The organism is Pseudoalteromonas sp. PS1M3 (assembly GCF_016865405.1).
Classification (GTDB): Bacteria; Pseudomonadota; Gammaproteobacteria; order Enterobacterales; family Alteromonadaceae; genus Pseudoalteromonas; species Pseudoalteromonas marina.
In genome coordinates this window covers 1384116-1441786 of sequence record NZ_AP022624.1, presented here as the reverse complement: position 1 = coordinate 1441786, position 57671 = coordinate 1384116, and the positions used below count along the sequence as shown (strand labels likewise).

Annotated in this window: 52 protein-coding genes, 2 pseudogenes and 1 other annotated feature (2 of these 55 cut by a window edge); of the genes and pseudogenes, 18 read left to right on the top strand and 36 right to left on the bottom strand. The window is 40.4% G+C overall.

Annotation, left to right across the window (positions count from 1 at the left end; genetic code table 11):
• The 3 genes from PS1M3_RS06630 to PS1M3_RS06620 form a co-directional block, all read right to left on the bottom strand.
• Nucleotides 1-393 carry the 5' end (the start) of a branched-chain amino acid aminotransferase gene (locus PS1M3_RS06630; RefSeq protein ID WP_203986880.1) on the bottom strand. The gene continues 606 nt to the left of window position 1, outside the view, so the window shows 393 of its 999 coding nt (coding positions 1-393); its start codon is at nt 391-393; the stop codon falls past the left edge of the window.
• 210 nt (nt 394-603) lie between these two features.
• Nucleotides 604-1656, bottom strand: coding sequence for an acyl-CoA desaturase (locus PS1M3_RS06625; RefSeq protein ID WP_008127423.1), 1053 nt, complete (start codon nt 1654-1656; stop codon nt 604-606).
• A complete protein-coding gene (locus PS1M3_RS06620) occupies nt 1653-2696 on the bottom strand; it encodes a ferredoxin reductase (RefSeq protein WP_203986878.1) in 1044 nt (347 codons plus the stop codon). Before PS1M3_RS06620 ends, PS1M3_RS06625 begins: the two co-directional genes overlap by 4 nt.
• A 401-nt stretch (nt 2697-3097) precedes the next feature.
• Between PS1M3_RS06620 and PS1M3_RS06615 the strand changes: the two genes are divergently transcribed.
• From PS1M3_RS06615 to PS1M3_RS06600, 4 genes are all read left to right on the top strand, one after another.
• Nucleotides 3098-4261, top strand: coding sequence for a PQQ-dependent sugar dehydrogenase (locus PS1M3_RS06615; protein ID WP_203986876.1), 1164 nt, complete (start codon nt 3098-3100; stop codon nt 4259-4261).
• A 143-nt stretch (nt 4262-4404) separates the two neighbouring features.
• Complete coding sequence (locus PS1M3_RS06610; RefSeq protein WP_010557371.1) at nt 4405-4584, top strand: DUF6435 family protein; 180 nt, start codon at nt 4405-4407, stop codon at nt 4582-4584.
• 438 nt (nt 4585-5022) lie between these two features.
• Complete coding sequence (locus PS1M3_RS06605; protein WP_203986874.1) at nt 5023-5541, top strand: hypothetical protein; 519 nt, start codon at nt 5023-5025, stop codon at nt 5539-5541.
• Between the two features lie 106 nt (nt 5542-5647).
• Nucleotides 5648-6007, top strand: a complete 360-nt coding sequence (locus PS1M3_RS06600; RefSeq protein ID WP_203986872.1) for a hypothetical protein — start codon at nt 5648-5650, stop codon at nt 6005-6007.
• Between the two features lie 401 nt (nt 6008-6408).
• Here PS1M3_RS06600 and PS1M3_RS06595 read toward each other — a convergent pair.
• The 3 genes and pseudogenes from PS1M3_RS06595 to PS1M3_RS06585 all read right to left on the bottom strand — a co-directional run.
• Nucleotides 6409-7368: pseudogene (locus PS1M3_RS06595) on the bottom strand (IS110 family transposase); the annotation flags it as partial.
• A gap of 26 nt (nt 7369-7394) precedes the next feature.
• Nucleotides 7395-8614 (bottom strand): IS3 family transposase gene (locus tag PS1M3_RS06590; RefSeq protein ID WP_223230517.1). Its coding sequence is split into 2 segments (ribosomal slippage): nt 7395-8326 and nt 8326-8614, totalling 1221 coding nucleotides; the frame shifts between segments, so codons are not numbered across the junction.
• Nucleotides 8220-8336 (bottom strand) — a sequence feature (AL1L pseudoknot). (Overlaps the previous gene by 117 nt.)
• Nucleotides 8615-8665: 51 nt before the next feature.
• Nucleotides 8666-8875, bottom strand: a pseudogene (locus tag PS1M3_RS06585) (IS110 family transposase); the annotation flags it as partial.
• A 122-nt stretch (nt 8876-8997) separates the two neighbouring features.
• Here PS1M3_RS06585 and PS1M3_RS06580 point away from each other — a divergent pair.
• Entirely contained in the window at nt 8998-9375 is a 378-nt protein-coding gene (locus PS1M3_RS06580) for a hypothetical protein (RefSeq protein ID WP_239104483.1), read from the top strand.
• Nucleotides 9376-9556: 181 nt separating this feature from the next.
• A complete protein-coding gene (locus PS1M3_RS06575) occupies nt 9557-9952 on the top strand; it encodes a zinc ribbon domain-containing protein (RefSeq protein ID WP_203986868.1) in 396 nt (131 codons plus the stop codon).
• 33 nt (nt 9953-9985) lie between these two features.
• Here PS1M3_RS06575 and PS1M3_RS06570 read toward each other — a convergent pair whose 3' ends face one another.
• From PS1M3_RS06570 to PS1M3_RS06545, 6 genes are all read right to left on the bottom strand, one after another.
• Nucleotides 9986-10441 carry a GNAT family N-acetyltransferase gene (locus tag PS1M3_RS06570; protein WP_203986866.1) on the bottom strand — a complete coding sequence of 152 codons (456 nt, stop codon included), beginning with the start codon at nt 10439-10441 and terminating at the stop codon, nt 9986-9988.
• A gap of 22 nt (nt 10442-10463) precedes the next feature.
• Nucleotides 10464-11054 carry a DUF2238 domain-containing protein gene (locus tag PS1M3_RS06565; protein ID WP_010557365.1) on the bottom strand — a complete coding sequence of 197 codons (591 nt, stop codon included), beginning with the start codon at nt 11052-11054 and terminating at the stop codon, nt 10464-10466.
• Nucleotides 11055-11155: 101 nt separating this feature from the next.
• Nucleotides 11156-11947 carry an SDR family oxidoreductase gene (locus PS1M3_RS06560; protein WP_203986865.1) on the bottom strand — a complete coding sequence of 264 codons (792 nt, stop codon included), beginning with the start codon at nt 11945-11947 and terminating at the stop codon, nt 11156-11158.
• 45 nt (nt 11948-11992) lie between these two features.
• On the bottom strand, nt 11993-12496 hold the full coding sequence (locus PS1M3_RS06555; protein WP_203986864.1) for a DUF962 domain-containing protein: 504 nt from the start codon (nt 12494-12496) through the stop codon (nt 11993-11995).
• A gap of 88 nt (nt 12497-12584) precedes the next feature.
• A complete protein-coding gene (locus PS1M3_RS06550) occupies nt 12585-12986 on the bottom strand; it encodes a hypothetical protein (RefSeq protein ID WP_203986863.1) in 402 nt (133 codons plus the stop codon).
• Between the two features lie 174 nt (nt 12987-13160).
• Nucleotides 13161-13829 carry a Crp/Fnr family transcriptional regulator gene (locus PS1M3_RS06545; protein WP_008129892.1) on the bottom strand — a complete coding sequence of 223 codons (669 nt, stop codon included), beginning with the start codon at nt 13827-13829 and terminating at the stop codon, nt 13161-13163.
• Nucleotides 13830-14324: 495 nt separating this feature from the next.
• On the opposite strand from PS1M3_RS06545, the gene PS1M3_RS06540 reads away from it, so the two are divergent.
• The 3 genes from PS1M3_RS06540 to PS1M3_RS06530 all read left to right on the top strand — a co-directional run bounded on the left by PS1M3_RS06540 (nt 14325) and on the right by PS1M3_RS06530 (nt 20420).
• Nucleotides 14325-17294, top strand: coding sequence for a TonB-dependent receptor (locus PS1M3_RS06540; protein WP_006792260.1), 2970 nt, complete (start codon nt 14325-14327; stop codon nt 17292-17294).
• Nucleotides 17295-17389: 95 nt separating this feature from the next.
• Nucleotides 17390-18940, top strand: a complete 1551-nt coding sequence (locus PS1M3_RS06535; RefSeq protein WP_203986862.1) for a tryptophan halogenase family protein — start codon at nt 17390-17392, stop codon at nt 18938-18940.
• On the top strand, nt 18933-20420 hold the full coding sequence (locus PS1M3_RS06530; protein ID WP_203986861.1) for a tryptophan halogenase family protein: 1488 nt from the start codon (nt 18933-18935) through the stop codon (nt 20418-20420). Before PS1M3_RS06535 ends, PS1M3_RS06530 begins: the two co-directional genes overlap by 8 nt.
• A gap of 339 nt (nt 20421-20759) precedes the next feature.
• Here PS1M3_RS06530 and PS1M3_RS06525 read toward each other — a convergent pair whose 3' ends face one another.
• Nucleotides 20760-23327, bottom strand: a complete 2568-nt coding sequence (locus PS1M3_RS06525) for an exo 1,3/1,4-beta-D-glucan glucohydrolase (RefSeq protein ID WP_203986859.1) — start codon at nt 23325-23327, stop codon at nt 20760-20762.
• 224 nt (nt 23328-23551) lie between these two features.
• Here PS1M3_RS06525 and PS1M3_RS06520 point away from each other — a divergent pair, with 224 nt between their 5' ends.
• From PS1M3_RS06520 to PS1M3_RS06510, 3 genes are all read left to right on the top strand, one after another.
• On the top strand, nt 23552-24880 hold the full coding sequence (locus tag PS1M3_RS06520; protein ID WP_203986855.1) for a GH1 family beta-glucosidase: 1329 nt from the start codon (nt 23552-23554) through the stop codon (nt 24878-24880).
• Between the two features lie 32 nt (nt 24881-24912).
• Nucleotides 24913-26439 carry an MFS transporter gene (locus tag PS1M3_RS06515; protein WP_203986852.1) on the top strand — a complete coding sequence of 509 codons (1527 nt, stop codon included), beginning with the start codon at nt 24913-24915 and terminating at the stop codon, nt 26437-26439.
• Between the two features lie 70 nt (nt 26440-26509).
• The gene (locus PS1M3_RS06510) at nt 26510-27511 is read left to right on the top strand and encodes a LacI family DNA-binding transcriptional regulator (protein WP_010557355.1); all 1002 of its coding nucleotides are present in this window, start codon (nt 26510-26512) and stop codon (nt 27509-27511) included.
• On the opposite strand, the gene PS1M3_RS06505 is transcribed toward PS1M3_RS06510, so the two are convergent.
• Complete coding sequence (locus tag PS1M3_RS06505; RefSeq protein ID WP_203986848.1) at nt 27508-28452, bottom strand: LysR family transcriptional regulator; 945 nt, start codon at nt 28450-28452, stop codon at nt 27508-27510. The two genes, PS1M3_RS06510 and PS1M3_RS06505, sit on opposite strands and share 4 nt — an antisense overlap.
• A gap of 113 nt (nt 28453-28565) precedes the next feature.
• On the opposite strand from PS1M3_RS06505, the gene PS1M3_RS06500 reads away from it, so the two are divergent.
• Nucleotides 28566-29513, top strand: a complete 948-nt coding sequence (locus PS1M3_RS06500) for a sodium-dependent bicarbonate transport family permease (RefSeq protein ID WP_203986846.1) — start codon at nt 28566-28568, stop codon at nt 29511-29513.
• Between the two features lie 34 nt (nt 29514-29547).
• Here PS1M3_RS06500 and PS1M3_RS06495 read toward each other — a convergent pair whose 3' ends face one another.
• The 4 genes from PS1M3_RS06495 to PS1M3_RS06480 form a co-directional block, all read right to left on the bottom strand.
• Nucleotides 29548-30075 (bottom strand): M23 family metallopeptidase, encoded by a 528-nt coding sequence (locus PS1M3_RS06495; RefSeq protein WP_203986844.1) that lies wholly within the window; start codon nt 30073-30075, stop codon nt 29548-29550.
• Between the two features lie 146 nt (nt 30076-30221).
• Nucleotides 30222-30629, bottom strand: a complete 408-nt coding sequence (locus PS1M3_RS06490; protein WP_006792270.1) for a hypothetical protein — start codon at nt 30627-30629, stop codon at nt 30222-30224.
• A gap of 307 nt (nt 30630-30936) precedes the next feature.
• Nucleotides 30937-31341 (bottom strand): hypothetical protein, encoded by a 405-nt coding sequence (locus PS1M3_RS06485; RefSeq protein ID WP_006792271.1) that lies wholly within the window; start codon nt 31339-31341, stop codon nt 30937-30939.
• Nucleotides 31342-31528: 187 nt separating this feature from the next.
• The gene (locus PS1M3_RS06480) at nt 31529-32341 is read right to left on the bottom strand and encodes an alpha/beta fold hydrolase (protein WP_203987280.1); all 813 of its coding nucleotides are present in this window, start codon (nt 32339-32341) and stop codon (nt 31529-31531) included.
• Between the two features lie 201 nt (nt 32342-32542).
• On the opposite strand from PS1M3_RS06480, the gene sbcB reads away from it, so the two are divergent.
• Nucleotides 32543-33988: an exodeoxyribonuclease I gene (gene sbcB / locus PS1M3_RS06475; RefSeq protein WP_203986841.1), complete on the top strand. Its 1446-nt coding sequence runs from the start codon at nt 32543-32545 to the stop codon at nt 33986-33988.
• Nucleotides 33989-34561: 573 nt separating this feature from the next.
• Here the strand turns inward: sbcB and PS1M3_RS06470 are convergent.
• From PS1M3_RS06470 to yceD, 15 genes are all read right to left on the bottom strand, one after another.
• Nucleotides 34562-36108, bottom strand: a protein-coding gene (locus PS1M3_RS06470) for an IS3 family transposase (RefSeq protein ID WP_086007399.1) whose coding sequence is annotated in 2 segments (ribosomal slippage) — nt 34562-35628 and nt 35628-36108 — 1548 coding nt in all. Because the reading frame shifts where the segments join, the coding sequence is not laid out codon by codon here.
• Nucleotides 36109-36303: 195 nt separating this feature from the next.
• On the bottom strand, nt 36304-38163 hold the full coding sequence (locus PS1M3_RS06465) for an alkaline phosphatase D family protein (RefSeq protein WP_203986839.1): 1860 nt from the start codon (nt 38161-38163) through the stop codon (nt 36304-36306).
• A 4-nt stretch (nt 38164-38167) separates the two neighbouring features.
• Nucleotides 38168-38947, bottom strand: coding sequence for a TatD family hydrolase (locus PS1M3_RS06460; protein ID WP_010557318.1), 780 nt, complete (start codon nt 38945-38947; stop codon nt 38168-38170).
• Between the two features lie 18 nt (nt 38948-38965).
• Nucleotides 38966-39292, bottom strand: coding sequence for a PilZ domain-containing protein (locus PS1M3_RS06455; RefSeq protein ID WP_006792298.1), 327 nt, complete (start codon nt 39290-39292; stop codon nt 38966-38968).
• An 11-nt stretch (nt 39293-39303) separates the two neighbouring features.
• Complete coding sequence (locus PS1M3_RS06450; RefSeq protein WP_138741239.1) at nt 39304-40218, bottom strand: DNA polymerase III subunit; 915 nt, start codon at nt 40216-40218, stop codon at nt 39304-39306.
• 1 nt (nt 40219) lies between these two features.
• Nucleotides 40220-40846, bottom strand: coding sequence for a dTMP kinase (tmk, locus tag PS1M3_RS06445; protein ID WP_010557316.1), 627 nt, complete (start codon nt 40844-40846; stop codon nt 40220-40222).
• A 7-nt stretch (nt 40847-40853) separates the two neighbouring features.
• Nucleotides 40854-41840 carry an endolytic transglycosylase MltG gene (gene mltG / locus PS1M3_RS06440; RefSeq protein WP_203986837.1) on the bottom strand — a complete coding sequence of 329 codons (987 nt, stop codon included), beginning with the start codon at nt 41838-41840 and terminating at the stop codon, nt 40854-40856.
• The gene (gene pabC / locus PS1M3_RS06435; protein ID WP_203986835.1) at nt 41840-42658 is read right to left on the bottom strand and encodes an aminodeoxychorismate lyase; all 819 of its coding nucleotides are present in this window, start codon (nt 42656-42658) and stop codon (nt 41840-41842) included. Before pabC ends, mltG begins: the two co-directional genes overlap by 1 nt.
• Before the next feature lie 59 nt (nt 42659-42717).
• A complete protein-coding gene (gene fabF / locus PS1M3_RS06430) occupies nt 42718-43956 on the bottom strand; it encodes a beta-ketoacyl-ACP synthase II (RefSeq protein WP_058429082.1) in 1239 nt (412 codons plus the stop codon).
• Nucleotides 43957-44232: 276 nt separating this feature from the next.
• Nucleotides 44233-44469 (bottom strand): acyl carrier protein, encoded by a 237-nt coding sequence (gene acpP / locus PS1M3_RS06425; protein ID WP_006792304.1) that lies wholly within the window; start codon nt 44467-44469, stop codon nt 44233-44235.
• A 249-nt stretch (nt 44470-44718) separates the two neighbouring features.
• Nucleotides 44719-45465 carry a 3-oxoacyl-ACP reductase FabG gene (gene fabG / locus PS1M3_RS06420; RefSeq protein WP_006792305.1) on the bottom strand — a complete coding sequence of 249 codons (747 nt, stop codon included), beginning with the start codon at nt 45463-45465 and terminating at the stop codon, nt 44719-44721.
• A gap of 10 nt (nt 45466-45475) precedes the next feature.
• Complete coding sequence (gene fabD, locus PS1M3_RS06415) at nt 45476-46402, bottom strand: ACP S-malonyltransferase (protein WP_203986833.1); 927 nt, start codon at nt 46400-46402, stop codon at nt 45476-45478.
• Between the two features lie 53 nt (nt 46403-46455).
• Complete coding sequence (plsX, locus tag PS1M3_RS06410) at nt 46456-47496, bottom strand: phosphate acyltransferase PlsX (protein ID WP_203986831.1); 1041 nt, start codon at nt 47494-47496, stop codon at nt 46456-46458.
• 12 nt (nt 47497-47508) lie between these two features.
• On the bottom strand, nt 47509-47679 hold the full coding sequence (gene rpmF / locus PS1M3_RS06405; RefSeq protein WP_004587686.1) for a 50S ribosomal protein L32: 171 nt from the start codon (nt 47677-47679) through the stop codon (nt 47509-47511).
• Nucleotides 47680-47689: 10 nt separating this feature from the next.
• Nucleotides 47690-48214, bottom strand: coding sequence for a 23S rRNA accumulation protein YceD (yceD, locus tag PS1M3_RS06400; RefSeq protein WP_008126337.1), 525 nt, complete (start codon nt 48212-48214; stop codon nt 47690-47692).
• A 131-nt stretch (nt 48215-48345) separates the two neighbouring features.
• Between yceD and PS1M3_RS06395 the strand changes: the two genes are divergently transcribed.
• Complete coding sequence (locus PS1M3_RS06395; protein ID WP_039037883.1) at nt 48346-48942, top strand: nucleoside triphosphate pyrophosphatase; 597 nt, start codon at nt 48346-48348, stop codon at nt 48940-48942.
• Between the two features lie 15 nt (nt 48943-48957).
• On the opposite strand, the gene PS1M3_RS06390 is transcribed toward PS1M3_RS06395, so the two are convergent.
• Together PS1M3_RS06390 and rluC are read right to left on the bottom strand one after the other, a co-directional pair.
• Nucleotides 48958-49608 carry an HAD-IA family hydrolase gene (locus PS1M3_RS06390; RefSeq protein ID WP_203986828.1) on the bottom strand — a complete coding sequence of 217 codons (651 nt, stop codon included), beginning with the start codon at nt 49606-49608 and terminating at the stop codon, nt 48958-48960.
• Nucleotides 49609-49611: 3 nt separating this feature from the next.
• Nucleotides 49612-50574, bottom strand: coding sequence for a 23S rRNA pseudouridine(955/2504/2580) synthase RluC (gene rluC, locus PS1M3_RS06385; protein ID WP_058406047.1), 963 nt, complete (start codon nt 50572-50574; stop codon nt 49612-49614).
• 778 nt (nt 50575-51352) lie between these two features.
• On the opposite strand from rluC, the gene rne reads away from it, so the two are divergent.
• Nucleotides 51353-54499 (top strand): ribonuclease E, encoded by a 3147-nt coding sequence (rne, locus tag PS1M3_RS06380; RefSeq protein WP_203986826.1) that lies wholly within the window; start codon nt 51353-51355, stop codon nt 54497-54499.
• A 1245-nt stretch (nt 54500-55744) separates the two neighbouring features.
• Here the strand turns inward: rne and yejK are convergent.
• On the bottom strand, nt 55745-56761 hold the full coding sequence (yejK, locus tag PS1M3_RS06375) for a nucleoid-associated protein YejK (RefSeq protein ID WP_006794655.1): 1017 nt from the start codon (nt 56759-56761) through the stop codon (nt 55745-55747).
• 62 nt (nt 56762-56823) lie between these two features.
• On the opposite strand from yejK, the gene PS1M3_RS06370 reads away from it, so the two are divergent.
• A complete protein-coding gene (locus PS1M3_RS06370; protein ID WP_006794656.1) occupies nt 56824-57036 on the top strand; it encodes a DUF1414 domain-containing protein in 213 nt (70 codons plus the stop codon).
• A 4-nt stretch (nt 57037-57040) separates the two neighbouring features.
• Nucleotides 57041-57671, top strand: the 5' portion of a protein-coding gene (locus PS1M3_RS06365; RefSeq protein ID WP_203986823.1) for a DUF3413 domain-containing protein. 863 nt of this gene lie beyond the right edge of the window; only the first 631 of its 1494 coding nucleotides appear in the window; it begins with the start codon at nt 57041-57043; the stop codon falls past the right edge of the window.

Genomic DNA, 57671 nt, shown 5'->3' with positions numbered 1-57671 from the left:
AGCTGCCGCCTTACCAATTGCCGCTTCTGTGCCTATATGTGTTGGGCGAATATACATAGAGCCAGGCGGTAATGGGGTTTCATCGGCATATTGGCGAACAATATCAATAATCATCGTTTTAAGCATATCGCCATCAAAACTTGGCAAGCTTAAAAGTGCAGAGCTTTGCTGCATACGTGCTATGTTTGCATCCATTCTAAAAATATAAACAGACCCATCTTCATGACGAAATGCTTTTAAGCCCTCAAAACAGGTGCTTGAATAATGAAGAACGTGTGCACCAGCATGAAACTCAAGCTTATCGCATGGAACAACTGAGGTTTCGCTCCACTGATTATCTGAAAAACGAGCTTGAATCATCTGTGGCATAAACACAGTACCAAATGCGGCCATTTTTTATCTCTCTTGTGTGGTCTATTTTTCTCCATTGTATGACAATCACGCATCAATTAACCATAGCTAAAGTAACGGATTTTTAATTAACAATAAGAAAAAACCAATCGCACTGTATGTTTATTAAGCACAACAGCAAAAAACCGGCATATGCGCTTACACATGCCGGTTTATGTTTTAGCTTTTTAAGGCGCTTAATGCACCCTATCACTATTTAAATGAGTATCTAATAATTCGCTTTAACACCGAGCCGTATTGTTTAAAAAATCCGCCAGTGTGGTAATCAATCCCGTGCTTTTGCATAACTGCCTGTACCTGAGGTGCCACCTCTTGATATCGCGACGACGGCATATCAGGAAATAAGTGGTGCTCAATCTGGCAACTCAAATGGCCCGTTAAAATATGAAACCAGTTTGCCCCTTTAATATTAGACGAGCCTAATACTTGACGATAATACCACTGGCCTTGGGTTTCGTTTACGCAGTCTTGTTCTTTAAATGTTTCGGTTTCTTCGGTAAAGTGGCCACAAAATATAATTGTCGATGTCCATAAGTTACGAAGCAAATTTGCTACTAAATTACCCGCTAACACCCATAAAAACAGTGGCCCTGCAAGTAATGGGAAGATCACATAATCTTTAATTAACTGGCGAGCGCCTTTACTAAAAAAACGCTGCTTTAAAGTAGCATGCGATACACCCCCTTCACGATTTTCTTTCTTTTTACCTATAAAAACACGCTCTGCTGCCAGCTCATGGTATGACACACCCCACTGAAACAAGACACTTAAATTTATGTAAGTAAAAAACTGCCACACATTTTTAAAACGCCACTTAAAATCATCACTCAAACGTAACAACCCGTAGCCAAAATCACGGTCTTTTCCAATAATGTTAGTGTATGTGTGGTGCTCAAAATTGTGAACCCGATGCCAGCTTTGGCCATCGCAGGCTATGTCCCATTCGTATTGCTGAGAATTAAGCTGTTTGTCGTTCATCCAATCGTATTGACCATGCATAACATTGTGGCCAATTTCCATATTATCGAGAATTTTAGCCAAAGCCAGTAACAAAACACCGGCAACCCAAAGTAAAGGCTGAATAAATCCAAGCATTAATAGTATTCGCCCACTCCACTCACATAGTCTTTGCTTTCGAACGACAGAGCGAATGTAGTCAGCATCTTTTTGCCCTACTTTAGCAAGCGTATTCATTTTTATAGTATCTAAATCGCTTGCAAGCTGATCAAAGTTTATGTTTTTCATAATTGTAACTCCAAATCACTCACCGGTTGGCTTATACAAAGTTGGATTAATTGCTCACCGTTGTCTGACATTTCACCTGTTTTTAAATTACGTACTATTCCCGACTTTTTAATACATTGGCACTGATGGCAAATACCAATTCCGCAGCCACGCTTTACCGGTAATTTTTTAACTTCAAACTGGCTAAGAAGTACATCATTTCCTTCAACTATATGAGCTTGGCTGTTTACCTTTACAGTAAACTGATCTTCATTGTTTACTTTGGGTAACGCTAAACCAAATGCTTCTTGGTAATAATTAAGATCATGTTTTTGAGCAAACGCTTGTACCGTTTGCATAAACCCTAGCGGCCCACAGCAATATATATCTGGATTGTCCCAATGTTTAATATTGCTAGTAATGTCGCTCGACTGCTCACGAGTTAACAATAAAAATGAAAAATGACTAAATTGTGTGGCTAATTCACGCAACTCATCAACACATTGATGTTCGCCCGATTTTGCGTAATACACTAAATTTATTGCTTTGGTTGTTTGCGCTAAATAATCGTCAAGCATTGCTAGCATCGGCGTTATACCAGACCCACCAGCTATTAATGTGGCAGGAGTATGTGTATTTTTAAATACAAACTCACCCGTTGCAGCAGATATGTTGCACCATGTTCCCGCTTTTGCTTTGTTATTTAATAAACCGGTAAATCGTCCTTGTTCGCTTGTTTTAATTAACAAACGTATAAATCCCGTTTCGTTGAAATATTTAACGCTTGAAGCAACTGTAAAAACGCGCGTTAATAATCGTCCATTCATTTCAATGGTCAAACTAACATGCTGCCCTGCGGTATGTGCGGGCCATTGTTTGCTTGGTTTTAGCTGCAAACTCAAAAATTCACCATTCAATGAGTCTGAACTCATCAATTGCGCTCTAAATTGCCCTGCACGCCAAGCAGGTTTAAACATTTGCATTATTGGCTCTATGTAGCCTGCAAACGTTTGATGGTGTAAAAACCACGTTGAAAATTGGTTTAATGCCTGCGTAAACATTGTAATAAAATCTCTATATTGGTTTATTGCTCAATGGTTTGCACGAACTGGGTGTTAGCACAAATCAGAACCTTAACTATTTGAGCCTACAAGTGTACGCTCAAACTTCAGCGCACAAGTGTACGCTGAAAATTCAAGTTTTCAACCCTAATAGAGTGTTTATTCCATTATTTTTGTTAAAAAATACGAACAAAAAACAAACTAAACTAAATTTATAAACGTATTTCAAAACTAAATAAAATATAAAAAATACTTTACTGAGTGAGCTAACTATTTCTAATACTGTGTGAGTGATATATGTAACTAGCTAAAATTAAAGAATTTTCACTTATCGCAACGCTTAGCAAATTTTTACAGCTCGTGCTAACGTAAACCTAATTTGATTAATTTTGGAAAATAACATGCTCAATATAAAATCAAAAAAATATACACATTCTTTTAAGGGTGCCGTGCTAACAGCAGCTTTATTGACGCTGCCTACAATGTCAGTAAATGCAGTTGATTTTAAAAAGCTGCCGAGTTTGCCGCTTAATGTGAAAGCAGTAGACGTTGCAGAAGGTGTAAGTATTCCTTGGGCAATCGAAGCACTATCAAATGGTGATTTATTAATTACGGAGCGAAGTGGAATACTATTTTTATTACGTAAAAACACCTCAACGCTTATTCAAGTAAAAGGATTGCCCGATATAGATGCTAACGGCCAAGGCGGTTTGCTTGATTTAGCACTGCATACCGATAATAAAAATAGTCAATGGCTTTACCTTACTTACTCAAGCGCTGAAGGCAAAGGCAGTGGTAGTAACACTGCATTAATGCGCGCAAAATTAAGTGATGACCATACTCAGCTATTAGAGCCACAAGTTTTATACAAAGGTGAGCATAACAGTACGAAAGGTCAGCACTACGGCAGTCGTATTGTGTTTGATAAACAAGGTTATGTTTATTTTTCGATCGGGGATCGTGGCTCGCGCGACCAAAACCCGCAAGATCTTAGCCGTGATGGGGGCAAAATTTATCGTCTTCATTTAGATGGTCGTATTCCAACAGATAATCCCTTTGTAAAACAAACAGACGCTAAACACGCTGTTTGGTCATACGGACATCGAAACCCGCAAGGTATGTGGTTTGACGCTGAAAATAATCGTCTTTGGGCACATGAGCATGGCCCCCGAGGTGGCGACGAACTTAATTTAATAAAATCAGGATTAAACTACGGATGGCCATTAGTTAGCTATGGCGTAAATTATAGCGGCACTTCGTTTACAGACCTGCAAACAAAAGACGGCATGCAATCGCCAACATCACAATGGACGCCATCTATAGCACCATCAGATATGCTATTCGTCACCAGCGACAAATACCCTAAATTAAAAGGTAAAGTACTGTTATCGTCTATGAAGTTTTCGTTTTTAAGCGCACTAACGCTTGAAAACGATATATTAAAAAGCCAAGAAAAAATATTAGAAGGCATTGGCCGCGTAAGAAGCTTAGCTCAAGGTGAAGATGGTTACATTTACTTAGGCCTAGATGGCCAAGGTATTAAACGCCTAGAGCCTGAGCTATAAAACCGTTTAGTAAGCGCAGCATAGTAAATAATTCACTTACCTTGTTTTAATTTAACAAGGTAAGCGCCTTACTGCCAAAAGAACCTTTTAGCTGTTTGTAGCGTATGGTAGTACTATCACTTTTATAAAATTAAGCGAGTCCCATGTTTTCGATATTCAAATCAGACCCTACAAAAAAGTTACGTAAAGAGTACGACGCCAAATTAGAGCAAGGCATGCAAGCTCAGCGTAAAGGCGACATTAAAAGTTACGCCATGTTAAGCGAAGAAGCCGAAAAAATCTGGAGTGAGATAGAAGCGCTTGAGGCAAAAAAAGCCAAGTGAATTCGTATTAAACGTGTTTGCCCGTTTCAAAAGCAGGTAGACGTGTTTAGTAAATAATTCATTACCTCTTTGTTTTACAGCTACCTCCCGCAAAAAATCTACCTTTTTAATAGCCTTACACAAACAATTGTATTTAAAGTAGTTACTTATATTACCGTTGCCATTTTTTAGAGGTGGTAAAATGGTTTAAAAAAGCTTTTGCTTTTCATTTTAAATTTTTAATTACTGCATTTAATAAAGCGATGGCGTTTATCCTCCTAAGTCAGAAAGTGAGGGAACTTTCCCCTTTTCTGCCTGTTGTTAATTAACAGCCCGACTTAAAGTTTAATACTCGCAATGTGTTACAGGATTTGTTATTAATATTAAAAATAAATAAGAGGACATACATTGCTCATAAAAAGAGGAAAGTGTCCTCTGATAAAGTTGTTAGCTGTACATATGAAAACTGATAAAACTTCTCAATTATTGTGGTTCATTTTCCTGATTCTAGGTATCTGGTTTTCAATCGAAACAGTGAATAGAACTTTCTATGGTTTTGAGCTTGTGTTTTGTACTGCTGTGATTGGTTTGGCTGCAGGGTTTATCATCCATAAAAAGCGTAATACGTCTGAATTATGGAATAGTTTTGTTGATAGAAGAAGCTTTTTTAGAAGCCAAAGAAGAACAACATATATGTTCTTTTGTCTGGCTGTTGTAGGTTTCTCAAGCTCATATATATTAGTTGGCGAGACAGTAAGTATAAATGTTGAAATAACTGACAAAAGAGTCAGCAAAGGAAAATCGACTAGTTATATCTTGGCTATCGCTCCAGAGGATCTTGGCCCATTAGATTTAAAAGTTGGCGAAGATTTTTGGATCTCTCAATCCGCAGGAAACATACTCACGATTGAAGTTCAAGAAAATATTTTTGGTTTTTATGTGGTTACGGATTACAGTACAGCTAACAAAGCAAATTAAAAAGTGCAGACAAAAAACAGTTGGCTTTGTTCGTTCCTCACAAATTTTAGCCAACTATTTTTAGCCGTTTATTTGCGGAGTTAGGTTTTAAGGAAGATTCATTTAAATGGGAAGTTGGGATAAAGCTATTTTAAAAAGTATTGGGTGGGGATTGTTTTTAATTACCGCATATTACTTTTATGAGGTTGGTTTCCCAAATCATTCAGCCAGTGATTATGCCGCTCTATTTATATTTTTTATTGGCTCATATTTAGTATTATCATTTGGTGGCTGGCTTCTAATCGGTATGCCCATTCATTGGTATTTATGTAAAACATCTAAAACAGGTTTCATCTATTACCCGTTGTTAGCTTTGACTTTATCAATAATCTTACTACTCCTTACCAGCATCGAGGCTGCAATAGTATTGGGCGGAGCAGCTATTTTTCAAGCTAGCATTTTTAGGCATTATGTATTTAAAACCTGACAAGTAACTAAAGCGGGACAAATAAAGCTTGGCTTTTGTCGCTGCGCTCAAAATTTTAGCCAAGCTAATTATTTGCCCCTTAGTTGGGCGTTGGTATGACTCCCATTGTCAAGTTAAACGCACTGATCCTTGCCTAACTTTTTAAGCCATAATTATTTTAGCTCGAATTAGAGCGAGTTAATACATAGGATGAAGCAAGTAATGTCGTCGGTTATCTTGCTGATATTCGTTGGTTATTACTATTTCTAGTAACAGAGCAGACCTTACTTATTTCGTCGTGGCACCTGTCTTCAGTCTATGTTCGTGGTTCAATGCAGCGTTAGCTGCATTGCCATCCTAACGCCGTCGGTGGTTGTGCCACACCCGATGCTTGATCCCATGCATTAACTCTAATTCTTTTATCATGCGGGTACTCTTGCCAATCTAAGTTTTTTATTCACTGGCGTAAGCACCACTTCTCTTGCAATAGCCCATATGTACGCAATCATTTCTCGGGCAATGGCGGTAACAACCAGATTGTAGTGTTTCCCTTTGGCTATCATTTTTTTATAGCGTTTGCAGAGCCTAATCTGTGCTTTCCACGCAATATCAATAATGTCCTTTGGTAAACCTTCTTGTCGTTTTTGCATATCTGTGGATATATTTGCTGCATAGCGATAAGTATGTGCACCTTCCACAAGAAGGCGCCTTGCTCGGCCGTTCCCGCATTTTGTGATGGCGCCAATATGGCGTTTGCCACCACTCGAGTGTTCACTGGGTACAAGACCGAGATAACTCATTAATTTGCGGGGATGGTCGAAACGCGATAAATCGCCAAGCTCAGCAACAACGCCAGTGGCGACCAACAAACGGACACCACGCATAGCTTGTATTGCTTTTACTACAGGATAATAACGCCACTGGTGAACGTGGTGTGTTAGTTCATTATCTAGCCGCTCAAGTCGGCTTATTCGTTCGGTAATTGTGTGTAAAAATTCTTGTAAGACGATGTGCTGAGCGGGGTGTGGCAACACAAGCTCAGTGAGCCAACGTAAATGTTTTTGTGACCAATTCGCAGTGCCTTTGTAATTAATATTATTGCGAAGCAGCAGCGCCTTTAATTGATATTTGGCATCTTTTAAATCCTTCATGGCTACTTCGCGTGCACGAGATAAATCACGTACAGCTTCATCTTCAGGCTCAGGAACATAGATAGGTGTTAAATCTTCAGACTTAAGTAATTTAGCAAGCTTAAGGGCATCACGTTTATCGGTTTTAATTTTCTCACCAGGTTTTTTAGGAATAAGAGAAGGTGCAACCACATAACAGCAATGGCCAAGGCTGGTAATTAATCGGTAAATCCAATAACTGAATCGCCCCGAGTTCATCGGAGACCAGTTTGTTTAAGTCAGGCCACTTTACCTGACTCGTTTAAATTATCATAGTAGTCTGTTTCATATTGAGCTGGTGAAATATACCCAATTGAAGATAATAAGCGTTGATTATTAAACCAATTGACCCACTCTAACGTTGCGTATTCAACAGCATCAACATTCTTCCACGGGCCATTTCTGCGAATAATCTCTGTTTTAAATAATCCATTTATTGTTTCAGCCAATGCATTGTCATAAGAGTCACCCACACTGCCTACAGACGCTTGAATTCCAGCTTCAGCAAGTCGCTCAGTGTATCGTATAGACAAATATTGGCTGCCTCTGTCGCTGTGGTGAATTAACCCTTCGGGGTTGCCACGATGCCAAATAGCTTGCTCTAACGCATCAAGAATAAGCTCTGTGTGCATTGTCGTTGATACACGCCAACCTACAATGTATCGTGAAAAAACATCTATCACGAAAGCGACATAAACAAACCCACTCCATGTGGCAACATAGGTGATGTCAGCTACCCAAAGTTGATTTGGCTGCTCAGCAGTAAATTGACGATTAACTAAATCAAGTGGCTTATCTTGTTGCTCGTCAGGTATCGTTGTCTTATGTGCTTTACCCCGACGAACACCTTGAATTCCCATAACTCGCATCAATCGTTCGACTGTACAGCGGGCGACTTGATGGTCGTCAAGCTGTAGCTGCTTCCATATTTTTCTTGCACCATAAACTGACATATTATCCTCCCACACTTCGCGAATGAGTATTATCAGCTCAGCATCACGCTTTTTGCGGTTAGACAGTCGCTCAGGCTCTCTTTGTATCTGTTTATGAGAATAATACGTTGATGGTGCAATCGGCAATTCCTTGCAAATTGACTCGACACCGTAATGCTCTCTGCAAGCATCAATAAAATCCACTATTACTTCTGTTTGCGGTCGAGCTCCGCTTGGGCGAAAAAAGCGGCAGCTTGCCTCAGGATATCATTCGTTCGCTTGAGCTCTTTATTCTCGCGCTCTAAGACGGCAAGGCGTTCTTCAGTTGATTGCGTATTAGAAGAGGGTTTAGACGGTTGAGCTTGAGATTTCTTGACCCATGCTCTAAGTGTTTCTGGGGTACATCCCAGTTTATCTGAAATCGATACTAGCGCAGCCCAAAGAGAAGGGTATTCATGCTGTTGTGTGGTAACAAGCCTAATTGCACGTTCACGAAATTCTGATGTATAGCGATTTGATTTTTTCATAGTTCCAGTTTCTCAAGTTATTGAGTCTCTGGCAAACACGGGGCGATTCAAACCACATGGGCCAGCTTCATAAACAAAATGAAGTGTTGCGCCAGGGTATTTCGATTCGAACTGGCGAACAAGCTTTTGAACGGCCATTTTGGAAGACGAAACTCGGCCAAGATGAACAGGTTGCGCACCTCTATGTTCTTCAATATAGGCAACTTCATTGAATTCTTTATGTGTATCAAGACCGATAAAAAGTATGCTATGTTTATTCATGTTAGCCTCTGCTGTTTAGTTAATTGACAAACTAATTATGGCTCTGGCTTTGAATTAAGCTAACCCACGAAAAGCGGAGGCTAACACCGTGTGGGAGTCATTATGTCTATATGCCTAAGATTATGAATCGATTATTATTATTAGTTTTACTATTACCAATCTTTATTGTTGGTTGCGAAATTGAAAATGACAACCGTATAGGTTTAGGAATGAAAGTGGATTTCCTTGTAACTTCAGAATGCATGAAGTCTACGATTGAACATACTCAAAATACTCAAAACTTAATTACAAATGACTCAAGTTTTTCTTTTGAACTCGATGAATATGAAGTCAATTTAACTATGTATGTACAAACTGATATTAAAACTAGTTTTGAAATTGATATAGATGGCCAGCATTTAGATGAAGATATCGGTGTGTTTTATCGTAAAACTGACGCTCTTGCGAAAGCTTTTAAAAATAGCATAATTAAACACTGCTCTAATAAAAGCGGCATATAATGAGGCGTTGCAGCTCTAGAATTACTCATTTAAAAAAAACAGCCTGTTTTATGGGTTCCAAATAGCATTACCTAATGCTTTAAAAACATTTAGAGTTAATTACAGGAACCCTTTTTTAATTGAATTTGGCTGTTGGAGCTACTCTACAGTCTTGTTATAAGCCCTAAATAGAATCGAGTTTATGTCTCTGTTAGTTTGTAAAAAATGTAATTCAACAATTGCCCCAAAGGTTAAAACACCTAACGCTAGGGAACGAAATTATGTTTGTCCTGTTTGTGGTACTTCAATTAATACATTTAAGATTATTAATTATGTAATTGGCCTTACTGTTTTGTTCACTCTTTGGGTTATTTCATTTTTCTCTCATCATATAATTGAGGGGAACTTTAGGTTGAATCAAGAGAATCAATTATCATTAATAGCCGTTATTGTACTAGTAACCTTTATTGGCTATGTTACTTACAGACGCTCCAAGGAAGCTGAAAAATCTAAAAAGTGGGTGTTATTTGGTAGTATTGCAGGGTTATTACTTTTAAATGAAATTCATACAGCAGCTTTAAGAGTTTGGGGCCTGTAAGGAGTTTAAAATAAACATTGCTCTTCCCCCCGCTTAATAGTCCTCTTGAGTATTTTCCTCATACACATTTGCAGGGTTTATTTGCATTAGTAGCCCTGGGTTGTCTATCGGTTTAAACCCATATTGTGCATAAAGGCCATGCGCATCAGAAGTGGCTAATAAAAAGCGCCTGATCCCTTGTAGCTCAGGGTGTTCTACTATTGTTTTAATAAGTAACTTGCTCAGGCCACACCCTTGTAGGTGCGGGGTAATAAATACATCTGCCAAGTAGGCAAAAGTAGCGTTGTCGGTAACTACCCGTGCAAAACCAACTTGCTCGTTATTAGGGCTATACACGCCAAAGCACATTGAGTTATCAATCGCTTTTTGCATCACACTTTTAGGTATGCCTTTTGCCCAGTAACTATTAGCAATAAAATTATAAATAACGTTAAAGTTAAGCTTAGACTTGTCTGTACTAATTGAGTAGTTGTGAGGTTGTTGAGTCATTTTTAACTATCCAGTGAAGTATTTAATAGTTTTTTACATACTTTAACTGTGTATCGTGTAGTTTTGAAAGCAGCAGTAACGAGCAAATAGCACCAAATAACGCTAATGCCATATCTGACTGTGTATCCCACACATACCCTTGCGTCCCTAAAAATGCCTCAGCGTTTTCACCGGTCAGTACTGCTACCCACCACTCTATTAATTCGTAAAATGCACTAAACGCCAAACTGACAGATATAACAAATAAAGTTAACCAACCTCGGCCATTCACAACCTGCTTTCGTAGCAGTATTTCGCGCGCTAGCAAAGCGGGTACAAATCCCTGAAAAAAGTGCCCTACTTTGTCATAGTTATTGCGTTCGCTGCCAAATAAATTATCAAATAAAGGTACTTCTGCGTAGGTATAATGACCACCTATCATCAGCACAATACAATGCACTAAAATAAAAAAGTACAATAAAGAGGTTAATTTAAAGTATTTATACGTGCTTGCTATAAGTGCTAAACCAATCATTGCGGGAATAACTTCAAGTAACCAAGTAAATTGATCTTTAGGGTTAATGCCAGACCAAATTAATACACCAAAAAAAAGGCTTAGCCATGCAAATTTCACGAGTATCCTTACCTTATTTATTTAATTTTAATACAGTCTACCTTTTCAATATTAATAAAACCACCGCCTGTTATTTAGCTTAATTAATAGTAAAAGTGCAATTATCTGTAGTTAGTTTTAGCAGTTAATCGATTAAATAAATTAGGAAAAAATCGTTTTATCGTTGGTGCCCAACCACTTAACCCTTGCCCAACAATAACTTCGCCTTTTTTGTTAGCAATCGCTTTAATCATTTTTTTAGCCGCACAGGATACTGCCATGCCGTTTTCAATTGATTCTTCGGGTTTATTTTGTGCGACGCCCTGCTCGTTTAACGAGTTATGTGCAATCGCGGTTTTAATCGAACCTGGGCAAATCGTTAAACAATGAATATTATGCTCTGCTACTTCTGCTCGTAGGCAATCCATAAAGCCCACTACCGCATATTTTGAGCCTGAATAACCCGTTCTAAACTTTGAGCCAACTTTTCCTGCCACACTGCTAATAGCCACGATTGAACCGCTTTTTCTTGCAACCATTGAAGGTAATATCGCTTTTGTCAGTGCTATTAAACCAAAATAGTTAACCTCCATAAGCTGGCGGTATACGTTAAAGTCGTTTTCTAAAAATAAACTGCGCTGCGACACCCCGCCGTTATTAATTAAAATATCGATAGAAGGTAAAGTGTGCAGTAAATCAGTAACCTGAGTCAAAACAGCCTCAGGCGCTGACAAATCAAGCGGTATAATTAAATGCCCATCACCTTCAAGCGTTGCTTTTACTTCAGTGAGCTTTTCAACATTGCGAGCAGATAAAATGACGCGTGCGCCTAGCTTTGCAAATTGAACCGCAAGCTCCTTGCCAATGCCTGACGATGCGCCTGTAACCCACACTGTTTTATTATTAAAATTCATAGGCACCTCTTTGCTCAATGAAGCTTTTGATTTGAGTAAGTGAATTTACGCCTTTGTTGGCCCTGCAATATTGTTCACTTCAATTTCGAGCTGTTTGTAAAAGCCCATTAAAAATAGTAATTCTACAGTTACATACAATGGGCCAATAATTAAGCCAATTAAATCATCAACAAACGCGGGCTTTTTGCCTTCATAATAATGTCCAATAAACTGCAACACCCAACCAAACACAAATACGCCCACGCCAATACTTAACCAAGGCCAAAATGTCATAGCTGCTATAGGCTCAGCAGCAAACAGCAATGCAGTAAACAATATAGCCATAATTAAACCCAGCGATAGACTTAAGATGACGTAATAAATTACCGAAGCTAAAACAAATATCTGGGCACCATTAATAACAACGCCACCAAGTGGTATTTCAATGCGGGCAAGTAAACATAAAACGGCAAATACAATAAGTGGGATACCAAAAAAATGAGTGAGCACATTGCGCTTAGAGCGGTGATATAAACCATATTTGCCCAGTTGTTGTTGAAGTGTTTGCATTGTGTATTCCTCAATAAATATTTAGCTAAACACTAAACATAACAAATAAACGCGTAACAACAATGTCACCTACCCGACATTTTAAAATTTAAGCTAACGCCGAAATAATACTTCCCTTTTCTCGTTCTGGTTGAGTATCCATTCGTTCACGTCCATTTTTATACTCCTGTTCGAGCATTTTTTGTAGTTCGTCCATTTTTTTGTTAATTGAATCACTGTCAGCGCCTTGCTTTTGTAACTGCTCTGATAACTCTTCTATTAATGCTTTTATCTCTGCTATTTTGTCTTTATCGATACCTAAACGTTGGTAAACCAATGCCTCTTGGGCATTTTGTAAAAAGTTATTAGCAACCTTTGGCTCATCCGACTCTTTCGGTTGTTGGGTGGTTTGTTGGGTGGGGACATCTGTTGCCGCACTCTTATTTATTAATGCCGCATTAGTGTCACTTACATAGCTACTATATTGATTTATATAAGAAGTTATCATCATTAGTTTAAATCCATTGCTGCAAAGTATTATCAGTAGCAATTTTGGTTCCAAAAAATGGTGAAAATAAACTAAGTTAAAGCTAGGAGCCAAAAGTCTGGTTAAACAGTTTTGGATTTGTTTTTATTTGGCCAAAAATTTAAATTTTAACTGAAGGTTTATTGTGCAGCGCTTGAGTTAACTAGCAAGCGCCTGCAGTTTACTTACATCCAACACTGTAATGCACTGATACCCCAAACTAATGGCATTTTTTTTAACCAGTTTTTGTAGTATTTGATTTATGGTTTGCCGGGTTAAATAGGTCATATCCGCTAATTGTTGCTGAGACAATGCCAATGGCGCTGAAAAATTAGTTTGCTCACTCAGCATTAATAATCTGTTACATACCTTTTGCTCCGCACTGTGCAATGCATGATCTTCCATTGAAGAAAACATAAGCCGTAATTTTTGTGCCAATAATAAGCCAAACTCCTGCCAATATTCAGGGTGTTTACTTAAAAGTTGCTCTAATGAACGTTGTGGTACATAAAATAACTGAGCGTCAGTTTGTGCGTAAACGTCATGGGTTCTTAAGCCTTTATCAAATAACGTTACTTCACCAAACCATAACGACGCATCGATGAAACTCAAAACAGCCTCTTTACCATTACTATTTACGCCACTAATTCGCATAACCCCACTTAAAACAACGTATATTCCATCATGCGCATCGCCACGTAAAAATAGCGCTTGTTGGGCTTTCAAAGTGAGTATTTTACCGTGAGCTAATAAAAACATTTTTAGCTTGGGGCTACGATTTTTAAACCATTGTCCTTGCTCTATTACTGCTTGCTGATGCGCTTTCATGGTACCTCTTTAACAATCGTACTCACTTTTTGGAACCCAACGATATTTGCTAATTTCAAATAATTCATTAAATTTGATTGCTCCGTTTTTAACTGTATTTCAACTTAACATTATTTGTTAATTTACTTGCACAATAACTCGAATTTATGACAATCCACTCAGATATATCAAGGGTCTAATCATTACATGTTGCGAGATTCAATTACTAGCACCACTTTTAAAGCATATTAATTTGGCTTAATTTTAACGCAGTTTAACCAACCCCTTCACTCACAGTATAAATTACATTTTTCGAACAAATATATTTCATTTTATTAAAACATTAGTTGATCCTTCTATGAAATTGGTCTAGCATTTCTGGAAGCGCTTCCACACAGGCGATTTTTAATTTTTCTTTCTGGAAGCGCTTCCACACATTTGACAATGTTAACATTTACACAATAACAGCCTCATACAAGCTGTTAATAATAATGATAAAAGTACGAGGGAAACCGAATGGCTAACCATATTGTAAGAAAAACAAAGATAGCAACCAGCCTATCTTTGATTTTAAGCGCATCTGTATCTTTACCGTTGCTTGCACAAGAAGAAGCAAATCAAGACGTTGAAGTAATTCAGGTCACCGGCTTTAAAAGTAGCATTAAAGAATCAACTCGATTAAAACGTGATGCCGCAGGTGTGGTAGACGCCATTTCTGCTGAAGATATTGGTAAATTTCCCGATACCAATTTAGCCGAATCGCTACAGCGTATTACCGGTGTGTCGATTGATCGCTCAAACGGTGAAGGTTCTAAAGTGACCGTTCGTGGTTTTGGCCCCGATTACAATATGGTAACCCTAAATGGTCGCACAATGCCTGCTGCATCTCTTCCTGCAGGTGGCGGCACTCCCAATTCTCGTGCATTTGATTTTGCTAATTTGGCATCTGATAGCGTTAAATCAGTTGAAGTTTATAAAACAGGTAAAGCAAGTATTGCCTCTGGTGGTATTGGTGCAACTATTAACATTAACACTGCCCGCCCACTCGACAACCCTGGATTTATTTCAAGTATTGGTGTTAAAGCACTTCACGATACAACTAATCGCGTAGGCGATGACATTACACCTGAGCTTTCGGGTATTATTAGCTGGACCGACAGCGACGCTAAATTTGGCGCATCGTTAACAGCAAGCATGCAACAGCGCGATAGCTCATCAACAGGTGCATTTGTAAATCAGTGGAATACATCGGCTTTTGACGGCACTATTCCTCAAGCAGCTGACGATATTGTTTTAACTAACGCACCAGAGATTGGCCAGCTTTATTCAATGCCATCAGATTTACGTTATACCATAGCCGACAGAGAGCGTACGCGTACAAATGCGCAATTAACATTTCAGTACAGCCCAATTGATGATTTAACAGCCACACTTGATTACACCTACTCTAAACAAGATTTATTTGAAGCACGCGCTGAGCAGTCTCTTTGGATGGACAATTACAAAAGTGCGCTAACCTTTGATGACAACACCGTTAAAACACCTGTCTATTACCGTGAAGAGCGCCGCGATCTACAAACGCGTGATTTAGGTTTAGCATTTCAAGAGTTAAATCAAGTAAATAAAAACGATTCAATCGGCTTAAATGTAGAGTATTACTTTAACTCTGAGTTGAGCTTTATGTTTGATGCGCACAATTCAAAAGCCACAAGTAAACCTGACGCACCATACGGCAGCTGGGTTAATGCTGGCCTTGGTGCAAATGTTATTAATGCACAAGAAGTAGACTTTAGCCGCGAACTTCCTTCTATGAGTATAGATTTTAACGACTGTCGACGCGCTAACTTAAACTGTAACAATACGCTCGACCCTGCAGATGTAGGTACCTCGATATTAGACTCTAATTTTGCAAGCCAAGAATCTGAAGTGAACGAATTTAGGCTTCATGGTAAATATGAGCTGGAAAACGGTGTAATTGACTTTGGCGTAGAATCTCGCTCTATGGAAAGCCATTCACTTCAGTCACTTACTCGTAACACGATGGGAAATTGGGGAGTTGAAAACCCTGGTGAATTACCTGACGGTTATTTAAATCCTACCAACTTTTTAGCTGAGTTTGACGATTACGATACGTCTGGTTCATTTAATCAAGGCTATACGGGCAGCGCTTCACAAATAGGTTATTGGGCAGGCGAGCAATATGGATTTAACTTCGCAGCCGATGGCGCTTTTGCTACAAACCGCACCATAGAAGAAGATATTACTGCGGCCTTTGTTCAGTTCACTTATACTGGTTATTTTAATGACATGCCTTACAACATCGTTGTTGGCGCACGTCACGAGTCAACTGATATTACTTCAACTGCTAATATCGACCTGCCAAATGCCATTGCTTGGGAAGGCAACAACGATTTTAACGTACGCTTTGGCTCAGATAAGCAAGATTTCACACTAAAATCTAGTTATGATCATTTTTTACCCAGCTTAGACTTTGACATAGAAGTAATCGAAAACGTAAAAGCGCGCTTTTCTTACAGTACAACAATTGCCCGTCCAACGTATGATAACTTAAGTTCTGCCGCTACTGTCGGTGTACCGGGAGCGCCAACCTTATTGCCTGGTTCGTCACCAGCAACAGCGTCAACAGGTAATCCTGGTTTAGTGCCGCTTGAGTCAGATAACATTGATGTATCGGCAGAATGGTATTTTGCAGAAACAAGCTATGTATCGGTAGGTTACTACACAAAAGATATCGAAAACTTTATTGGTTTAACGCCAATGACACAAAATTACTATGGTTTACGTGATGCAACTGCGGGCCCTCGCGCGCAAGCTGCCATTGCAGAGCTTGAAGCCCGTGGGCTTGCTGTTACAGATTCAAACTTATTCCAAATGGTTGCTGCTACCGAAAATGGGGTAGATTTTGATTCTATGACTTACGAAGAATTTGAAGCGGCGTACGATGTTATTGCTAACAGCGATGACCCACTACTCGATTTTACTGCACAAGTACCAACCAATAATAAAAGCGCCACCATAGATGGTTTTGAAATTGCATTTCAACACTTTTTTGGTGAAAGCGGTTTTGGCGTTCAAGCAAACTACACTACCGTTAATGGCGATATAGACTTTGATGTAAATGCTAGCCCTTCTACAACGCAGTTTGCACTGGTAGGGCTAAGCGATACAGCCAACTTTATTGCCATGTACGAAAACGATGACTTTCAAGCCCGTGTTGCCTATAACTGGCGGGATAAGTTTTTAAATAGTGCTGCGCGTTACGTTAACGAACCTGGTTTTACTGAAGAGTATTATCAAATCGACTTTAACGTTGCTTACAACTACAGCGAACAGCTTTCGTTTTTTGTTGAAGGTATAAATATTACTGAGCAAAACAGCCGCGAACATGGCCGTACATCAGTGCAATTATGGAACTTACAACAACTAGGCGCACGCTACAATATTGGTATGCGTTACAACTTCTAAAGGTAATACCAAGCAAAGCCGTTAGTTTTTACTAGCGGCTTTTTTGTATTTAAAACGATATAGTTTACGTGTTATCAAGTTTAGGGTTTTAACTCATGACCAAACCAATAAAAAAAATAGTCATTTTAGGTGGTGGTACAGCCGGCTGGCTAAGTGCGGGTTTATTAGCTGCTGAGCATCCACATTTGAGTGTCACGTTAATTGAGTCAGCAAACGTACCAATACTAGGTGTAGGCGAAGGCACGTGGCCTTCAATGCGTAATACGTTACAGCGTATTGGCATTAAAGAAATTGATTTTATAATCCAGTGCGATGCCACCTTTAAGCAAGGTTCTAAATTTATAAATTGGCGCAACCTAAATAAGGGAGAAAACTACTACCACCCTTTTATGGACCCTCAAGGCTACGAGCAAACCAATTTACACGCAAATTGGCAACGTATTGCACCTAACCAAAAGTTTGCTGACGTTGTTAATATGCAAAGTTTTGTATGCCAAGCAGCACTTGCACCAAAACAATTACAAACACCCGAATACGCAGCAGTCACCAACTATGGCTATCATTTAGATGCAGGTAAATTTGCCGAGTTTTTAAAAAAACACTGTCTTAAAAACTTAAATGTTACATATATTACTGACGATGTAACCCACGTTATTAACGACGAGCATGGCTATATTGCCTCATTAAAAACAAATAAAAATGGCGATATAACAGGTGATTTATTTTTAGATTGCTCAGGCTCTCGTGCGCGTTTAATTGGTGAGCATTTTAATAGTGAGTTTATAGCGCAAGATCATATTTTATTTAACAACAGCGCTGTTGCAGCGCAAGTACCTAATGCACACATCAATCAGCCAATTGCCTCTGCAACGCTCTCTACTGCGCAAAGTAACGGCTGGATTTGGGATATAGCCCTACCCACACGCCGTGGCACAGGTTATGTATTTAGTAGTAAATACCAAAGCGATGAAAGCGCAACTGATACTTTAAAAAGCTACATAGCTAAAAGTACTAGCGAGCAACAAGCTGAGCAGCTTAACTACCGTGTATTAAAATTCAGCCCAGGGTACAGACAAAAGTTTTGGATTAAAAACTGTGTTGCCGTGGGTATGTCGGCTGGATTTTTAGAGCCACTTGAAGCCTCTGCACTTGCCATGGTTGAACTTTCAATTAGTATGCTGAGCGAGCAACTACCACAAAACCGCACGCATATGAGCCAACTTGCAAATCGCTTTAACGACCGTTTTAGCACGCGCTGGCAACGTGTTGTCGAATTTTTAAAACTCCATTATGTTTTAAGCGAACGCGACGATACCCCTTACTGGCAAAATATTCGGGATTTAACAACTGCACCAGAGCGGCTAAAAAACTTACTTAAACTTTGGCAATTTCAGCCCCCTAGCCGCTTTGACTTTATTGAAAACGAAGAAGTATTTTCATCAAGTAGTTATCAGTATATTTTATACGGCATGGGCTTTAATACACAAACACCTCAAGCACACAATGCGTTTACCAGCGCTCAAGCTGGCGATTATTTTTATCAGCAAAACCGTGAAAAAATAGCGCAATACTTAAAAGGCTTACCGAGTAACCGCGCGCTTTTAAATGATCTTTTATCTAATAATAGGCAGCCACATAATGACTAAAACAAATGCTGTTAAAAATGTAGTAATAGCGGGAGGCGGCACTGCAGGCTGGATGGCTGCGGCTGCACTTGCAAAATTAATTGGCAAAAATATACACGTTACCCTTGTTGAATCTGACGATATTGGCACTGTAGGCGTTGGCGAGGCAACAATTCCGCCTATTCGTACGTTTCATAAATTGCTAGGTATAAACGAGCAAGCTTTTATGAAAGCCACTCAAGCAAGCTTTAAATTAGGTATTAGCTTTGAAAACTGGGGCGATGAAAACACGCGTTATATTCACTCATTTGGCGCGACGGGCAAAGAATGTTGGGCGGGTGAGTTTCATCACTTTTGGCTACAAGGCAAAACTTTAGGAATACACAACCCATTTGGCGATTACTGTTACGAGCTGCAAGCGGCTAAAGCCGGTAAATTTGCGTTTAACCAACAAAATCCTATTAACTACGCCTACCATATGGATGCTACCCGCTACGCGCAGTTTTTACGTGAATTTTCAGAGCCATTAGGTGTAAAACGTGTTGAAGGTAAAATACAAAAAGTAGTAAAAAGCGCTAATACAGGCCACATAGAATCATTACTTTTAAATAGTGGCGAGCAAATAAACGGCGACTTTTTTATAGATTGCACCGGCTTTAGAGGCTTATTAATTGAGCAAGCATTGCATACGGGCTACGAAGATTGGTCGCACTTATTACCATGCAATAGCGCCATTGCAGTACAAACAAAATCAACAAGCGATACCGTATTGCCACTTACCCGCTCTATTGCCCATAAAAGCGGTTGGCAATGGCGTATACCGCTGCAAAATCGTGTAGGCAATGGGTTAGTGTATTGCAGCCAATATATGGATGACGAACAAGCTACAGCGTTATTGCTAAATAGCATTGAAGGTGAAGCGCTTACTGAACCCCGTGTTATTAAATTTAAAACTGGGCGGCGCTTAAAAGGCTGGAACAAAAACTGCCTTGCGCTTGGTCTTGCAAGCGGTTTTGTTGAACCACTTGAGTCCACCAGCATTCATTTAATTATGTCGGGTATTATTCGTTTTATGCGTTTATTTCCGTTTAATGGCATTACTAATCACGCCATTGACGAATACAACAAACAACTTAAAAGCGAAATTGAAAATATTCGCGACTTTATTGTGCTGCACTACAAAGTAACTAATCGCGATGACAGCGAATTTTGGCAACACTGTAGCGCCATGGAAGTGCCAAAAACACTTCAGCATAAAATTGATTTGTTTAAACAAACTGGCCGTGTATTTTTAGACGATGGTGATATTTTTAGAGTCGACTCCTGGGTGCAAGTTATGCTTGGTCAAGGTATTGTGCCTGAACAGCACCATTTAATAGCCAGCATGATGAGCGATGAAGAACTCGCCCGTTTTTTACACGGTATTAAACAGCAAATAGAACAGCGCGTTAGCCAATTACCGCCGCATCATGAATTTTTAAAACACTATTGCCCTGCATAAATCTCCTCTTTAAAAAAGCCCTTATTAGGGCGCGTTGTTCTTTGGTGGTTGAATTTGCAGCAGTATGTTTGGTTTTTAGGCAAGGCAGAGCCTATGAAGTGTGGTTATTCCCCATAAATAGGCGATAACTCAGCATAAATGCCAAACATGCGCTGCCCGTAGGGTTCTGCCTAGGGGCAATTTACTCTTTGTTTCTCGGTTTTTACTTAGCCCACTAGGTTACAAACCTCTCGCCGCGATTAAATTGCCCCTAGATTGAACAAATTTCAATCCACAAAGATCAACACGCCCTTAGGGCTTTGAGACAACACACAATAAACTTAACTTATAAACACGCTATTACTCACACTTAACCGTGGCGCTATTAGCGCTTTGTGGTTCAAAGCTAATATCTGCAACTGAAACTCTAAACTCTCCTGCCGTTTTAATAATAAATGGGCTGGTTACTCTGGCAAAATCAACGCCCTTTTTAGCAAAACAGGTTAAATCTACACTCATTGTTTGCCATGTATTTAAGGCTGAATTTTTAAGCTCATTAGTAATATTAAGCTCGCCACCACAGCCTTGCTCGCATTTCATACCTAGTTGCACTTGCTCTGTTGGCATTGTATTTATTTTATAGCTAAAGCTAAGCGCTGAATTAGCCTCAATATAAGCTACTTTGTCTTCAGTAAAGTTACTGTTAATTTCGATATAGCTTGTGCTAGAGCCTGTAAAATTAAACGCCATCGCATCTTCTTGAATGGCCTTATCTTCAGTACGATAAGTAATGCCGCCAAGCTTTACACTGTTGCTGGCCACTTGATGCTGCTGGTTATTAGAGTTTAAAAACAAACGCCACGGTGTTTTAACGCTGCCATTAAATATAGACAGCGGCGCAAGGTTGCTTACATCAACACCTGAGTCTTCATTTAGATTATTGCCAAGCGTACTTTCATCTTTGTACGTTAAACCAAAGCCATAGGGTAATAATGGTGAGTAATCAGCATCGCCCTTGTTTACAGCCGTTTGTAGTGGCGATTTAGGCCAAGAGAACGATAACTTACCTTTAAAGTCATGTTGTACTTGCCCATTTATATCCGCTAATAAAACATCAGCAACACCTTGGCCTTCAGTGCCAGGAAGCCATGCAGCTACAAACGCATCAGATGCATTTAGCTCGCTATTAACCCACATGGGTCTGCCCGATATAAACACAGATACAACCGGTATATTTTGCTGTTTTAACGCTTTTAAAATTTTAAGTGAGCGTTTATTACCTCGCTCAAATTCAAGGTTATCTTTATCGCCATGCCCTTCTGCGTATGGCTCTTCGCCAAATACAACAATGGCTACATCGGGTTTAGTATCAAACGTGCCATTTGGACTTAAAATAGCGTTACCGCCTGCTGTATCTATTTGCGCTTTTAATCCGGCATATATAGAGGTAGCTCCAGGAAAGTCTTCATTTTTATTGTTAGTGCCTTGCCACGTAATGCTCCAACCGCCCGATTGTTTACCAATATTATTGGCCGTATCGCCTGCTATAAGTATATTGCTTGATGGGTTAATCGGTAATATATGGTTATTGTTTTTAAGCAGTACTAAAGACTCTTGCACCGCTTGGCGGGCAATATCACGATGTGCTGGCGCACCAATTAGCGCTACTTTACCTGAGAATTTACGCTTGGCAGGGCTTGGTTTTTCAAATAAACCTGCGCGTAATTTAACACGCAAAATACGCGCAACGGCATCATCTATTCTAGCCATAGGAATAGTACCCGCTTTTACTTGCGCTATTGTATTGTTATAAAGTGGTTTCCAAGCATCGGTAGGCACCATAAAAATATCAAGCCCCGCATTGACCGCTTGTGGGCAGCTTTCGTTAGTACAGCCGGCAACTTGCCCGTGGCCATTCCAATCCCCCACTACGAAGCCATCAAAACCCATTTTGGTTTTGAGTACATCGGTAAGTAAGTATTTATTGCCATGATTTTTTTTACCATGCCAGCTATTAAACGACGCCATAACAGACTGGCTACCTGCCGTTAAGCCACCTACATAACCTTGCGCATGTATGTTGTACAAATCTTTTTCGGTATCTATATTATTACCTTGATCGTCGCCATCCACTGTACCGCCATCACCTAAAAAGTGCTTAACAGTACTAATTACGCGTTTATCACTTAAAAAGTCGCCGTCGGCTCTACCTTGTAAGCCATTTACAATAGCGGCTGAATACTTGCGAACAATTGCAGGGTCCTCTGAATAGCCTTCGTAGGTTCTGCCCCAGCGATCATCGCGCACTACAGCTACGGTAGGTGCAAACACCCAATCAATTCCTGTAGCCATTACTTCTACCGCTGTTGCCGCTGCAATTTGCTCTATAAGCGCAGGGTTGTTAGCAGCACCCAAACCAATGTTATGTGGAAATAACGTCGCACCAATGACGTTATTATGTCCATGTACGGCATCAGTGCCCCACATGGTAGGGATTTTACTGCCATCAAGCGTATCATCAACCGATGCTTGATACATATTCTCTGCAAGCGCTATCCAATCAGCAGGTGTAGCATGCTTATTAGCATCGGGAAAAGAGCCTCCACCATTTAAATAAGATCCAAACCCATATTTGCGCATATCTTCAACGGTTATATCGCGAATTTCTGGTTGGATCATTTGCGCTACTTTTTGCTCAAGCGTCATCGACTTTAAATAACCGGCAATTGTATTTTCGATCTCGGTGCTTTTTTGTACTTTGTTTTTAAGTGTTGGCCAAAGTGTTATATCGCCCTGCTCATGCTCCAAAGCGTTAGTATGATTGTTACTAACTTGCGTTTGCTGTTTATTACAGGCTGTTAAAACGCATATTCCTCCCACTAAAAGGGAAAGAATTTTTAATGCTTTTGTGTTTAAGCTTTTTTTCATTGTTATGGCCCTGTGTTGTCTGGGTGTGTTTTTATAATGTAATTTGCTTATTTAAATATAACTATTGACCTGTTAAACAATAGCCACTAACCTAAATATGGAAGCGCTTCCTGAAAGTTATTAAATACTATACCCGTCGATTAATCAAATTAATTATGGAAGCGCTTCCAACTTTAACTTTATAAAAGCAAATTTACTAAAAATAAAGCAGGGGTTTTCGCTTAATGAAACAATTATCTTTACCTAGTGGCTCACCACTTTTAGCCAAACACTTTACTTATGGTGTGGCCACAGCGTCTTTTCAAATTGAGGGTGGCGCAGCAGATCGTCTCCCCTGCATTTGGGATACCTTTTGTAGTAAAGAGGGTAAAATTGCTGATAATTCAAATGGTGATGTTGCCTGTGAGCACTACACTCGTTGGCAAGACGATATAGACTTAATTGAGTCGCTAGGTGTAGACGCCTACAGGCTTTCTATTTCTTGGCCCCGTGTGATGACCAAAGCTGGCCATTTAAACCCTAAAGGCGTTAAGTTTTACACCGATATTTTAGATGAGCTAAAACGTCGTAATATCAAAGCTTTTGTTACTTTGTACCACTGGGATTTACCACAACATATTGAAGACGAAGGCGGCTGGCTTAACCGAAACACGGCTTACGAATTTGCACATTACACAGATTTAATTACCCAAGCCTTTGGTGAGCGAGTACATTCTTACGCAACACTAAACGAGCCATTTTGTAGCTCTTATTTAGGCTACGAAATTGGCGTACATGCACCCGGTATTGTAGGTCGAGAACACGGGCGAAAAGCTGCCCATCATTTACTACTTGGCCACGGATTAGCGATGCAAGTGCTTGCTAAAAATAGCCCTAATTCACTCAACGGTATTGTGCTTAACTTTACGCCTTGCTACTCAGTTACCCAATGCGAAGAAGATTTAAACGCCACTGCATTTGCTGATGACTACATAAATCAATGGTATATGCAGCCAGTAATGCAAGGTCAATACCCTGATATTATTAACCAATTACCTAAAGCCCAGCGCCCTGATATTTTACCAGGCGATATGGAAATTATTGCACAGCCACTTGATTATTTAGGTGTGAATTTTTATACCCGTATGCATTACCAAGCAAGCGAAACAGACTTTTATCATGAGCTGCCACACAAAGCCCCAATGACCGATATTGGCTGGGAAATTTACCCTAAAGCGCTTACAGAGTTACTTGTATCGTTAAACGAAAAATACACCCTACCACCTATTTATATTACCGAAAATGGCGCAGCCATGGTTGACGAATTTAAAGACGGTGAAGTGAAAGACACCGATCGTATTGACTATTACCACGAACATTTAAACGCTTTACATAATGCAACAGCACAAGGTGTTAAGGTAGATGGGTACTTTGCGTGGAGCCTGATGGATAATTTTGAATGGGCAGAAGGATATTTAAAACGCTTTGGTATAGTACACGTAGACTACAACACACAAAAACGAACTGTTAAAGCCAGTGGTAAAGCGTACACTAAACTCATAACAAGCCGATAAATTAGCGGCTTATAACAATAAGAACACACACTGTGAACAAACTCCCTTTATACGAAAAAGTCGGTTATGCCATGGGTGACGCGGGTGCTAATTTAGTATGGCGCGGCGCATTGGCCTATTTAGCGGTATTTTATACCGACACCTTTGGCATATCGGCTGCAGCGGCCGCCATGCTGTTTTTAGTGGTTAGATTATCTGATGGTGTAACCGATATAATTATGGGCATGATTGCCGATAGAACGCAGTCACGCTTTGGAAAATTTAGGCCGTGGATACTCTACTCCGCGCCCTTTTTAGGTTTATTTATGGTGCTGTGCTTTACCACACCTAACTTTAACGAAACCAATAAACTTATTTATGCCTACGTTACTTATATTGGTTTAACACTTGCTTATACAGTCAGTAACGTACCCTACTCTGCACTTATGGGCGTAATGACCCCCGATGACACCGAGCGCACAAAGCTATCAGGATTCAGATTTGCAGGCGCGTTTACAGGCGGGTTATTAGTGATGGGTTTTTTACCCGATTTAGTCGCTTACTTTGGAGGCGGTGATAACGCTAAGGGCTATCAGCTCACTATGTATTTGTTCGCAAGTTTACTTATTGCGCTTATGGTTATTACCTTTGTAAGCACTAAAGAGCGTGTAATAGCCCCAGCTTCAGAGCAAGGGTGTTTAAAATCAGAACTGTTTGATTTAACTAAAAACCTACCATTTATAATATTACCTTTGTTATCAACAACACTGTTTTTTTATTATCGCGATTTATACAGCGGATTATTTTTTGCTTTAGTTATGGCGGCAATGACTGTTGTTATAAAAAAACTACTTAATAAAAACAAACAAAACCTAACCGGTTCGCAGCGCGATATGGTCGATTTACTAACAAATAAACCATGGCTCGTTTTATTAGGTATTGGCTTTTTAACCATGATGTTTAACGGCATAAAATATGGTGTTATTGCCTATTACTTTAAGTACCACGTTGCTGATGAACTCATGGCAGGGCAATATTTTATTGCCTTATTAATAGTATCTATATTTGGTGCACTTGCTACAGGCAAGCTGGCTGAAATTATGGGCAAACGCAATTTATTTATTGCATCATTGTTGCTAAGCGGCTTATTAACCACTGCATTTTATTGGGTGCCTAGCAATAATATTGTCGCTGTATTTTCGTTTGGCTGCGCGGCTGAGTTTTTTGCCGCTATGATGCCTACTTTGTTTTTTAGCATGCTGGGAGATTCTGCCGACTACTCCGAGTGGAAAAATAAACGCCGCGCAACCGGGCTTATTTATTCTGCAGGCACCTTTGTACAAAAAACGGGAGGTGGTTTTGCTGGGGCACTCGTATTAGTGGTACTTGCAAGCTATGGGTATAACGGTATGGATGAGCTTACAATTAACCAAACCCTTCCCGCTATGCAGTTGCTAATGAGCTGGATCCCTGCTGCTTTTGCATTTTTAGGCGCCGCGTTGATGCTTATTTATCCGCTTACACCTGCAATAACCCAAAAAATAACAGAAGATTTAGCAATTAGGCGCAGTAATGTGTAAATTAACATTTAATCACAATTTATGTTTTATAAATTTTATTTAAAACAAATGCGTACAAGCTAGGATATAAATGGCGACTATTTATCAAGTATCAGAAATGGCAGGAGTGTCTTTATCAACTGTTTCTAGGGTGCTTAACGACAACGACTACGTAAGTAAAAAAACTAAAAAAAAGGTATTAGAGGCGATGAAAGAGCTCGGCTATCAGCCAAGCTCTATTGCACGCTCTTTAGCATCAAGCCGTACAAACAGTGTAGGTATTTTAGTGTCTGAGTTAGACGGCCCATTTTTTGGACAAATGATGTCGGCCATTGAAGAGCAATTACGTATAGCTGGTAAACACGTAATTATTACGCCTGGCCACAGTGATGAAAAAAAAGAAAAAAACGGTTTTGAATTTTTAATTAGCCGTAATTGCGACGCAATTATTGCTCACGTAGAAGCGGTATCTAACGAGTATTTAATTGAGCTCAGTAAAGGTAAAACCCCTATTTATTTAATGAGTCGCTACGTTAAAGAAATAGAGCAAAACTGCATTAGTCTCGATAATGTTATGGGTGGCTACCTTGCAACAAAAGCTATGATCAATAAAGGGCATAAACGTATTGCTTATATTGCCGGTCCACAATTTAAAGAAGATGCCTCAGATCGTTTAAAAGGCCACAAAAAGGCGCTTGCAGAATACAACCTCACCTTTGACGAAAGCTTGTATTATGTGGGCGACTTTAAAGAAACCGGTGGCAGCGATGGCCTGCGTCATTTTATTCAAAATAAAGCACAAATTACGGCTCTTGTGTGCGCCAATGACGAAATGGCATCGGGTGCAATGAAATACGCTCGCGAGCATGGCTTTAATATACCTAAAGATTTAGCAATAATTGGGTTTGATAACGTTATTTTTACCAATTACCTTTACCCTACGCTTACCACAATAGATAACCCAGTACCCGAAATGGGCCGTGCAGCAGCAAATTTAGTGCTTAAAGATATTTATAAAAAAAGCGGCATAACGGTTACTCAGGTGTTTGAGCCTAAGCTAATTTTAAGAGACTCAACCCCGGATATAAATTAATTTAGTTGCAAATTATCCAACTCGTTTCGTACCCACTGCGAATCGAGGTATTGCTCTAAATGCTGCTGTGCAAATTTTAAAAAGTTTCGTGCAGCATGCGATATATGCCTGTCGGTTCGCATAACAAAATACCAATGGCTAGCTAAATGAGTATCGGTAACAGTTAATACCTTAAAGCTTGCATCGTCTTTTGCGAGTACATGGCGAGATAAAACAGCTATTCCCATACCCGAAGATACCGCAACTCTAATTGCTTCATTGCTAGCCATTTGCACTGAATCACTCAGTACTAAACCACGGCTTTGTAGCTCGCTTTCAAATAACATGCGCGTTGCCGAGCCATTTTCACGTAATAAAAACCGGTATTGCATTAAGTCGCTGAGCTTTACTGACTTTACTTGTGCAAGCGGATGATTAACCGGCACAATAAACTCAAGCGGATTATGTAAAAAACGTGCAGCTTGCGCATGTTCAAGCGATGGAGGATGGCTGAATACGTAAATATCGTCTTCACCACGCTCAAATCGGTTTAGCACTTCTGCACGGTTACCAATTTCAAGTGGAAGCTCTACATGCGGGTGTAAATTACTATAAGGTCCCAATAATTTAGGCAAAATATACTGTGCGGTATTCACCATGGCTATTTTACACCTACCTCGCTCACCACCATTTAGTTCTGTTAAAAAGTCTTGGTAATCTTCAAAGTGTCCAAATACTTGCTGACAGGTTTTATAAAGCTCAAGTCCAGCTTCGGTCACGTGCATTTTTTGATGCTGCATAACCATTAACGGCTCAGCTACGGCTTCTTGTAAGCGTTTAATTTGCAGCGATACAGTAGGCTGAGTTAAGTGCAATCGCCTCGCGGTTTCACTAATTGAGCCTGTTTTTACTACGCTCATAAACACTTCGAGCAATCTAAATGAAATATGTCGTAAATCCACAATCACCACCCATAGATAATTATTTATACCTAACTAGTATTTATTTTATTATTTACTATACAAAGTTTTAAATACAATAGCGCCACTTAATTTCATATTTAAAAGGAAATGTTGTGCCTGATATAGTTGTTATGTTTTTTATTTTAGGATTAGTAGCGGGAATATTACGCTCTGATTTAACCATTCCTAAAGCAACCTACGAAACACTAAGCTTATTACTCATGCTAACTATTGGTTTAAAAGGCGGCATGGTACTTCACGGCAATTTAAGCTGGCAACTGCTACCAGAAATGGGCACAGTGATGCTCTTAGGTGCACTTATCCCGCTAATGCTATACCCCATTTTAAAATACGTTATTAAATTATCGGTGGCTAACAGCGCAAGTATTGCAGCGCATTATGGCTCGGTAAGTGCCGGTACGTTCGCGGTTGCGTTAGCGTATGCCGAATCTGCAAATTTAGCCGTTGGCGCTGAAGTAACGCTCTATTTAGTTATGCTAGAGCTTCCTGCTATTATTGTTGGCTTATTACTTTATCGCAAGCTCGATAAAGACCCAGACCAAACAAGTACTTTCTCATTAAAAGCGCTCTGGCACGAAACCCTCACCAACAAAAGTGTTATTTTATTAGTGGGTGGTGTAATTATTGGCATGATGTACGGCACATCGCAAGGCAGCCAGGTTACCAGCTTATTAACAAGCAGTTTTAAAGTAGTCCTTGCCTTATTTTTACTAGAAATGGGATTAGTAGCTGCACAAACACTGCGCCCTTTCCCATGGCAACATTGGAAATTAGCGACCTTTGCTATTATTACCCCGTTATGTTTGGGCACAGTAGGTGTGGGCGTAGGTACTTTATTAGGATTAGAACTTGGTTCAGTGGTTATACTCGGTAGCTTAGTAGCCAGTGCCTCTTACATTGCAGCGCCTGCAGCAATCAAAGCCGCTATTCCTAAAGCCGATATAGGCCTTGCCATGCTTAGCTCGCTGGGTGTTACTTTTCCGTTCAATGTAATCGTAGGTATTGGCCTTTATCATCAGCTTGCTGTAGCTATTCAATAACTAAAAATTTGTATTATTTATTTGCCACTGACCATTACCGGCTAATCAGTTTTGTATGTGGGTTGATATAAAACATTCTTTTCCAACCTTGGCTTTCACTTGTTGCAAGCCAAGGTAGTGGAAATAAAGACACAATTGAATAATGAACATGAGGTGGCTTACCCGCTGCATTTCCTGTGTTACCCAATAAACCAATATTTTCATTTAACTTCACAATGTCGCCTTCACTTACACTGTAACTATTTAAATGCGCTACATAGTGCACCCGCCATTTAGGCCCGAGTATAGCAACTACCTTTCCGCCTCTTTTAAGCTCACCGCTAAACACAACAATCCCATTAACCGGTGCAACAACATGCGTATTTTTTTTACCAAATATATCAATGCCTTTATGAACACCCGACTTCCCCCATGGCTCATACCAAAAAGTAGCATGATTCCAGTCTTTGAGTGTTGCCCCTAATACGGGATTAGTGATTTTTTCAGGCAAAACGAACAGGGCTAATACTATGGTTAATATAATAACGACTAAGCTAAGTAGTAATATTTTTATGGGCTTCAAAATAGGATTATGCTTTGAGTTAAACAATTAAATGTATTATTAACCCGCAATGATGAATAGATAATGAGCACTTTAAAAAACAGTAAACACAAAAAAGCCGATGCAAGATCACTCTCACATCGCCTTTTTCACTATGGTAATACTTACTATAAAGAAAGCTCTTCTTTAGCACGTGTTAAATTGTGCGACACCATTGTACTGTTAGACATTGATTTAGCTTCGTATAAATCAGCAAGACCAGCCGTTTCGTTGTTCGCTTTTAAACGCGCTACACCGCGGTTGCTTAACGCGAATGAGGTAAGCTGGCGTACTTTAAATCGTGGTGCGTCTGCATCTTTTAAAAGTGCAATTGCTTTAGTACAGATAGCTTCAGCCTGTGCGTAGTTTTTTGACTTAACATTCAGTGCGCAGCTGTTAAACGATTGTTCAAGCGGCTGAGGCGCAGTTTGCGCTTCAATAACCATTAATTTGTAGTCACTTGAATCAGCCATTACAGCTGCAGAGCAAGTTAATAATGAGCCAAGAGCGATGGTTTTTAAAAGTGTACGTTTCATGGTTTGCCTTTCCTAATTAAGTGAGTCGTGCTTGTTGCCGACAACTGAACTTTAGAGTAAAAGCTCAAACCTCACAAACGATAAAAACAAACTCAATAAGTGAATAAAATTAACCTATAGACTTTAGTCTAACGCCATTATAAATATACCTACTTTTTAGGTACTTACATTTAATAAACTATGGGTAATGCGATTACTCTTAGCAATAAGAACGTAATCGTACAAACTACAATAATGCTGATACAAAAAAACCCCAGCAGGTTAAACCTAGCTGGGGCTTTTTTTAAAATATGCTTGCTAAAGCAGCTTATAAAGAAAGCTCTTCTTTAGCGCGATTTAAGTTGTGCGATACCATAGTGCTGTTAGACATTTGGTTAGCTTCGTACAAATCGGCTAAAGCTGCTGTTTCGTTATTCGATTTCAAACGCGCAACACCACGGTTACTTAGTGCGTATGAAGTAAGCTGGCGTACTTTAAAACGTGGTGCGTCAGCATCCTTTAAAAGCGCAATTGCTTTAGTACAAACTTCTTCAGCTTGTGCATAGTTTTTTGACTTAACATTAAGTGCACAGCTGTTAAAAGATTGCTCAAGTGGCTGTGGCGCTGTTGCAGTTTCGATAACCATTAATTTGTAGTCACTTTGATCAGCCATTGCAGCAGCTGAACAAGTAAGTAAAGAGCTAAGAGCGATAGTTTTGATAAAAGTTTTCATGGTCATAATCCTGTTTGGTTAAGTCGTGCTTGTTGCCGACAACTGAACTTTAGAGAATTCCCATCAAACCGACAAACGATAAAAACAAACCTAATAAGTGAAGAAATCTAACCTATAGACTTTAGTCTAATGCCAAACTACTAACTTATGAAAATTGGTATTTATCAAAACAACCAAAAATTTAAACTTATTGAGTGCGTTCAAGTAACTTAACTATTTGGGTTACAACCATTTTTGGCTCATCATTTTGCGGATAGTGATAGCTCTTATTTGTTATTACTATTTCACCTTGAGGAAATGCATTAGCCCACTTTGAATGTAAGACACCCCACATTTCACGCGCTTGGTCGGTAAAAAATAATACAGATGGCTTTTTATACTTTTTAACGGAGGCGATCACAGTCACGGGTATATCAACAATTTGAGGGTAATCAGGTAGTGGGCGTTTTGCCCAAAAATCTAAATACTGATTCGACATACCATTTTTCATATCATCCAGCTTTATTGCAGCAATTTCTTTTTCTGCGCGTGGTAAATCAATCGCACGCATAATATCTACATCATGCTCTGATGCAGGCTCAATTAACATCAACGCTTTAATACTGTTAGGGTATGTTGCAGCAAATACACGCGCAATATAAGCACCATAAGAGTGGGCAATATATACAACAGGCTCTTCTACTTTTAGCACTTTTAGCAATCGCAAAGCCTCTGCTGCATATTCTTCTGAGCTATAGTTTTTCTTTATTTGTGCAGAGCCACCATTACCAATACGAGAATACCGTATAACTTTCGCGTGCTTGGTAAGTGATTCAAAAACCGGGTCCCAATCACTTAAACCAGCAGAACCACCCGCTTCAAGTAAAATGGTATGTTTACCATCACCTGCTAATTCGTATTCAACGTCAAAACCATTTACTTGAACCTTAGCCGTACTGGCTATTACACCGTGTGGAATGAAAAGCGAATAAAAAATGATTGCGGTAAAGAGTATTCTCATCATATTTTTTTCTTAAGTTAATTTAAAAAACACCATATGCGATATTAAATATGACTTCCAGCGGTAATAGTTAAAATTTCTAAAGTTTAAATTAAGGTACCTATAAACTCCCTCGCCCATATGCCATAATCTAAATAATTCATTATTTTAGTAACTTGGCGCATATTTTGGCGTTTTTAAGTTAACTACTCAGGGTTTACTATGGCATATCAAGAGCAAAATCAAGCAACAATCTATTGGCACGATTATGAAACTTGGGGGGCGAGCCCTCAAAAGGATAAGCCGAGCCAATTTGCAGGTATTCGTACCGATCTTGATTTAAACATTATTGGCGAGCCGCTTATTGAATATTGTAAGCCGCAAGCGGATTACTTACCCCACCCTGAGGCATGTTTAATCACCGGTATTACGCCACAAGTGGCGATGAAAAAAGGCTTGGTTGAGGCTGAGTTTATAGCAAAAATTCATGCCGAATTTAGTGCGCCAAACACCTGTGTGGCTGGTTATAACAGTATTCGGTTTGATGACGAAGTAAGCCGTTATAGCTTTTATCGTAACTTTTACGACCCGTACGAGCGTGAATATAAAAACAATAATAGCCGCTGGGATATTATTGATTTAGTACGTGCGTGTTATGCGCTACGCCCCGAGGGCATTGAATGGCCGTTAAAAGAAGATGGCAGCCCAAGCTTTAAGCTTGAGCATTTAACAGTAGCCAACGGTATTGAACACGCTGCTGCGCACGATGCGCTAAGCGATGTAACTGCCACTATTGCACTGGCTAAGCTAATAAAAGAAAAACAGCCTAAGCTGTATAACTTCTTTTTTGGGCTGCGTAATAAAAAAGCGCTCGGTGATTTAGTTGATGTATTTAACATGACGCCGCTGGTACATACTTCATCGCGTATTCCTGCAACGCAAGGTTGTACAACGTGGGTTGCGCCTATGAGCTTTCATCCGGTAAATAAAAATGCCGTTATATGTTTTGATTTAACCCAAAGCCCGCAAGTGTTGCTTGATTTAAATGTAGAAGAATTACGTAAACGTTTATACACCAAACGCGTAGATTTAGACGAGGGCGATTTACCTGTTGGCTTAAAACTGGTGCATCTAAACAAGTGCCCTATTTTAGCGCCTGCAAAAACATTATTGCCTGAAAATGCAGCCCGTTTAGGCATTGACCGCGAGCAGTGCCTGGCTAATTTAGCTATTTTAAAAGCTAATACCGAGCTTCGCGATAAAGTCACTGAGGTGTTTAACGAGCAAGGCGATTACAGCGCGACCACTAACGTTGATTACTTACTTTACGATGGTTTTACCAGCCATGCCGATAAAGCTAAATTTGCGATTATTCGCGATGCTAAGCCAGACGAGCTAGCGGGTTTAAATTTAGATTTTGAAGATAAAAAGTTCAATACATTACTGTTTAGATACCGTGCACGAAACTGGCCTGAAACACTCAACCAGCAAGAACTTGATCAATGGCGCCAGTATTGTCAAAACAAGTTAATGCACGGGGAAGATCAACCCTCAATTAGCGCACAAGATTTTATGATCACCCTTGAAAACTTGGCCCATGAGCACGACGACAGCGAAAAAAACCTGACCATTTTAAAAGCGCTGTATAACTACGCGCAGAGCATGTAATTTGCTTTAAGCGTATTGGTCAGCGCATATAAAAACGCGACGCTTTAATTACTAAAGCGTCGCGTTTTTATTTAAATTATTATGGGCTTCGCCCATCACGCAAGCAAGCTTCGCGTCTACAAGTAAAACCCATATCTACACCATCGCGGTAGACGTAGAGCTTGCTCACGTGAAAAGCGTAGCTTTTAAGATAAAAACATTTGCACAATGAGGAATAAATGAGGAGTAAATGAGGAGTAAATGAGGAGTAAATGAAAAAATATAAGCCATTAATCACTTTTAATTAATCTAGCCCTCTAAAAGCGCAGCGCCTCTTATCTTCTTTGTAAATAAATCACTTTACGGGCTTTGCCCGTCACGCAAGCAAGCTTCGCGTCTACAAGTGAAACCCATATTACACCATCGCGGTAGACGTAGAGCTTGCTCACGTGAAAAGCGTAGCTTTTAATTGCTTCAATAAAACACTACTACAAAGGGGGCTAGTGATAAAGGTAGGAAAGCATTATTAGTGTTTTAATCTCTTCTCATTTGGTCCCGGAGTTTTTCAAGTTAGTTGTCGCCTCAAGTTAAATTTTATGCCGCCCGCATTTCTTCTTTTTTCTCAGGGTTTAAATTTACTTCATTTATCATTGACCAGTCTCGTGACTTCCCTGACCAACGGCTTGGGTTATTCAATTTAGCTGCGTCGTTTACCTGCTGACGCTTAGCTAATATTTCTTTATCTAAACCTGAATGACGTTGGTTTGGCGTCACAAATTTTATACCACTGTGTAGGTGCTCATTATTGTACCAATCAACGAACCCACTTACCCATTCTCTTGCTGCGCTTATATCTTCAAATGGCTTTTCTGGGTATTCTGGGCGATACTTTAACGTTTTAAATAACGACTCAGAGTATGGATTGTCATTACTTACTGACGGTCGACTAAATGATGGCACAATCCCTAACTCCTGTAATGTTGCCAGTAATGTCGCGCCTTTCATTGGGCTGCCATTATCTGAGTGTAACGTAACTTGCTCGCGCTTTATTTGCTCCCGACTGCAAATATCCTTCATTAAATCTGCGGCTAATTCACTTAACTGTGAGTCGTAAACTTGCCAGCCAACAACCTTTCGACTAAAAATGTCCATCACTAAATATAAGTATAAAAATTGCCCTTTTACGCTCGTTGGTAAATAGGTGATATCCCAAGTGTAGACTTCATTTGCACGCACTGCTTTCAATACTCTTGGCTTTTTTATCGGCTTAGCTGGCTTTACTTTTTCTCTATGCGTTAATAAGTTATGTGCCTTCATGACACGATAAAACGAACTTTCAGACGCTATCCATATGCCCTTATCAAGCAGCTTAGGGACTATTTTACTGGCCGGTAAATGCCCATATTCGGCTGAATTAGCCGTATTAATAATGCGCTGCCGCTCTAACTCTGTGAGACGGTTAGGCGGCTGTTTTTTCGTACTCGTCCGTTTGTCAGTCATATCGTCTGCTTCAATCCACCGCTGAACGGTTCTTAGTGTCAGTCCAAGTAACTCACATGCCTTTTCTTTCCTTGCCCCTGAAGCCTGTGCGTTTGTGATAAGCGTTATTAATTCATGTCGCTCAGTCGCTGTTGTTAATCGTCCTCGTTGAAACCCCAAAGTGCATCCGCTTTTTTTTTGAGTACAAGTAGAGCGGCAGTTTCAGCTAAGGCCTTATCTTTGCGATTCAGTTCTTTTTGCAGTTGCTTTATTTCTTGCTTAAGCTGTTTACTGTCTGACTTTACTGTTTTATTTGAAGGTGGTGTTACTAAGTCTTTCTTCCATTGCTGAATATGATGCGGATAAAGCCCTATATTACGGCAGTATTCATTTATGGCGGCTTCATCTAAACTTCCACACTCAATTACTGCGTTGAGTCTTTCTTCTAAACTCCAGTCTTGTGGTCGTTTTTCTGCTGTCATTTGGCTACCCGTCTGGTGTATTTCAAGTTGATGCTTTTTTGCCAGTGCTATCCAACGTTGTAACGTTGAATAACCGACACCTAAGTCATCTGCAATATCTTCTAAGCGAACATCATCACATTGAGATAATGCTTTTTCAACAGCTTGAACTTTAAACTCTTGTGTAAATTGACGTTTCATTTTATTTGCCTCTGCTAAATGTTAGAGGCGACAACTATCCTGACACAGGGGGACGTCTACAAAAACAATCTTTTTAACTCTGTGTAGCGCGAAGCGCCTCGGTGTGCTCTGTGGTGATATTTATTACTAAAAAGCAAGAAGCTGCCGCTTTTAACGTGAGCAAGCTCTACGTCTACAATAAAGGCATGCCGTGCTTTATTTGTGTTCTAGGTCGAATTCGGTGGTGTGGCCGTCGCCGTGGATGAGTTGATAGCGGGATAAGTCGCCGTTATCTAACGTTATTAGGCTTATAGCTGAGTCGCTTACTAAATACTTTTGGCCTTCACCTAGGGTTTGGTGTTTGTCTACTTCCATGTGCCAGCGTTTGGTGAAAAAGTTAAGCGGGCTTTTGGGGCCGTATAAAATAGAGTCTAGTTTGTCTAGTACGTTTATTAACTTACGCGGGAATTCGTTTTTTATCCCGCTTGCGGTGAGCTGCCATATTCTGTTTGGGTGATCGCCAAAGCGCTTTTGCACCGAAAAACAAAACGAGTAATGTACATCGCCTGATAAAATAAGGGTTTCGTTTGGGGTGTCGGTGCGTCTAAAAGTGTCGAGTAGTTTTTTAGCCGAGCCTTCGTGGGCCATCCAGTTTTCTACATCCACCATCAGTGGCTGGCCGCATATATTAAAAGCCGCTTGAATGGCTTCTATTGATTTAACACCAAATACCGGCGCGGGCGATACTATAATGACTTTATCGTGGCTTAGTAGGCTTTCTTCAAGCTCTGTAAGGCGCTCCCAATCAAGCAGGCCTGATGGCTCGTTAAAATTACTTTCGTTACGCCAGCGGTGTGTGCGGGTGTCGAGCACCACAACTTTGGGTGTTGTAGTTAACTCGTAATGCCAATGGTTAAATTCGTTTAGGGGTTTATCAAACGCTTTAAATTGCCATTGGTTGTTAGCGCTTAAGCTTTGTTTAAATGGCGGTATTAGCGCGCCTGTTTTTGTTAGCGCATCGTTACCCATACCTTGGAACAACCAGTAACTTATTAGCCCATTATTAATTATGCGTTTACTGCTTGGGTTTTGGTTTATGGCTTGCTCCCATCCTGCGGTGAGGTTCCAATCGTCGGTTACGTCGTGATCGTCAAACATCATTAACGTCGACACATTAGCAAATAATTTTTCTACTTCATTCAGTCCTTTAGCATAGCCAAGTAACGCCGATTTTTCGGCATTAAAAATACGCTGATGCTCTTGGTTTTTGCCGGTGTATTGTGCGTTTTGTAAATCAACACATTGCCAGGCAGCGGCGCTTAAATTAAGTAAATAAAGCGCTATAAATTCTTCAAAGTGAATAAGGTGGTTAAATGCTTTTACGCTTGAAAAATGCGGCTCGTCTTTTTTAAGCCAGTAACCCACACCCAGCTTTGAGCGCTTTTGCCACGGTGTTTTGGGTAAAAAATGGTGCCTGTTGTATAACTGTTCATCAATTTTGTTAGGCAGTGGCAACGCCATAGGTTGCTCTTTATAAATACCTAGTTTTTCAATAAGCTGATGAATAACCAATAACATAGGCCCTGCTACATCGTCGGCGTAAACTTGGTCGCCGCTTAACAGCAATAATTGTGCGCCAGGTGTATTTTGGCTGCGCTGAGTGTTTTGCCATTGGCTTGCGGTGACTAGGCTATCTTTTGCGGGGTGATGCGCGTTTCGGCACGAGCCATGCAGTATGCTATTTAGTTTATTGGGTATAACAAATGCTGGAGTTACTTGGTTGCTGTAAGCCCAAGCTGATAGGTCAACCTCATTGCCATTTATTATTAATTGATACGCTATTAAAGTGTCGAGCGCAAAAGGTGTACTTGCCGGTTTTACAACTACAAAGTGTAAATAAAGGCGTTCGCCTAGTGTAATGGTTTGCTGCTCGCTAACACTTTGCGTATTGAGTATATTAATTTGGCACTGTGCGGGGGTTGACGTTGCAAATACTATGCACACGCCTGTTTGCTCAGCGCGGCGCACCATTGGCCCCATAAGTAACATAGGAAGTTGCGCCGCGTGAGTCGTCATATTATTAGCCTTTAGCTGCTAACTTAAATAGCGAGTAAAAGTTATCGGTGGTGGCTTTAGCTAGTTCGTTAAAGCTAATACCTTTTAACTCACTAATGTAATACGCTACATCTTGCACGTAAGCAGGCTGATTAGTTTGCCCACGGTGCGGTACGGGTGCTAAATACGGCGAATCTGTTTCTATTAGTAGTCGGTCGAGTGGGATTTGCTTTACCACGTCTTTAAGCTCTACTGCATTTTTAAACGTTACAATGCCTGAAATAGAAATATAAAAGCCCATATCTATGGCTTTTTTAGCCATGTCCCAGTCTTCTGTAAAACAATGCAGTACGCCGCCACAGTTTTCGGCGTTGTGCTCGCGCATTAGGTTTATGGTGTCGGCACGGGCGTCGCGTGTATGAATAATTAGCGGCTTATGTAGTTCGTTTGCCACGTCAATATGGCCTACAAAACTTGCTTGCTGCACTGCATGCGTGTCTTTTGCGTAGTAGTAATCTAGGCCTGTTTCGCCTATGGCAACTACTTTATTGTGTGACGCTAAATCAATTAATTGCTGTTTGTTAAGTGCGTCTTTTTGATCGAGCGGATGCACGCCACACGAGGCCGATACATCGTCGTAGTGTTTAATTTTATCAAGCATACTTGGGAATTGGTCAAGCGTTACGCTTACACATAAAAAGTGTTCAACCTGTTTGGCGCGTGCTTGGTCTAGCACTTGGTCTAGGTTTAAATCGAGTTTATCAAAATCAAGACGGTCTAAATGGCAATGCGAATCTACAATCAAAATTGGGCCTGTTTTTTACTACATGGTGTAAGTTGGATTACCGGAGTTTAACATAGTCCCCAGTAGTTTTTCGATCTTGGCGTTTAGGTTTGTTTTGTCGTCTAAAAAGCTAATTCCAATCCCTGGCGGGTTTGAGCTTTGCGCGCCCTGCGGGGTGATCCACGCAACCTTGCCAGTGACTATGTCGTCTTCTAGTGCGTCGGGAAGGGTTACACGTAACGCCAGCGAGTGCCCTACTTCGTAACGCATGTTAGTACGCACAAATAAGCCGCCTTTTTTTAAGTAAGGCATGTAACAGCGATATAATTCGTCTAGGTCGTCTATATCTACTAATAGCTCTTGCATGGTTAATCCTTTTATTTATTACGTAAAATGTACGCTAATCGCGATACGGCGAGCGGTAAATTAAGGCCGAGAATTTTGGTGTTATTTTGCAAAAATTCGCTGAGTGCTTGCTGCGCTTCTTGATACGCTTCAAAGCTCATACCTTGTAATAATTGCTGTTTTAATTGCTCGCTTAAAAATAAGGTAAATATACGAACCAGCTCCGGTTGTTTATTTATTATATCGACTAACGCTTTGAAATTATGGCTTTGTTTAAACTCAGTTGCAAACTTATAGAGGGTATCTATATTTTGTAACTGGTTTTGCTCTTGCCACTGTTTTACTTGTAATGGCTGGCTATAAAAAAGCGGTAGCCAAGGGTAATTTTGTATTTGTAACGACTCAAGCCATTGCTGCGCTAGTTGTGTACTTGTTACTTTTACGTCGGTTTTAGCGCATCGGCTTAAAATAGTGGCTGGCAATTGCGCAGGTTGGCTTGTGGTTAATATTAAAAACCGGCTATTGCTTGGCTCTTCTAGCGTTTTTAACAAGGCGTTAGCCGCTGCCATGGTCATTTTTTCGCAGTTTTCTATTACCACTACTTTGTTGCCATTTTGCGCCGCTGAGTGGTTCATAAAATCGCTAATGGCGCGTATGTCGTCTACGCCAATACTTTGGCCGTCTACCTGCGTTATGCGCTTGTCGGGGTGCGTACCCGCAAGATTAAGCGAGCAACTTTTACATTGCCCACATGGCGCTAAAATACTGTTTGGTGCGGCTGTTTGCTGGGTAATATTTTGGCATAACAAGGCATTGGCTAATTCGTCACTTAAGGCAAACTTACCTACACCCACAGGGCCACAAAACAATTGGGCATGATGAAAACGCTGACCACGAAAGCTTTGTGCTAAGTGTTGCTGTGTTTCATATAGCCAAGGTAGAGACATGTTATTTTAGCTCTTCAAAAAAAGTACGTAATACGTTTGTGATATCGCGATGTACTTTATCAATTTCTTGATTGGCATCTACGGTTTTAATAGAGTTGTCGTCGCTTGCAAGCTCTAGGTAGCGCATGCGTGTACGCTGAAAAAACTCAATAGCTTCTTGCTCTATTCGGTCAAGTTCACCTCGCCCTTTAGCACGTTCAAGGCCAATTACTGGGTCTATGTCGAGATAAATGGTTAAGTCGGGCTTTAGGCCTTTTAATACCATAGACGATAACGACGCTAGTGTATTTGAGCTAATACCGCGCCCGCCGCCTTGATACGCCTGCGACGATAAGTCGTGACGGTCAGCTAATATCCATTTACCTTGCTCTAGCGCAGGGTTTATTACGTTATGCATTAGCTGCGAACGTGCGGCGTACATAATAAGCAGCTCGGTTTCGAAGGCTATTTCTTCTTCGTGCTCGGCTTTTACTAATGTGCGTAACGACTCGGCCAATGGCGTGCCGCCAGGTTCGCGTACGTTAATGTAATCTATTTGTTTTTTGTTTAAAAAGTCTTGGCAAAGTGAAATAGCGGTTGATTTACCCGCGCCTTCTAAGCCTTCTACTACTATAAATTTTGGTTTCATAAACACGTTAATTCTTTTTATTTAAAATATAGGTTTTTACTGCCGCGTTATGTTGTTTTAACGTGGTAGAAAATTGGTGGCTGCCATCGCCTTTTGCTACAAAGTAAACATAGTCGCTTTGTGGCGGGTTTACCGCAGCTAAAATAGCTTCTTTTGATGGCATAGCTATTGGCGTTGGCGGTAATCCATCAATACGGTAGGTATTGTATGGCGTATGATTGCGTAAATCTTTGTATTTAATATCGCCGTCAAAGTTTTCACCCAGGCCATATATTACGGTTGGATCGGTTTGAAGGCGCATTTTTGTGTTTAACCGATTAACAAAAACCGAGGCAATTAACGGGCGCTCGCTGGCTACTGCGGTTTCTTTTTCAATAATTGAGGCCATTATTAGTGCCTCGTACGCGGTGCTGTAAGGTAAATTGTTAGCGCGTTTTTGCCATGCATCGCTTAGTGTTTGTTGCATAGTTTGTGCGGCGCGTTTTAATACACTGCTTGCGGTATCGTTATGCTGGTAGTGGTAAGTATCTGGAAATAACCAGCCTTCTAACAATGTATCTTCATTTATAATTTGCTTACCTAACTCGTCTAACTTTAGATCGTTATTTAAATTAGGCGCATTTTTAATATTTGCTAATACATCGCGCAGCGCTTGGCCTTCAATAATGGTAAAGCTAAAGCTGATTTGTTGACCTTGGTTTATTTTTTTTATGTTGTTAATAACACTGGTATTTGAAAGCTCGTAAAGCCCGGCTTTTAAATCAGTTAGTGTGGGGTCGAGCTTTGCAATAACTTGGTAACGCCAACAGCTTTCAACCCAGTTTTTTGCTTGCCATTGCTGGCATAATTTATTAAAACCGGTGCCCTTTTTTACCTCAAATTGCGTGCTTTGGCTTATATTTAGCGGGCTTTGAAGGGTTGCCTGCAATTGCTGATAGCCAATAGCTGTGCTAATGATCGCTAAAAAAGCGACTGATAAAATAACTTTTAACACTAAGCCTCCTTGGCTAATAAATTAGTTAGCAATGCGTTGCTGTGGGCAACATTAAAGCACTGTTGCTCTATGCGTTTAACAGGTACTGCATGCATTAAGCTGTTGCATACAAATACAGCATCGGCCTTGGTTAAATCGTTTACTGTAATGTGTTTAAACTCAACCGTTAATTTATCACATAACGCTTGCAGATAAACGCCCTTTATACCGCATTCATTGAGCTTTGGTGTAAATACTTTACCGTGTTTAATGGCAAATATATTAGCTGCTGAGGCTTCAATTACCTGGTTGTTGTAGTCAAGCACAAGTACGTCGTCGCAATTTTGCGTTTGCATGGCTTTTTTAATGAGTACTTGCTCTAACCTATTTAGGGTTTTTAGCCCCGCAAGTAAAGGCTGCGCCGCTAATTTAATAGGGCTTATTTCAAGGCTAACCCCCTGCTCTGCAAGTGCATTGTAGTTTGCAGGGTATTCAAGCACGCTTACTATAATTGTTAAATTACATTCGCTTGGTAAGTTATATCCACGCCCGCCTTCACCGCGTGTTACGAGTATTTTTAACACGCCCGTTTGCTTTTGTTTTACTTGATTGTGTATATGTTGCTCTAAATGGCTAAAGTCGAGTTCAGGAAAGGCTAATCGCTCGGCACATTCAGCTAGGCGAGCTTTGTGGTGGTGCCAATATTCAACTTGCCCATTTACAATTTTTGCTGTTGTAAAAAAACCATCGCCATAGTTTAAGCCTCTGTCGGTTATGCTAACGGCGTTTGAGTGGCTGGAATTTATGATTGTTTGCGTATTATTTATTATTTTTTGCATATAAAAAAAGCCCAGTTAAACAACTGAGCTCTTATAAAGTGGTTCGTTGTTAAAGAAGATTATACCTTTTTAAATAGCAACGAGCCATTAGTACCACCAAAGCCAAATGAGTTACACAGTGAGTAATCTAGTTTTGCATCGCGTGCTGTATGCGCAATGTAATCTAGGTCACAGCCTTCATCTGGGTTATCAAGGTTGATAGTAGGCGACACTTTTTGATCTTTTAGCGACAATATCGACACGATTGATTCAACTGAGCCCGCTGCACCCAGTAAGTGACCCATCATCGATTTAGACGAGCCAACCATTACGTCTTTTGCAGCATCACCAAAAATAGATTTAACGGCGGCTGTTTCGGCTTTGTCGCCTGCGTTGGTCGATGTACCGTGTGCGTTTATGTAACCAACTTGCTCTGCATTTACTTGCGCATCTTTTAATGCGTTTTCCATGGCAAGGGCTGCGCCTGCGCCGTCTTCTGGAGGAGATGTCATGTGGAATGCATCGCCACTCATACCAAAACCAACTAGCTCGGCATAAATGTTTGCGCCACGTGCTTTTGCGTGTTCGTATTCTTCAACAACTACAACACCCGCACCGTCAGAAAGTACAAAACCGTCACGGTCTTTATCCCACGGGCGCGACGCTGCTTGTGGGTCGTCGTTACGTGTTGATAATGCGCGTGCTGCGTTAAAGCCCCCCATACCTATAGGCGTACACGCTTTTTCGGCACCGCCAGCAACCATTGCGTCGGCATCGCCGTAGGCAATCATACGCGCTGCATGGCCAATGTTATGTAAACCTGTCGTACACGCAGTTACAATTGAAATATTAGGGCCACGTAGTCCGTACATTATTGATAAATGACCCGAGATCATATTAATAATGGTAGAAGGCACATAAAATGGAGATAGCTTACGTGGACCACTGTTAAGTAACTTGACGTGGTTTTCTTCAATTAGCGTTAGGCCGCCAATACCAGAACCAACAGCAACACCAATGCGCGTTGCGTTTTCTTCTGTGATTTCTAGGCCAGAATCTTTAAAGGCTTGAACACCCGCTGCTAAACCATATTGGATAAATAAATCCATTTTTTTTGCATCTTTTGGTGGCATATAAGCCGATGCATCAAAGTCGTTGATTAAACCAGCGAACTTTGTTCCAAATTTTGATGTGTCAAAGTGTGTTATTGTTTGTATTCCACTTTTAGCATCTAATAAGCCTTGCCAGGTTGATTGAACATCATTGCCTAGCGGCGTCAACATTCCTAAGCCAGTTACGACGACACGACGTTTAGCCACGGTTTGCCTCCAATAAGGGATATTTATAATTTTATTAAAATTTTAACCATTTTAATTTTTAAATGGTTTTTTAATCCAATTAGATTCACAAGGGGATCATCATACCCAAGCAACCTCAAAGTGCGAGTCTCAAACTTGTTTGACAACACATAACGCAAACAAAATTAATGTTAGTTAAATTTGGGGAGTTAAGGTTTGATTTTTGAATCATGAACTTTGAGGTGATTTGGATACATAGATTAAAGGCAGCGAATGCTGCCTTTAATATACAATTGATTACTCAGCGTGAGCTGTTACGTAATCGATTGCGCTTTGAACTGTAGTGATCTTTTCAGCTTCTTCGTCTGGGATCTCAGTGTCAAACTCTTCTTCAAGAGCCATTACTAGTTCTACAGTATCAAGAGAATCTGCACCTAGGTCATCTACGAAAGAAGATTCGTTTTTAACTTCTTCTTCTTTAACACCTAGTTGTTCAATGATAATTTTTTTTACGCGTTCTTGGATATCGCTCATTCTTCTTTCCTTTATTAAAACGCCAATGCGTTATTTTCAGATTGCGGGGTAGTTTACGCCGCATAATTCTCTGATTCAATGATTTGACCGTAAATAATTGTCTGGTCAAACCTCTGAGTGTGTGTTTTCCCTGTTATCGCTTATTTTAATAGCAATTTCAAGTTTGTTTAAAGCAAGTTCACAAATAATTCAATGTTTTTTAGTGAATTATGCCAACTTAATTTTACTCTTGTAATGGCTATATGGTTATTAAACCATATACATCGCGCCATTTACATGCAAAGTTTCGCCTGATACATACGCAGCAGCGTCAGATGCTAAATAACACACTGCAGCTGCAATTTCGTCAGGTTGACCTAAACGACCCGCTGGCACATTGGCTAAAGTGGCTGCTTTTTGGTCATCGGTTAGCTCGTTGGTCATATCTGTTTGGATAAAACCCGGTGCAATTACGTTCACTGTAATCCCGCGTGAGGCAACTTCACGTGCTAGTGATTTAGAAAAACCAATAACACCCGCTTTAGCCGCAGCGTAGTTAGCTTGCCCTGCATTACCCATAGTGCCTACTACCGAACCAATATTAATAATACGGCCGTTCTTTTTCTTCATCATTGGGCGTAATACTGCCTTAGACAAACGGAAAATAGAGCTTAGGTTGGTGTCGATAATATCGTCCCACTCGGCTTCTTTCATTCGCATCAGTAAATTGTCGCGCGTGATACCTGCGTTATTTACTAGTACGTCAATATCGCCTAAGTCGGCTTTTATTGCAGCCAAAGTAGCCTCAATTGAAGCAGGATCGGTGACGTTTAATGCATAACCTTTACCGTTATCACCTAAATAGTCACTAATGTTAGCCGCACCCGACTCGCTTGTTGCTGTACCAGCGACTTTTGCGCCTTGTGCAACCAGCATAGTTGCAATTGCTTTACCAATACCACGGCTTGCGCCTGTAATTAGGACAACTTTGCCCTCTAAAGAAAATAAGTTAGACATTTTTTTACTCTTATTTAGCTGTGTCAATTGAAGCGGCGTCGTTTACTGAGCCACATACCATTGCTTTATCAATTCGTTTTGCCAGGCCTGTTAATACTTTACCCGGACCAAATTCGTAGCTTTGCGTTACACCTTGCGCTACTAATGCTTGCACGGTTTCTGTCCAGCGTACTGGACTGTATAATTGACGCACAAGTGCATCTTTAATCGCGTCAGCTGAACTTTCTGCTTTTACATCTACATTATTGATTACATCACACTTAGGTGTATTAAATGTTAAAGCGGCTAAATCATTCGCCAGTTTTTCTGCTGCCGGCTTCATCAGTTCGCAGTGCGAAGGCACACTAACCGATAACGGTAATGCGCGTTTTGCGCCCACTTCTTTACAGGCTACTGATGCTCTATCTACTGCCGCTTTATGCCCGGCTATTACAACTTGACCTGGTGAGTTGTAGTTAACTGGCGATACAACTTCGCCTTGCGCTGATGCTGCACACGCCGCTTTAATTTCGTCGTCGCCTAAACCAATAATAGCCGCCATCGATCCCACACCTGCAGGTACGGCTTCTTGCATGTACAAGCCACGGTTTTCTACTAATTTTACAGCTTCGCTTAAACTAATTACGTTACTGCATACCAGTGCTGAATATTCACCTAAGCTGTGCCCGGCCATGACAACATCGGCGTCTGGGTTTTTAGCTAACCAGTCGCGATAAATCGCAACGCTTGCGGTTAATAATGCAGGTTGAGTTCGGTGGGTTTCGTTTAGTTTTTCTTCTGGACCGTTAAGAACTAACGCTGCTAAGTCGTATCCCAATGCGGTTGATGCTTCTGCAAACGTTGATTTTACAATGTCGGAGGTTTCTAAAAGCGCTTGTAACATACCTACGCTTTGCGAACCTTGACCTGGGAATAGAAGTGCAATTTTTTGTGCCATACTTTGCTCTTTTTAATTAAACAAATAAATAATGAAATACACGGCACATCAATTTACTGATTGGCCACCGTGTCTTTAGAATGTGTTTTTTCGAAAATAGCGGCTATTTTAGTGGGAAGTTGGCGTTCAACTTCTTTTACCGCTTCATCGATTGCTGCTTGAAATGCCTTAGCTGAGGCGTTTCCATGGCTTTTAACGACAATACCGCGCAATCCTACCAGAGAAGCACCGTTATACTGGTCGGGGTTCACCCTTTTATAGAGTTTTTTTATGATTGGGCTAAGGATAAACGCCATACATTTATATATAAGGTGTTTTTCGAGGGCTTTTGAGAACTTATTCATGATAAGTTTGGCTATGCCTTCACAGGTTTTAAGGGCAACGTTGCCAACAAACCCTTCGCATACGATAACGTCGGCCTTACCTGTAAAAATATCGCTACCTTCACTGTAACCAATATAATTTATATGTGGGCTTTGCTGCATTAATTGCGCAGCGTGTTTTATGTCGTCGTGGCCTTTTATGTCTTCGGCACCAATGTTTAACAAACTTACGCGTGGGTTATCACAACCAAGCGCTTGGCCTGCAACCACTGAGCCCATTAGGCCAAATTGATAGAGTATTTCGCTATCGCAGTGTACGTTTGCGCCTAAGTCGAGTAAATACACTGGGTTTTTACGCTCTGTTGGTACAGATGAAATAAGTGCGGGACGTTTTACACCAGGCAACATTTTTAATACGTAATGCGCCATAAAAAATAACGCGCCAGTATTACCTGAACTTACGCATGCTTGAGCCTCGCCTGATTTAACTAAATCAAGGGCAATGCGCATTGAGGAATCTTTTTTTGAACGAACAGCAACAGCAGGTTCGCAGGCATTAGTGACTATTTCACTGCAATGACGAATTATGAGTCTTGGGTGAGATAAAGAATCGAGGGATTCGAGTTCTTTAGATATAACTTGCTCGTTACCACACAGTATAAGTGTAAGGTTGGCGTGAGCGTTTACTGCACTAACAGCAGCAGGAATAGATGAACGGGGGCCGTAATCGCCCCCCATCATATCTAACGCTATGGTTAGATTATTCAGCATCAAAGCAATCTCTTAGTTAGAAATTACTTGAACGCCTTTGTAGTAACCGTCAGCAGTTACATGGTGACGACGATGAGTCTCACCTGAAGTTTGGTCAACTGTTAAAGTTGGACCGTTGATCGCATCGTGTGAACGGCGCATGCCGCGTCTTGCACGAGACTTTTTGCTTTTTTGTACAGCCATTAGTCTTCTCCTAAGAATCTTTCTTAAGTTGTTTCAAAATATCAAATGGATTTGGTTTATCATCTTCCGCTTTTAATACACCAAAGCTGGCAGGCTTTGACGAGTAATTGCACGAAGCTTCGTTGTGTGTAGGCACTAATGGCACCGCTAAAATTAATTCGTCTTCGATTAACTCAAACACGTTAATTTCACCGTTTTCATCAAGCGCTACTTCATCGTAGTCTTCTGGAAGATCATCCGACTCAGCATCCAAACCAATTGGCGAATACATAAAGTCTTGATCCAAATCCAACCCTAAATCATCATTACAACGTTGACAAGTTACAGTAACGTGTGTGGACAAATTGCCGCTAATCACAACTAAACCTTGCTCATCGTTTTTGCACTGAATTTTTACCGCTATTTCACCTACTTCTTCCTGTACAACACCTCGTAAACGAGTCAGTTTTTCAAGCGGTACAATACCATCGTATGATAAACGGTGTTGCGCTGCTTTCCCAGGATGAAGAGTGAAGGGAATTTTTACCTTTTGCATAGGGGCTGCATCATATAGATAGTTAGTTTGTTAGTCAAAGTAAAAAACCATTTTTACTAGGTTTTTCACGTGTTTTACTTACGGATCTGATTTATCCTAACTCAATCTGATTTATCTTAGGAAAACCATTCATGAAGCACTCGCTTATTTTAGCCTCAAGCTCGCCTTTTAGGCAGTCTTTATTACAAAAATTTAATTTACCGTTTAAAGCCTTTTCACCCGATGTTGACGAATCAGCACTTGAAAACGAAACACCCAATGAGTTAGTTAAGCGTTTAAGTGAACTTAAAGCTACTGAAGCTACTAAACATTTTAACGAAGGTTTAGTTATTGGCTCTGATCAAGTGGCTGTGTTTAATGACCAAATTTTAGGTAAGCCGCACACTAAAGAAAACGCCGTAAAGCAATTGAGCCTGTTTAGTGGCCAAACAGTTACTTTTTTAACCGGATTATGTGTTTTTGATATTCAAAGTGGGCAAAGTAGAAGCCTTGTTGAACCATTTAATGTGACTTTTAAAACACTCACTACAGCACAAATTAGCGCTTACTGCGATGCAGAACAGCCTTATAATTGTGCTGGTAGCTTTAAAAGTGAAGGACTCGGCATTTGTTTATTTGAAAAACTAAGCGGTGACGATCCCAATAGTTTAATTGGATTGCCACTCATTAAACTCAGCCAATTATTAGCTGAGTTTAATGTTGATGTGTTGAGCCTACAAACCAAATAACGCTTGCTTTAAGTGTTAGCCTATTAAAACCTGTTGCAACTGTTGGTAGCTATCGACTGTTGCAATTGGGTTATACTCACTTAATTGCAGTGCATTGTGTACACCCATAGTAACGCCTATTCGGTCCATGTTTGCTGCCCTACCCATTGCCATATCAATTTGTGTATCACCTATCATTACAGCTTCATTGGCACTTACGCCAAGCTCCGCTAATAATTGATAAAGCATATCAGGTGAGGGTTTAGACTGTGCGTCGTCACTTGTGCGGGTTGCACTAAAAAAATGCCTCAGCTGGCTTTGATCTAATAAGCGTTCTAAACCGTCTCTTCCTTTACCTGTTGCAATAGCAAGTACTACCCCATTTTGTTTAAGGGCATTGAGGACGTTTGCTACATCATCAAATACAGGTGTAGGTGTTGGGTCAACTTTATAATGTGCCTTGTATGCATTAATTAGTGCGGTTTGCTTTGTTGGGTGACTGGGGAATAGCACCTCCATTGCCTTTTCAAGCGACAGCCCAATAATATTTTTTATTGCGGTGTCGCTTGGCGGTGCAATATTTAAAGATTGTGCACTGCATTTAATACAGTTAACTATTTTGCCAATTGAGTCCATGATGGTGCCGTCCCAATCAAAAATAACTAATTTGTATTGATTATTGGCCATGCATTAAGACTCTTTAGCTGCGCGTAACTTTAATAAGCAATTGCTAAGGGCTTTATCAAGGGGTGCTTCTACGCGCATAGTGGTTTCGTTTTTAGGGTGATAAAAACTTAAATCGTGCGCGTGTAAAAATAAGCGATTTAAACCTACTTTGCGCATTCCTGCGTCAAACGCTTGGTCACCGTATTTATCGTCGCATGCAATTGGGTGCCCTTTGCACTGGGTGTGAACACGAATTTGGTGTGTTCGCCCTGTTACTGGCGACGCTTGTACAAGTGAACATTCGTTAAAACGCTCTAGTACTTTAAAACGAGTATGCGACGGCTTGCCTTCAACATTATCTACACGTACAACGCGCTCGCCCGATTTAAGCGTGTTTTTGCGCAGGCCTTCGGTTACGTTTTTAGTTTTACCATCCCACTGGCCGTCAACTAACGCCCAATAGTTTTTTTCCATGGTTTTTTCACGAAGTTGTTCGTGTAACGATGTTAAAACTGAGCGGCGTTTTGAAATTAGTAGACACCCCGATGTATCGCGGTCAAGCCTGTGTACTAGCTCAAGGTTGCGCTCTTCAGGGCGAAGTACGCGCAGCGCTTCTATTAAGCCATAACTTAAACCACTGCCGCCATGAACAGCCATGCCTGATGGTTTATTTATAACAATGAGGTATTTGTCTTCAAATAAAATATCGTCTTCAAGGCGCGTTACTTTATCTAGTTTTGAAGGCACAAACTCTTCGCGCTCTGCCACTTTTATAGGTGGGATACGAATAACGTCGTCTAACTGTAATTTATATACTGGCTTAATACGTTTTTTATTTACACGCACCTCGCCTTTACGAAGAATTTTGTAGATTGCGCTTTTAGGCACCCCTTTTAAATGGGTAATAAGAAAGTTATCAATTCGCTGACCTAAATGGTCTTCGTTGATTGTGACAAAAGATACTTGTAAGCCGGTTTTTTCTGACATTGCCTAATCACTGATTTAAGTAAAATAATTTAGTTGCTAACACTGTTATAATAGTGGGATAATCAGCAGCGCAAATATTTAGTATTTGCAAATAACAACGGTGCTTTTTAACTTAACACATTAAAACATTCGTGATGCACATTCTGGGTAGCCGATCATACAGATCCGAGTTAAGTTTTCCAAAGCTTTTATACATACCTAGTAAACACGTGCGGTCAACTAGCAGCAATGCGCGTAATATATTGCAGGTTAAGTTTGAACATGAAGTGGTTTTTAATGCGATTGAAAAAGCAATGAACAGATAATTTGTCTGATAGTGACGGCGTAAAAAACGCCGTTCAGCAACTGCTCAATTATTGTAGTACCGTAAAGCAGCTTATTTAGAACTAAAAAAATCTAATAAATAAGTATTCATTAACATCGGCAGCGAATTTTGCTCTTAAACCAGGATTTAGCGATACATCACACTGTATTGCTCACCCACTTAATGAGCCCTACGCGCCTAATATGAATGACATTTAATAAGATTGATATGACAGGCCGACTTCTGGGTAAAACTTGTAGACGTAGCTGAAAAGCCGACAGTTTTAACACCATTAAGAATTTAATAGCGTTTAGTACGCTATTGTTTGCCAGCATTTAAAAAATACTGCTTACGAAAATACAGAGCCGTTCCGTTAAAGACCCAGTCGTGAGGCTGCACATTCTAAAAATAGGAACAACTGAACAGGCGAGAAAACATCGTCATGTCAGCGACATAATTTAATAGAGTAACAATATGAAACGTATGCTAATCAATGCAACGCAGCAAGAAGAAATGCGCGTAGCACTGGTTGATGGCCAGCGCCTATATGATTTAGATATAGAAAGCCCAGGTCACGAACAGAAAAAAGCCAATATTTATAAAGGCAAAATCACACGCATTGAACCATCTTTAGAAGCAGCATTTGTTGATTACGGTGCTGATCGCCATGGTTTCCTTCCTTTAAAAGAAATTGCCCGCACTTACTTCCCTGCTGGTTACACCTTTAATGGTCGTCCGAATATTCGTGACGTGATCAAAGAAGGCCAAGAAGTAATAATTCAGGTTGATAAAGAAGAACGTGGCCAAAAAGGCGCAGCGTTAACAACTTTTATTAGTGTTGCTGGTAGTTACTTGGTACTTATGCCTAACAACCCTCGTGCTGGCGGTATTTCTCGCCGTATTGAAGGTGATGAGCGTACCGAACTTAAAGAAGCACTCAGCCGTTTAGAATTACCTAAAGGTATGGGCTTAATTGTGCGTACTGCGGGTGTTGGTAAATCATTTGAAGAATTAAATTACGATTTAAAAGCGTTATTAGTTCACTGGGAAGCTATTAGACAAGCTGCCGACAGTGCTAAAGCGCCGTTTTTAATTCACCAAGAAAGCAACGTAATTTTCCGTGCGATTCGTGATTATTTACGTCGTGATATTGGCGAAATTTTAATTGATAAGCCACGTGTTTTTGAAGAAGCTAAAGCGCACATTGAGCGTTTTCGTCCTGACTTTATGAGCCGAGTTAAGCTTTACCAAGGCGACACACCGTTATTTACGCATTACCAAATTGAAAGCCAAATTGAGTCTGCGTTCCAACGTGAAGTGCGTTTACCATCAGGCGGTTCAATTGTTATTGACCCTACTGAAGCACTTACGTCTATCGATATCAACTCGTCTAAAGCTACAAAAGGCGGCGATATTGAAGAAACAGCACTTAATACTAACCTTGAAGCAGCTGACGAAATTGCACGCCAATTACGTTTACGCGACTTAGGTGGTTTGATTGTTATAGATTTCATCGATATGACACCGCCACGTCACCAGCGTGAAGTAGAAAACCGCTTAAAAGACGCTGCGCGCCCAGATCGTGCTCGTGTACAAATTGGTAAAATTTCTCGCTTTGGTTTACTTGAAATGTCGCGTCAGCGCCTACGCCCTTCGTTAGGTGAAGCAAGCCAAGGTGTGTGTCCTCGTTGTAGTGGCCAAGGTACAGTTCGTTCTAACGAGTCGATTGCTCTGTCTATCCTTCGTTTGATTGAAGAAGAAGCAATTAAAGACAACACTTCTCAAGTAAATGCACAAGTACCTGTTGCTGTTGCCGCCTACTTGTTAAACGAACAACGCCGTAGTGTTCACCGTATTGAAAAGCATCACAAATGTGATGTAGTGATTATTCCTAATCAACACATGGAAACACCACACTACGAAGTAATGCGCTTACGCAAAGACGAAACACTTGAAACGGTAAGTTACGAGCAAGTTGTTGCGCCTGAACCAGAAGCGTTTGAAATGTCAAAATCGCCTGCAGCACCTGTTCGTGAAGAGCCTATGCTAAAAGGTGTTGTTATGCCTTCAAGCCCCGCTCCACAAGCAGCGCCGGCTCCAGCAGCTAAGCCTGCAGCGGTAGCCGCTAAAGAAGAAGCGGGTTTATTTACTGCACTTGCGAACTGGTTTAAATCTATTTTTGCTAGCGAAACACCTGAGCAGAAAAAAGAAGCCGCTGAAAAGCAGCAAGAAGAAGCACGTAATAATAAACGTCGTGGAAACGATAATCGTCGTCGTAATAACAATCAACGTCGTCGCAATAACCCACGCTCTAAACAGCGCACAGACCGCAATACTGATGAAGTAGAAACAAAAACTAATTCACCGGTAGCAAACGAGAACCAAGAGAAGAACGAAAACCGCAACAAGCGTCGTCGTAATTCTAACTCTCGTAAGCGCCCTGAGCACAAAGCTGATAAAGATCAAACTAAAGCGGCAGATGCGCCTGCAAAAGCAAATGATGATACCAATGTAGCGGAAGCACCTAAAGAGCAAAAGCCTAAGGTTCGTCGTCAACGTCGTAACGTTCGTAAGAAAGTACGTATTCAGGACGAAAACACTGAGCAACTACAAGCAACTGAACAAACTCCTGTTGAAACAGCTACAGTAGAAGAAAAGCCGCAGGTTCAAGCAAAGCCTGAAGTTCAAGAAAAGCCAGTAGCCGCTGAAAAGCCTACACCGGTAAAAGAAGAAAAAGTTGAGACTGTTGAGTCGAAAGATAAAACTGTAGAAACTGAAGAAGAACAAACACGTACACGTTCACGTCGTTCTCCTCGCCATCTTCGTGCATCGGGTCAGCGTCGTCGTCGCCCAGAAGGCGAAAATGCTGAAAGTAAATCTGATGAAGCGCCTGCTTTTGTGCCAGTTGCTGACCAAGCTGCTGCAGAGTACGAAGCAGAACTTAAGGCAAAATCGGAAGAAACGGCTGTTGACGCTTCTGAACAGGTTGAACAAGCCGTTGCTGTTGAAGATTTAGCTAAAGTTGAAGTGGCTCAAGAGCAAGTAAAAACTGAAGAGCCAGTTAAAACTGAAGAGCCAGTTAAAACTGAAGAGCCAGTTAAAACTGAAGAGCCAGTTAAAGCTGAAGAACCAGTGAAAGCTGAAGAACCAGTTAAAGCTGAAGAACCAGTGCAAGCTGAAGAACCAGTGCAAGCTGAAGAACCAGTGCAAGCTGAAGAGCCAGTGCAAACTGAAGAACCAGTGCAAACTGAAGAACCAGTGCAAGCTGAAGAACCAGTGCAAGCTGAAGAACCAGTGAAAGTTAAAACTGAAGAGCCAGCTTTAGAAGCTGAAGTGGTACCGGTTGAGACTACAGAGACGCCTGTAGAAGCTAAAGAAGCACCAGTAGTTGAAAAAGCGGCTGAGGCAACTTTAAATTCTAAAACAGTGATCACTAAAGGACACGCAAGTGCGCCAATGGCACAACCTGCTCCAGCAGCAGATAGTGAAGTAAAACATGTACCAGTGGCTATGGCTCACGATAAACGTGAACTTATCCCTGATAGTGGTTTACGCCCGGGTTCAATTAAACCTGCTGGTCGTGCAAGTTCTGCAATGACAAAAACGTTAAGCGCTGATTAGTAAATAACGCTTAATTTAAAAGCCCCGCTATTTTAAATAGCGGGGCTTTTTTGTTTTAAGTGAAGGAGAAGCTAAAAAGAAGTGACTATCAAATTACTAACGTCTTCTCTGTGAAGCGCGAAGCGCCTCGGTGCTCTCGGTGGTCCTATTTTATTTATAAAAAATAAGAAACTTCGCTTATAACTTGAGAAAGCTCTTAGTCTACAAATAAATATCAAACTTTCCCCCTAGGCGGCTGCTTGCTGGCTTTAAATGCTAGATTTATATCCTTAAAAACAAATATGCACAAAGAGATTAAGAGACGCTGCGCTTTTAGAGAAGTGAAAATGCGGCTTAAATTTTTTTGTCTGCTCATTTTCTCCTCATTCACTTCTCTTTGTGCAATTAAGATCTTTAAAATTTGAAGCTGCGCTTCTAACGTGATCAAGTTCAACGTCTAAAAAATCAACTTACACTTTACCCTGTAGGCGTGAAGCTTGCTCACGCAAAATTGTTTAAAAAAAGTGATATTGTCACCACCGAGAAGTGAAGGAGAAGCCAAGGAGTAGTGATTTAAGGGTTATTGTCTTCTCTGTGAAGCGCGCAGCGCCTCTGTGTTCTCCGTGGTCGTATTTTATTTATAAGTAACAAGAAGCTACGCTTTTAATAATTAAAGCGCCAGCTAGCAAGGCGCCTACAAGTAAAATAAACACCCTGCATTGCTAAGTGATTATGTCATCAAGGAGAAGTAACTACCAAATTACTATTGTCTTCTCTGTGAAGCGCGAAGCGCCTCGGTGCTCTCGGTGGTCGTATTTTATTTATAAGTAATAAGAAGCTTCGCTTCTAACGTGATCAAGTTCAACGTCTAAAAAATCAACTTACACTTTACCCTGTAGGCGTGAAGCTTGCTCACGCAAAATTGTTTAAAAAAGTGATATTGTCACCACCGAGAAGTGAAGGAGAAGCCAAGGAGTAGTGATTTAAGGGTTATTGTCTTCTCTGTGAAGCGCGCAGCGGCTCAGTGTTCTCGGTGGTAATATTATATTTATAAGAAACTGCACTTAAGAAAAATGAAAAAAGGCTGAATTTTACTTGTCTGCTCATTTGCCCCTCATTCACTACTCTTTAACAATTAAGATCTTTAATCTATTTGTAGATACGAAATTAGCAGCTAGCTTTAAATTAACTATTGGCGTAACAGGCAATAAAAAAGCGCGATATAAATATCACGCTTTAAATCTCTTTATTGTGGGAGTGCTTGGCTTATTCGCCTTCACTTTCCATAAAGCGTTGCAGTTGATCTTTAAGGTTTGGTGGAATACCTTTAATCACTAACGTATCTGTTGCTTCGTTGTAGGTTACACGCTCACCTAAATGCTTGCGCTCAAAGCTTACACTCACACCGCCGCCTAAGCCTGAAAATTTAACCATACTGGTCACGGTTTTTTTATCGACTGGGAACGTTTCTTCTAAATCGTAACTTTGGTCCTTGCAAAAGCTGTCAAACGGACTGTCATCGCCTTTTGAAATAGCCGCTGATAGTTCGGTTACGCTTGCTTCTTCACCGGTCGTTACACAATCGTTACAGTAATCAAAAACCTGCTTACGTAAATCGTCTTTTTCTGATTTATCAAACTGCTGCTCAGATAGGTAATCTTCTACTGCATTTAGCATAACTTGGCTTTGTTGTTTAGGATCAACACCTTCTTCACAGCCTAAAAAGTCTAAGAAAAAATCAGCAACTTTTCGCCCTGCTCTGCCTTTAATAAACGAAATATAACGATTATCCTCAGGTTGTGTATCCCAAGCCGTTAAATCTATACGTGCTGCTAATTGCATACGAGAAATATCAAGATGACGCGATGCTGCTAAATCAAGCTCAGAGGTCATTGAGTAATGCTCTTTGATATTAATCATAGCAATTAACATGTAGTCCGTAGCCACGTACTGATAATGACAAAATACCAAATAGCCTGTTTCGTTAAATGCGTATTTATCTAGCTCTTCTTTTAATACGGTAGATGCTTGCTCAGTTAAATGCCAAAAGCCCAGCTCGTTATTGCGGTAACTTTGCATAGATGACGCAACAATACTGTTTTTCTCACCACTGAAGGCACAGTAACCTTTACCTGGCTTACCCGTGAATGCATGGTGTAATTGTTCGATAAAAACAGCGACTTTATCATTAATGATCATTTCGTCGTTGCGAAGGTGAATTTGCGTATCGTCATCTTTTTTGTCTACATAATGAACGACTAATTTTTTAACGTCTGTTGTCATCTTTGTTTTTCACGCCTCAAGTGTTAAAATACGGGAATATAACTATTTTATTGAACCAACTGATGCCAATCTTATCAAAATACTCTAATGAAGAAGTAGAACAAATCGTCGACCAGCTTATTGATGTGCTAACTCAACACAAAGCACCGGTTGATTTAAGTCTTATGTGTTTAGGAAATTCTATCACGCATATCCTAAAAGAGCATGTACCAACAGGGAAAAGACAAGCTGTAACTGAGAACTTTGCAAAAGCACTTTCACAGTCGGTTAAATAAACGCATGAATTTATCGCAGCACAATCAGTTTTCATCAAAAGCAAGTCAGTTGCTAAGTTGGGGGCATTGGTTTACCTTCGCCAACATAGGTTTAGCGCTTCTAATTAGCTTAAGCTATTTATTTGCTGACTCGCCACCAACAAGCTTCATGGGCATTACATACATGCTAGTAACATGGCTTAGCCATACTAGCTTTATTGCCTTCTTGGCGTTTGTGCTGACGGTGTTTCCTTTAAGTTTAGTGTTTCCTTACCCACGCCATATTCGTGGCATGGCCGCTATTATTGCAACCTGTGGCGCGTCTTTATTAACTTTAGACGCCTATGTGTATGTTAACTTAGGTTATCATTTAAACCCATCAGCCCTGCCTGAAATTATTTCCTTACTTTCGAACCGCTTAACCACTTCTCCAGCGCTTACCACATTTCTTGCGGGCGGTATTGTGCTATTGATTTTAGGTTTTCAATTAGTGGTAAGCAATTATACTTGGCACCATTTGGCACGCTTAAAGCAGTTTAAGTTTGCTCGCTATGCAATTTCATTCTTAGTGGTCTGTTTTGCTCTTAGCCACAGCATTCATATTTGGGCAGACGCTAACTTAAAATTTGATATTACCAAGCAAGACAATGTGTTAC

Coding starts and splice junctions, on each gene's coding strand:
- PS1M3_RS06625 (WP_008127423.1), bottom strand. CDS start 1,656: ATGAAAAACATAAACTTTGATCAGCTTGCAAGCGATTTAGATACTATA.
- PS1M3_RS06620 (WP_203986878.1), bottom strand. CDS start 2,696: ATGTTTACGCAGGCATTAAACCAATTTTCAACGTGGTTTTTACACCAT.
- PS1M3_RS06615 (WP_203986876.1), top strand. CDS start 3,098: ATGCTCAATATAAAATCAAAAAAATATACACATTCTTTTAAGGGTGCC.
- PS1M3_RS06610 (WP_010557371.1), top strand. CDS start 4,405: ATGTTTTCGATATTCAAATCAGACCCTACAAAAAAGTTACGTAAAGAG.
- PS1M3_RS06605 (WP_203986874.1), top strand. CDS start 5,023: ATGAAAACTGATAAAACTTCTCAATTATTGTGGTTCATTTTCCTGATT.
- PS1M3_RS06600 (WP_203986872.1), top strand. CDS start 5,648: ATGGGAAGTTGGGATAAAGCTATTTTAAAAAGTATTGGGTGGGGATTG.
- PS1M3_RS06580 (WP_239104483.1), top strand. CDS start 8,998: ATGAATCGATTATTATTATTAGTTTTACTATTACCAATCTTTATTGTT.
- PS1M3_RS06575 (WP_203986868.1), top strand. CDS start 9,557: ATGTCTCTGTTAGTTTGTAAAAAATGTAATTCAACAATTGCCCCAAAG.
- PS1M3_RS06570 (WP_203986866.1), bottom strand. CDS start 10,441: ATGACTCAACAACCTCACAACTACTCAATTAGTACAGACAAGTCTAAG.
- PS1M3_RS06560 (WP_203986865.1), bottom strand. CDS start 11,947: ATGAATTTTAATAATAAAACAGTGTGGGTTACAGGCGCATCGTCAGGC.
- PS1M3_RS06555 (WP_203986864.1), bottom strand. CDS start 12,496: ATGCAAACACTTCAACAACAACTGGGCAAATATGGTTTATATCACCGC.
- PS1M3_RS06550 (WP_203986863.1), bottom strand. CDS start 12,986: ATGATGATAACTTCTTATATAAATCAATATAGTAGCTATGTAAGTGAC.
- PS1M3_RS06545 (WP_008129892.1), bottom strand. CDS start 13,829: ATGAAAGCGCATCAGCAAGCAGTAATAGAGCAAGGACAATGGTTTAAA.
- PS1M3_RS06540 (WP_006792260.1), top strand. CDS start 14,325: ATGGCTAACCATATTGTAAGAAAAACAAAGATAGCAACCAGCCTATCT.
- PS1M3_RS06535 (WP_203986862.1), top strand. CDS start 17,390: ATGACCAAACCAATAAAAAAAATAGTCATTTTAGGTGGTGGTACAGCC.
- PS1M3_RS06530 (WP_203986861.1), top strand. CDS start 18,933: ATGACTAAAACAAATGCTGTTAAAAATGTAGTAATAGCGGGAGGCGGC.
- PS1M3_RS06525 (WP_203986859.1), bottom strand. CDS start 23,327: ATGAAAAAAAGCTTAAACACAAAAGCATTAAAAATTCTTTCCCTTTTA.
- PS1M3_RS06520 (WP_203986855.1), top strand. CDS start 23,552: ATGAAACAATTATCTTTACCTAGTGGCTCACCACTTTTAGCCAAACAC.
- PS1M3_RS06510 (WP_010557355.1), top strand. CDS start 26,510: ATGGCGACTATTTATCAAGTATCAGAAATGGCAGGAGTGTCTTTATCA.
- PS1M3_RS06490 (WP_006792270.1), bottom strand. CDS start 30,629: ATGAAACGTACACTTTTAAAAACCATCGCTCTTGGCTCATTATTAACT.
- PS1M3_RS06485 (WP_006792271.1), bottom strand. CDS start 31,341: ATGAAAACTTTTATCAAAACTATCGCTCTTAGCTCTTTACTTACTTGT.
- PS1M3_RS06480 (WP_203987280.1), bottom strand. CDS start 32,341: ATGAGAATACTCTTTACCGCAATCATTTTTTATTCGCTTTTCATTCCA.
- sbcB (WP_203986841.1), top strand. CDS start 32,543: ATGGCATATCAAGAGCAAAATCAAGCAACAATCTATTGGCACGATTAT.
- PS1M3_RS06465 (WP_203986839.1), bottom strand. CDS start 38,163: ATGACGACTCACGCGGCGCAACTTCCTATGTTACTTATGGGGCCAATG.
- PS1M3_RS06455 (WP_006792298.1), bottom strand. CDS start 39,292: ATGCAAGAGCTATTAGTAGATATAGACGACCTAGACGAATTATATCGC.
- PS1M3_RS06450 (WP_138741239.1), bottom strand. CDS start 40,218: ATGTCTCTACCTTGGCTATATGAAACACAGCAACACTTAGCACAAAGC.
- tmk (WP_010557316.1), bottom strand. CDS start 40,846: ATGAAACCAAAATTTATAGTAGTAGAAGGCTTAGAAGGCGCGGGTAAA.
- pabC (WP_203986835.1), bottom strand. CDS start 42,658: ATGCAAAAAATAATAAATAATACGCAAACAATCATAAATTCCAGCCAC.
- acpP (WP_006792304.1), bottom strand. CDS start 44,469: ATGAGCGATATCCAAGAACGCGTAAAAAAAATTATCATTGAACAACTA.
- fabG (WP_006792305.1), bottom strand. CDS start 45,465: ATGTCTAACTTATTTTCTTTAGAGGGCAAAGTTGTCCTAATTACAGGC.
- fabD (WP_203986833.1), bottom strand. CDS start 46,402: ATGGCACAAAAAATTGCACTTCTATTCCCAGGTCAAGGTTCGCAAAGC.
- plsX (WP_203986831.1), bottom strand. CDS start 47,496: ATGCTGAATAATCTAACCATAGCGTTAGATATGATGGGGGGCGATTAC.
- rpmF (WP_004587686.1), bottom strand. CDS start 47,679: ATGGCTGTACAAAAAAGCAAAAAGTCTCGTGCAAGACGCGGCATGCGC.
- yceD (WP_008126337.1), bottom strand. CDS start 48,214: ATGCAAAAGGTAAAAATTCCCTTCACTCTTCATCCTGGGAAAGCAGCG.
- PS1M3_RS06395 (WP_039037883.1), top strand. CDS start 48,346: ATGAAGCACTCGCTTATTTTAGCCTCAAGCTCGCCTTTTAGGCAGTCT.
- PS1M3_RS06390 (WP_203986828.1), bottom strand. CDS start 49,608: ATGGCCAATAATCAATACAAATTAGTTATTTTTGATTGGGACGGCACC.
- rluC (WP_058406047.1), bottom strand. CDS start 50,574: ATGTCAGAAAAAACCGGCTTACAAGTATCTTTTGTCACAATCAACGAA.
- rne (WP_203986826.1), top strand. CDS start 51,353: ATGAAACGTATGCTAATCAATGCAACGCAGCAAGAAGAAATGCGCGTA.
- yejK (WP_006794655.1), bottom strand. CDS start 56,761: ATGACAACAGACGTTAAAAAATTAGTCGTTCATTATGTAGACAAAAAA.
- PS1M3_RS06370 (WP_006794656.1), top strand. CDS start 56,824: ATGCCAATCTTATCAAAATACTCTAATGAAGAAGTAGAACAAATCGTC.